A 56,645-nucleotide genomic window follows, 5' to 3' on the forward strand; every position below is an offset into this window, starting at 1 on the left:
CGCTCAGCCCGTCCGCGGCGGCCTCCCGCGCGAGGGGCAGCACCGCTTCGCGCAGGAGCGGCGTCTTGACCGGCTCGTAGTGGTAGACGACCACGTCGAGGTCGGTGGCGGCGGGCGCGGCGGGCCGGGCGGTGTCCGGGCGGGTGACCGGGGCGTTCATGGGGTGTCTCCTCGACGGATGACGGACGGAAGGGGAGCGGGACACGCCGGGACGGGTGGCGCGGGCGGGGCGGGGGGCGGGGCCGGCACGGGGGTTCAGTCCGACCGGGCGGGGCGTGCGGGCCGGTACGTCTCGGTGACGAGCTCCACGGCATGCGCGGGCCGGCTCCGGCCGCCGAAGACGGGCAGTGCTTCCTCCAACACCACCCCGCGCGGATGGCGGGCCAGCCAGCCGGAGAGGCAGCGCAGGTGCAGGGCGTTGCCCAGGTCGAGGGCCTGCGGCTTCGGCGCGCCCAGACTCCGTACGAAGTCCTCGGCGGGCCGCCCGGCGGCGGGCTGCGGAACGGCGTGCAGGAACAGCTGTTCGGGGAGTTGCAGCAGGGCCCGCCAACGGGCCGCGGCGGCGGCCGGGATCACGTCCGGGTCGGCCGCGAGGTCGGCGCGGAGCGCGGCGAGCACCCCTGCGGGCAGGTGCCAGCGCCGGCGCGCGAGTACCGCGTGGCGGTGCCGCAGCCGGGGTGTTCGCCGCACCTCACCGCCGGGGGCGGCCAGGGTGTGGCGGGGGAGGAGCCGCCGGAAGTCGACGACGCCGCCCGGATGGTCGCAGAGGAACGGTGCGAGGCGCTGCGGCAGCATGACCGGGGCGAGGAAGCCGAGGTAGAGGACGTCGAGGGGTTCGCCGGTCGCCCGCAGCCGCAGCCGGAGCTGGTCGCGGGCCGTGTCGTGGACCAGCTCCACGTCGGCTTCGGCGAACGTGCTCCGCAACCGGTCGGGGCCGATCTCCTCGTCGACCAGCAGCGGATGGAGATTGGCGTTGAAGCCCCCGACCGGCCGGATCTGGGCGGCCCGGGCGCCGTCGCCCAGACCGCGGCGGATCGCGCGGGACACCTGGGCGGCGGCGCCCGGGGGCAGGTCGTCGAGGAAGCGGCTGGTGAAGCGGCCCCAGCCGCCGTACACGTGGTTGACGCAGAGCAGGCCGCCGGGGAGGGCCCGTTGGACGAACCACGCGTAGCTCAGCGGGCGGGCGGAGGTCCAGCCGGGCAGCCGGCCGGCGAGTCCGCGGACCTCCTCGGCGGGCAGGACGAGCTCCTCGGCCGGGCCGCCGGGCGAATCCGCTGCCGCTTCCCGTACCCGCCGGGTGAACTCCTCGCGCAGAGAGGCGAGTTGTGCCAGCTCGCGGGGGAGTCCCGGGTCGTCGGACGGCCGGACGGCGAGGCGCGCGGCCTCCTCCCACGCGGAAGCCGTGTCGGGGCCGAACTCCCAGGGCGTCGGGCAGGTCCCCCCGCGCCCGTAGCGGGCGACGAAGCGCTCCAGTGCCGCTCGCCGCATCAGGTGGCCCAGGTCGAACAGCTCCGCCAGGGCGGTCAGTTCGCCGAGAACGGTCCGGTCCGCGCCGGTCAGGCGGTCGGCGGGAGCCAGGTCCTCGCCGGTCCGCGCCCCGGACCGGCGGGTCGGCACGGTGGTTGCGGTGGGCGCGGGCCCGGCGGAGGAGCCCACGTCGTCGGAGCCCGTGTCGTCGGACCCCGCCCCGTCGGAGAGCACGTCCTCGGAGAGCACGGTCAACGGGGCGGCATCGGCCGGTACGGGCCGGCCGGCGTCGGCCAGCAGGCAGCGCCAGCGCTCCGCCAGTTCGGCCAGCAGGGCGGGCCGCTCCGGCGCCCGGGCGTTCGAGAACCCGGCGGTGTCGGCGGCGAGCCGCTCCACCCGGTCGGCCAGGGCCGCGTCCTGCGGCCACCGGCGCAACCAGTCGGCCAGCGCACGCAACGGGTACGGGTGCTGCGGATCGACGGGGTCCACCGGGACCAGCAGACCGCCGTCGGCGAGCTGGTCGAGGAAGCGCACGACGGCGGGGTCGGTGCCGGCGCGGCCGAGGACGGGGCCGAGCCGCGCCGCGAGCCCGTCGAGGGGCGCGGGCTCGGCCGCCAGCGCGTCGAGCGCCGTCAATGCCGGGCGGACGGCCAGTTCGACCGACTCCTCGTGGGTGATCAGGTACCGGCCGCCCGCGAAGAGCGTGTGGTCCCGCGTGTACAGGGCCCGCCCGTCGGCGGTGTGCCGCGCACTGCTGGTCATGCGGTGGGCGAGGGTGCGCCGGCGGCGAGGTGCGTCGACCAGTGCGGCGGCGAGTGCCTCGACGAGCGCCCGGTGCTCGCGCACCACGGACCGCGGCGCCGTTCGCGGCCGGTCCGCCGGGCCGGGGCCGCCGGACCAGCCCACGGCGGTGAACCACGACAGCGGGCTGGTCTTCGTACTGGCGCGCAGGGCGTGCCGCAGCACCGAGGGCTCCTCCTTGCGGGCCCTGCGCCCGCCTTCGTCCCGGGCGGCCCGGGACACCGCGCGCAGCAGGTCGGCGCTGGTGAGGGCGACGGCCCGGGTGAAGGCGGGGGAGCGGCACAGCTGCGCGAGGGCCGAACGCTCGGCGGCCAGGGCGTCGGGGGCGGCGGCCGCCAGCTCCGTGAGGAGGGCGGCGCGGAGCCCGCACAGGTCCAGCCAGGCCCCGAGCCGGGGCACCCGTACGGGCAGATCGGCGAGGCGGGCCAGCAGGGCGGGACGCGGGACGCGGCCGTTGTGCAGCGCCCGGCGCAGCGGGAGCACCACCTGGCGGTGGAACTCCTCGTCGTGCCCCGGCCGGGAGGCGAAGAGGTCGTCGCACAGGTCCGCACGCAGTGCGTCCTGCTGTGCCGTGAGGGCGGTGAGCCGGTCGAGCAGGTCCCGCAGCCGGGCGCCCTCCGCCGACCGTGCGGGGTACGGGGTCACCGTGGTGCGGACCAGCGCGTACGGGACGGTGCGGGCGGGAGCCACCGCCGTCGGGCGAGCGGTCCCCGGCACGGGCGCGACGCGTTGCGGTGCGACTGGCTGGGCGGGGTACGGCAAGGCGGGCTCCCGTGGTGCGGTCTGGGCCAGTGAGCTGTCCTCCGGCTCGGGCCGCCGCCCGCGCGGCCGGCCCGGGTGGGCCGGCCGCGCGGGAGCGGTCTCGTCACGGCCGTCAGACGTTGGGCGTCTCCACCTGCGGCTGGGCGCAGGAGGACGAGCCCTGACAGGAGCAGGAGCCCCAAGAGGCCCCGTTCTCGGGCAGCGCGGCGGTGTCGCTGAGCGCGGTGACGGTCAGCTCGCTGAGGTCGAGGTCCAGGTCCAGGTCGAGGTCGTCGTACCCGGGGGTGGCGGAGTTTTCGGACATGCGGATTTCCTCTCGGTTCTGAGGGACTGCGGTACCGCGAAGACGGCGCCGGTGGCCGGCGCCCGCGGGGGACGGGCGAAGTGCCCCTGGGGAAACAGATGGTTCGTGGTCAGGTCCATCTGGGTGAGCGGGGTGGCGCAGAACGAGTCTCCGCGCAGTCGGGATCGACGGCAACTGCCCATGTCACGTTGGCCAGTTGTCTCGTCATGTCCGTCACTTCACGGCAGACCGCCGGTCTCCGGCCGGCGGCCGTGCGGGCCGCGCCCGCCCGGGGGAGCCATCGCGATCGCCGCTCGTGGCCGCGGCCACGGAGGCCGGAACAGTCGGTTCCGTCGAGCGGCGGGGAAGGCCGGCGGGCGCTGTGCACCGCCGGCTCGGGGCATGGCGTACCGGCCAATCTCCCGCCACCGACCCATCGCGCCGGGGCGGCGGCCGCACTCGCTCCCGCGCCGCGGCCACCCCCTCCCGAGCCGCGCACCCGTACGCACCCGTACCGCCATACCGCCTGATTCGTCCGCGCCCGGCCCCGGCCGTCGGCGTGTACGCGCGTCCCGCGGCTGGCGGTGGCGCACGCTTCCTCGACGGGCACTTCGTGCGCACACGCGAACGCCGCAGTCCCGACCGAGGGGAGAGAACATGAGCGGAGCCAAGACGTCCAGGACCGGTTCCCCGGCCGCTTCACCCGGAACGCGCGCGGGATCCGGCCCGGCGCCCGTGTGGACCGGGCCCGCCCGCGACGGCTGGCCCTTGTACGAGTTCGCCCTGACGGCGACGCTGATGTTCGCCGTGGTCACGGTCATGCGCTGGGTACTCGATCCGGCCTCCCCGCTCGTCCTCGCGGACCTGCGCACGGCCCTCCTCGTGGTGGGTGCGATCACCGGGACGATGGTCTTCGGGCTGATCCGCTCCCCGTGGGGACGTCTTTCCGGCGCGCACATGAATCCCGCGATCACCCTCGCCCTGTGGCGGCTGAAGGCCTTCCCCGGCCGGAGCGTGGCGGTGTACGTCCTCGCGCAGCTGAGCGGTTCGTTCGCCGGGACGGTACTGGCCCGCCTGGCCTGGGGGCCGGCGGTCGCCCGGGTCGGCTACGGCGCCGTGGCCGCGGCGCCCTCGTGGAACGGCTGGGCCGTCTTCGCGGCCGAGGGCGCCTGCCTGGTCCTCATCACCCTCATGATCGGCTTCTTCCTCGCGCGCCCGGCCCGAGAGCGGTGGTTCCCCTGGGTCCTGGCGCTCCTCGTCTGCGCGATCATCGCGGTTCTGGGCCCCCTCAGCGGCGGCGCGGCCAACCCCGCCCGCCAATTCGGGCCCGCGCTCATGTCCGGAACCACCACCGGCCTGTGGATCTACCTCCTGGCGCCCGCCCTGGGAGCCGCTCTGGGCGCCGCCGCCCACCGCCGGATCTCTCCCTCAAAGGGGTACGGCCGGTGACGTTCGGTGAGATCCGGGGGGTCCCGGGGTGAGGCGTCCCATAGGGCGCAGGTCACATACGAGGCGAGTTAGGAGCTGTCAGAGGCGGCTCCGCGACCCTCTCGCGGAGGTTCCCACCTGCATTGACGCCGGCGCGGTCGAGGGTGTCGGCGGGACGGCCGGCTGCGTAGGCGGGTAGTAGGCGGGGCCTTTGCCAGGGTGCCGGGGGCTGAGTAGAACTGGATGTGTCGCCAGGCGGCCCGGGCGGATCGCCCGCCGCTGACGAACCCCTCTCCACCGTGTGAGTGGCTCACGCATGCCTTCGGCGTGCGGCGACCGTTCTTGTCCCCGTCGGAAGGTTTCCTCCGTGTCGAAGTCCGTCATCCGCCGCATCGCCGCTTCCAAGAAGACCCTTACCGGTTCGATCGTCGCCCTGGGCGTCGCCGGCACCATGCTCGCCACGGTCCCCGCCCAGGCGGCCCCGACGAGTGCCAAGGCGATCGCCCAGCAGATGATCAAGGACCCGGCGCAGTTCGCGGCGTTCAACAACATCGTTTACCGCGAGAGCGGCTGGAACCACACCGCCACCAACGCCTCCTCCGGCGCCTACGGCCTGGTCCAGGCCCTGCCGGCCTCGAAGATGGCCTCCGCGGGCTCGGACTGGAAGACCAACCCGGCCACCCAGATCAAGTGGGGCCTGGACTACATGAACTCCCGCTACGGCAGCCCCGTCGGCGCCTGGAACTTCTGGCAGGCCCACCACTGGTACTAAGCCACCAGTGACCGCCCGACGACGCGGGCACCACACGCACACATACGCGAGACGCTCACCGGAACCCGGCCGAGCGTCTTTTGCGTTTTCGCGGCCCAAAAGCGGCGTGACCGCCGGGCGTCGGGCGGACCGTGCAGGGCCCGGTGAACATGCCTGTCGTCGACCCCGACGAGGATCGGCCCGGCCGGCCCGGTCGGGGCGCCGCTCGCACCAGGTCAGCCGCTGCGGTGCCCCGCCGCCACGAGTCCCGACTCGTACGCCGCGATCACCGCCTGGGCGCGATCGCGGACGCCGAGTTTCGTGAAGACGCCCGTGATGTGGTTCTTGACCGTGGAGACGCTGATCTCCAGGTCATCGGCGATCTCCGCGTTGTCGAGCCCGGTCGCCATCAGCTGCCAGATCTCCAGCTCGCGGGGGGTGAGGCCGTCCGGGGCGGCTGCCGTCGCCGTTGCCGTCGGGCGCGGCCGCGCGGAGGACCGTACGTACGTGGAGATCAGTCGCGTGAGCAGGCGGGGCGCGACGGCGGCCTCGCCCGTGTGGACGGTGTGGACCGCTGCGATGAGCTCCTCCGGGGAGATGTCCTTCGGAAGGAAGCCGTACGCGCCGGCGCGCAGGGCGGCGACCACGTATTCGTCCATGTCGAAGGTGCTGAGGGCCAGGACGCGCGATTCCGGCAGCGTCCGCGCCAGCTCCTCGGTGGCCTGGACTCCGTCGAGGACGGGCATCCGGATGTCCATGACGACCACGTCGGGCCGCAGTTCGTGGGCCAGCGCGACCGCCCGGGCGCCGTCCTCGGCCTCGCCCACCACCTCGAACGCCGGGTCGGGCGCCAGGATCAGGGCCAGGCCACGCCGTACCAGAGGCTGGTCGTCGGCTATGAGCACACGGATCATCCGCGCAGGTCCTCTCGGTCTCCCCCCGGGTCGGCCGCCGGGAGCCTGGCCGCCACCCTGAATCCGCCGCCCTCGTGCGAGCCGGTCTCCAGGGTGCCGCCTTGCAGCGCGACGCGTTCCCGCATTCCGATCAGACCGTACCCGCTGCCGGCGCCCGCCCGCGAAGCCCCGGTCCGCGAGGCCCCTGCCCGCGAGGCCCCCGGCCGGGGCCCGCCCGCGCCGTCGTCGCGCACCTCCACCTCGACGCCCTCCGCTCCGTAAGTCAGCCGTACGTGGGCACGGGCTCCGACCGCGTGCTTGCGGGCGTTGGTCAGCGCCTCCTGGACGATGCGGAACACCGTCAGCCCGACGGTCGGCGGCAGCGGGCGGGCGGTACCCCGCACGGTGAACTCGGTGGGCGTGCCGGCCAGCCGGGACTCGGAGATGATCCGGTCGAGGTCCCCGGTCCCGGGCTGCGGTGCCGGAGGCGTCTGATCCGGTTCCTCCCCGGCCCGCAGGACGTCCAGGAGCTGCCGCATCTCCCGCAGCGCCATCCGCCCGGAGTCCTCCAGCGTGACCAGGGCCTCGCGGGCGACGTCCGGGTCGTGCGCGAGGTTGGCCCGGGCGCCGCCGGCCATCAGCTGCATGGTGGTGATGTGGTGCGCGACGATGTCGTGCAACTCGCGCGCGATCCGCCGGCGTTCCTCGGCCACCGCCCGGTCCGCCAGCAGGGTGCGCTTGGCATCGGACTCCCGCTGCCAGCGCCGGACCACCAGCCCGGTGCCGACGATGAGCACCACCGCGACCGTGTTGCCGAGCAGTCCCGTCAGGACGGAGGAGTCACCGTAGCTACCGCTGATCATCGTGACCGGTACGGTCGCGACGGCGACCACGGCGGTGACCACGGGGCCGCGCAGGCGGGTCACCGTATACAGCGCGACCATGTAGGCGGCGGAGAAGTGCGGGCCCTGCGGGGTGGTCAGGTTCATCGCGGCGCCGAGCGCGAGGACGGCGCACAGCACCGTCACGGGCCTGGCCCGGCGGGCCAGCAGGCAGACCGCGCCCAGGACCACGAGGACGAGGGCCTGCACCGTGAGGGGCCGGCCGTCGTCCGCGGCGCCGAGCGAATAGCCGATCAGGTCGTTCACGGCCGCCCCGATGGCCACGAGCGCGTCATTGCGGCTCCAGTCGAAGACCGGTCCGCGCGCCTTCGCCCCTCCGTCGCCGTCCCGGCGCCCACTGCGTATCGGCATGCCCGCCGGTCCCCCTCCGTCACCGGCCCGCCGGATCCGTACCGGGGCACCGCCATTCGCGTACGGGAACCATTCTCGCAGCGGCGCTGCGGTGGGCTCCCAGCCCGCAGGGGGAGCCCGGACCAGGACTTTGGTCCTGGTCCGGGGGGTGCGCCGGACCGCGGTCCCGGGTGCGGGTTCCTTCCCGGTCACGACGTTTCGCGGCGCGGGCGCTGATGAGCTGGACGACGTCCGGGAACACCCGGTCGATCGAGTTACGGAGGACCCTGTGATCCGCGCCCTGACCGGCTTCGCCACCCGAAGTCCCTGGAAGGTCATCGCCCTCTGGGCGGTGCTGGGCATTGCCATGACAGTCCTCGGCCAGGCGTTCCTCTTCCGCGCCACCCAGCCCAGCGTGGGCGAGTTCCTGCCCGCCACCTACGATTCGGCGGCCGCGCTGGAGATCGCCGAGGAGCACTTCGGCTTCAAGCCCGACGCCAACCCGCTCACCATGCTGGTGGCCCGGGCGGACGGGGCGAAGCTGACCGGGTCCGACGAGCGCAGGATCGACGCCGAGGCCGCGAAGCTCGCACGGCGCGAGGTGGCGATGCCGAAGACGGAGGACACGCTGCCCATGGCCGAGGACCACACCCAGGTCCCGAGGGTCAGCCCGGCGATGACCGCCCCGGACCGGAGCTTTCGGCTGCTGTCGGTCGAGCTGACCGGCAATCCCATGGACCCCGGGATGCAGGACCTGTACCGGGCCTTCCGGGACCAGGCCCGCGCCGAGTTCACCGAGGCCGGGCTGCGGACCGGGTTCACGGCCGGGCTCGCGGACAGCGTGGACACCGCCGACGCCGAGAAGACCCGCTCCATGATCATCGGCATCGCCATGCTCGCGGTGATCGTGCTGCTGCACGTGATGGTGTTCCGCAGCCTCCTCGCGGCACTGCTGCCGCTCCTCGTCGTGTCGGTGATCGGCGGCGCGGCCGCCGGGGTGGTGGTCGGGACCTCCCTGCTCACCGGCATCCGACTCGACGCCTCGACCCCGCAGTTGATCAACGTGGTGCTGATCGGGATCGGGATCGACTACTTCCTCTTCCTGCTGTTCCGCTTCCGTGAGCAGCTGCGCAGCCGGCCCGAGCAGACCGGGCGCGCCGCGGCGGCCGAGGTCGCCGGCCGGGTCGGCACGGCGGTCACCTCCGCGGCGCTGACCATCGTCGCCGCGTTCTCCACCCTCGCGGTCGCGTCCTTCGGCCAGTTCCGGGTGCTCGGCCCGGCGATCGCCGTGTCCGTGCTCGTGATGCTGCTGGGCAGCCTCACCCTGATGCCTGCACTGCTGGCCGTCAGCGGGCGGAAGATGTTCTGGCCCTCGCGCGGCCTGCGCCGCGAGCCCCCGGAGGGGATGGCCGGGCGGGTGGGCCGCCGGGTGGCCGCGCGTCCGGTGACGATGGTGCTCGCCTCGCTGGCCCTGCTCGGCGCGCTGGCCGCGGGCCTGGCCGGGATGCACACCGACTACGGGCCCGGCGGCGGAGGCGACGCGAGTACGGCCGCGGCGCGCACGGCGGCCGAGATCTCGCGCTCCCTGCCCGCCGGGGTCTCGGAACCCACCACCGTGTTCGTCACCGCCTCCGGCGGCGGCAAGGTCGCGACCGGGTCGCTGGGCGGGCTCTCGAAGGCGCTCGCAGCGATCGACGGCGTGGGCCAGGTCGCCCCGGCCGTACCCAGCCAGGACGGCAGGGCGGCGCGCATCGACGTGTTCCTGACCGCCGATCCGCAGGGACAGCAGGCCCGCGACCTGGTGTCCGGACCGCTCCGGGACGCGGTGGCCGCGCACCGGCCCGCCGGCACGGAGGCCCACGTGGGCGGTACGGCGGCGCTCTTCGCCGACATCTCGTCCGCCGTGTCCGGCGACCTGAAGCTGGTCTTCCCGGTGGCCGCGGGCCTGATCGCGCTCATCCTGGTCCTGCTCCTGCGCAGTCTGCTCGCCCCCCTGGTCCTGATGGTCTCCGTCGGCCTGGGCTTCGTGGCCACCCTCGGCGCCTCCGCGCTCGTCTCCCAGAACCTCCTGGACCGGCCCGGGGTGAACTTCATGCTGCCGCTGGTGCTGTTCCTGTTCGTGGTCGCGCTGGGCACCGACTACAACATCCTGATCAGCGACCGGATACGGGAGGAGATGGAGAAGCCCGGTCCGGCCCGGGCGGCCGTGGCGCGGGCGGTACGGCACACCGCTCCGGCCATCGCGACGGCCGGCCTGGTCCTGGCCGCGTCGTTCGGCAGCCTGGCCGTCAACCCCAATCCGGGCACGCAGGAGATCGGCTTCGCGACGGCGCTCGGGATCATGTTGTCGGCGTTCCTCCTGTCGATCGTGCTGGTTCCGGCACTGGCGGCGCTGCTGGGCCGCTCGATCTGGTGGCCGGTCCGGCCGCGGCGCACCGACCACCGCGCCGAGGTGAACGGGTACGGCGACACCGGGCACTTCGGTTCGGCCGAGGACAAGGAGCGGTCGGTTCCGGTGGGCTGACCGGGCTCAGGGGCTAAGGCACCCGAAGGCGCCGGCGCCGGTCCACGGACCGCCGCCGAGGCGGTCAGGGCAGGAACCACACGGGTGACCGGCCGTCCGTGATCCTTGGAGCATGCGCGCCGCCCGCCTGATCCGTATGGCCCTCCTCATCCAGTCCACCCCCGGCCAGACCGCGGCCGCCCTCGCCCGCACACTGGAGGTCTCCGAGCGGACCGTGATCCGCGACGCCCAAGCCCTGCAGGAGGCCGGCATCCCGGTCCGGGCCGAGCGCGGCCGCGCCGGCGGCTACTTCCTGGCCCCCGGCCACCGGACCCGTCTCACCACCCTGAACCCGAACGAGGCCGGGACGCTGTTCTTGTCGGGGCTGCCGTCGGCCCTGCGGGACCTCGGGCTGTCGGCCGCGGCGGACACCGCCCGGCTGAAGCTGACCGCGACCCTGCTCCCGTCCCTACGCGAGGCCGCCGAATCCTCGGTACGCCGCTTCCACCTCGACGCACCCGCCTGGTTCCGCGAACCGCCCACCCCCGACGTCCTGCCCGAGCTGGCCCGCGCCGTGTGGGCCGACCGGGCCGTCGAACTCTCCTACACGAGGCCGGGGCGCGACGGCGGCGCGCCCGCGCCGGTGTCCCGGGTCGTGGAGCCGTACGGACTCGTCCTGAAGGCCGGTACCTGGTACCTCGTGGCGCGCATCCCCCGCGGGGCGAACCGCGACGGCGGCTGGCGCACCTACCGCGTCGACCGCGTCACGGCCCTGACCCCCGCCGCCGACCGGGACGAGCCGTTCGTCCGCGACCCGTCCTTCGACCTGGCCGCGCACTGGGAGGAACGCTCCGCCGCCTTCGCCCGTACGCTGCTGCGCACCACCGTGCGGGTGAAGCTCACCGCACGGGGACTGCGCCGGCTGCCCTTCGTCGCGGACGGGGCCGCCATCGGGGACGCCCTGGCCTCCGCGACGGCCCCGGACCCCTCCGGCCTGGTCACCCTGGACCTGCCGACGGAGTCCGAGGAGGTCGCCTTCGACCAGCTGGCCCGGCTCGGCGCGGACGCCGAGGTACTGGCCCCGGCCGCACTGCGCGCCCGCTTCCGCGAGCAGGCCTCGGCCCTGGCCGCCCGCTACGGCGCGGCCGAACCGGACGACGGGCGGAGGTCGGGCGTGCGTCAGCGGTAGTCCTCGGCGGAGCCGTCCCTCCCGCCGTACACGACGTCCTCGAAGTACGCCCAGACGTCCGGCCGGCTGCCGTCCACGTCCCGCACCCCGTACGCCTTGGCGAGCTCACTGCTGGAGGTGGACCTGCCGTTCCACCGCTCCGCGCGATCCGGATCGGCGGCCAGCGCCGCGACCGCGCGGGCCAGGAACCAGGGGGATTCCGCGATCGCGAAAGCCGGGTCCCGGGCGATCGCGTCGCGCCAGTTCTCCTCGGTCACCCCGAAGTGGGCGAGCATCTGCTCCGAGCGCAAGAAGCCCGGCGAGACCGCCACCGCGGCGCCCCCGTACTCCGCCAGCTCCTGGCCCAGCCCGAACGCGAGCCGGATCGGGGCGTTCTTCGCCAGGTCGTAGTACATGTTCTCGCGGTAGCGGCGGTTGAAGTGCGCGGTGCCGTCGGTGACCTCCACGTGCAGCGGCGCATCCGAACGGATCAGCAGCGGCAGCAGCAGCGCCGCGGTGATCACGTGCGAACGGGCGCCGAGCTCCAGGATCCGCAGGCCGTCCGCGAGCGGGGTCTCCCAGCTCTTCTTCCCGAACACCGACCTCGCCAGGAGGTGCTCGCCGCCCCACAGGTCGTTGACCAGGATGTCGAGCCGCCCCCGCTCGCGGTCGATCCGCTCCGCGAGGGCCCGTACCTGCTGTTCGTCGAGGTGGTCGGTGGGCACCGCGATGCCGGTGCCGCCGGCCGCGGTGACCAGCTCGGCACTCTCCTCGATCGTCTCCGTGGTCCGGCCCACCTCACTGACACGCGTCCGGGTCGTGCGGCCGGTGACGTACACCGTCGCTCCCGCCCGGCCCAGCTCGACGGCCTGGGCCCGGCCCGCACCGCGCGTGGCCCCCGCGACGAGCGCGATCCGGCCGGCGAGCGGACGGGCCGGGCCCTCGTGTCCCGCCCGGCCCGCGCTCTGCTTGGTCTTCTCCTCGTTCTCCATGACACTCATCGTTCACGTCAAACCTGACAGAACACGTCACCTTTTCCGATCCGTGCGCTGCGCCGCCGCGCGTCGGTCCGTACAGGTCGTCGCGGTGGCGACCGCGTGGGTCTCGTCGCCGGTGAACGTCGCGGTGTAGCAGTCGTCGTCGTCCGGCCTGCCCCGGACCGCGCACGTGGCCCGGCCGCGGCTGTCGGTCGTATCGGCGCACAACACGTCGGTGTCGCGGGTGAACAGGACGCTTCCGTCCTCCAGGGGCCTGCCGCCCACGGTCAGCCGGGCCTTCAGGGTGAGACCGCGATCGCCCTGGACGCCCGGCGACTCCTTCCCGTTGCCGTGCCCGTTCTCGTTCCCGTGCCCGTTTTCGTGCCCGTTTTCGTGACCCTTGCCGGTCCGCTCCGCGGTCAGCGTCAGGCTCGTCGGGGTCGCACCGACCCCTCTGGTTCCGACCGCCACTCCCAAGGGGATGGCGAAGCCGCCGATGGTGCGGGTGACCGTCCGGGTGGCGGTGTCGATCACGGAGACGGAGTTGTCCATGGAACCGGTGACGTACGCGTGCGCGCCGTCCGGGGCGAGGGCCACGCCGAGGGGTTCCTCCCCGACGGGGACGGTGGCGATGACGGCCGGCGGGTTGGCGGTGGTGTCGATCACCGACACGTTGTCCGTGCTGAAGTTCGCGACGTAGGCACGGGTGCCGTCCCGGCTCACCGCCACGTCGGCGGGGCTCGTGTCGTTCCCGATGGGGACGGTGAAGCGGACGGTGTCGGTCGCGGTGTCGATCACCGACACCGTGCCGTCGCCGAAGTTGGTGACGTACACGCGCGCACCGTCCGGACTCGTCGCCACACCCTGCGGGAGCTGGCCCACGGGGACGGCGGCCAGGAGGGTGTCGGTGGTGGTGTCGACCACCGCCACGGTCCCGTCCAGGAGGTTGGCGACGTACGCGCGCGTGCCGTTCGGGGCGATCGCCACGTCCTGGGGGCGGGTGCCGACGTGAACGGTGGCGATGACGGACGGCGGGACCTCGTCGGCGGTGATCACCGTCATGTTGTTCGAGATGGTGTTGGTGACGTAGGCGCGCGTGCCGTCCGGGCTGACCGCCACGCCCACGGGGTTGTCGCCGACGGGTACGGAGAGGGATCCGCCCACGGCGGGAACGACCAGCGACACCGTGTCGGACAGCCTGTTGGCGACGAAGACGAGGCTGCCGTCCGGACTGACCGCCACGCCGTTGGGGTCGTCACCCACGTCGATGGTGGAGGTGACGGTGTTGTCGGCGGTGTCGATGACCGACAGGCTGCCCGCGAGGCCGTTGGCGACGTAGGCGAAGGTTCCGGCAGGCGCGGGGACGGGCCGCGTCGTCGCCGAGGCGCTCGGGACGACGGCCGTGGCCAGCAGCGCCAGTCCCGCGAACCCGACCCTGGCCGGCGCCCACCACGCGCCCCCGCCCCGCCGCGCCCGCCCCCGTCCGGACGTGTCCGAGACCGCGATACCCGACATCAAGACCTCCCGCAGCGCGCGACAGCGACGTACGATCCCTGCGCGGCCGACGCTAGGCAGCGCGAGCACCCCGTGCCCGGCCCCACGCCCACGGCCGAGGACCATACGGCCCACCCGAGTACCCCGAACGGCCGCGCGCCCCGCGGGGGCGCGCCGTCACGGCAGGATTTCCACGTACCCGTCGGTTCCGTGCACGCGGATGCGCTGTCCGTCCCGGATGAGCCGGGTGGCCCGCTCCACGCCCACGACGGCCGGCAGGCCGTACTCGCGGGCGATCACCGCGCCGTGGGTCATCAGGCCGCCCACCTCCGTCACCAGGCCCGCGATCGCGACGAACAGCGGCGACCAGCTCGGGTCGGTGAAGGGCGTCACCAGGATGTCGCCCTCTTCGAGATCGGCGTCCGCCATGTCGAGGATGACGCGGGCCCTCCCCTCGACGGTCCCGGCGGAGACGGGTACACCCACCAGGGCGCCGGCCGGTACGTCATCGCGCCGGTACGCCCCGGTGAGGGCCTCGCCGTCCGAGGTGAGCACCCGGGGCGGAGTGAGCGCGTGGTACGAGCGGAAGGCCTCCTTGCGTCGCTGGAGGAGTTGCGGGTCGTCCAGCCGGTTCGCGCGCACGACGTCGTGGAACTCCCGGAAGGTGAGGTAGAAGACGTCCTCCCGCTCGGGGATCACGCCCGCCCGCACGAGGCGCTCGGCCTCCTCCAGCAGGGCCCGCTTGTAGACGAAGTAGCGGCTGATGATCGCGTACTTGGGGTACTCCCGGTATCCGATGAAGGTTCTGACCCGGTCGATCATCGCTTTGGTCTCTTCGGCCTTGCGCTCGCCGTCGGGCAGGGCCCGCAGCCGGGACAGCACCTCCCGCTCCTTCGCCCGTGCCTTCTCCAGGCCTTGCTCGAAGCGGTGGCGGGCCGCCCCCGGCTCGAAGTTCCTCACGTTGTCGAGGATCACCGGCACGAGCGTGCCCGGTCGCTCGCGCCACCGCGGCCTCGTGATGTCGATCTCGCCGACGCAGCGCATGCCGTACCGGTCGAGGTAGGCCTCGACGGCGTCGCGTGCTTCGGCCCCGCCGGGCAGCTTCGCCAGCCCGTCCGGGAAGTCCTCGTCCCGGACGGCCTCCAGGAACGCCACCACCTGCGGATGCGGGCGGATCACGTCCGCGACGTCGAGCAGCGCCAGGCCCATCTCCGACGTGATGTTGCCGGGGGCGGAGAGCGTCAGCGTGTCGGCCGCGTTCTTCTCGCCCAGCCACTCCCGCAGCTTGTCGTTGAGCCACCACGTGGCCTCCATCCCGGCCATGACGGTCCGGATGCTGAGCGGATCGGCGAGCGCTCGCCGGTGCTCCTCGAAGGCCTCCAGCAGGAACTCGAAGAGCGCCGGTCCGCTCTTCGTCCGGATGTCGCGCTCCAGGGCGGCGATGGACGCCTCGCTGCGCTCGATCAGCCCGGCGACCAGGGCAGGATCGGTCTCGATCGGGGCGGGCGCCCCACCGGGCGGCGGCCCGCCGGGACCGGCGTCCGGGAGCACCGGCACGAAGCCCTCGCGGTCGAGCACGGTCTCCAGGGCGTCCCTGATCAGCGGATCGCCCTTGCCCATGGCGTCCAGAAGTCCGGCGCGGCTCGCGGGCGAAGCCAGGCGCCGGGTGACGTCGACGAACAGCCGGCCGCCGGCCTCGTGCATCTCCACCATGGCCGTGAGCTGCCACATGGAGTACCCGAGGGGCTTCATGGGGTCGGTCATCATCTGCCCGTGGCCGACGGAGACGTAGACGTGGTTCTCCCCGTCGTCGCTCTCCGGGACGGGGAACAGCGTCGTGATCGGCCGGCTCTGCACGATCTCGAACTCGTCGTCGACCAGGCACCATTCGATGTCCTGGGGGCTGCCGAAGTGCGCTTCGATCCGCCGCCCGAGCCCTGCCAGCCGTACGGCCTGCGCATCCGTCAGCGCCGGCTGTTCCCGCCGCCGCGCGTCGACCTCCACTTCCCGCGTCCCGCCGTCCGGCAGGGCGGTCACCTCGAGCTGCTTGGCGGCGATCGCCTTGGCGACGACCTCGCCGTCCCGCACCGTGAAGACGTCGGGGTTCACCAGGCCGGAGACCAGGGCCTCGCCGAGCCCGAAGCCGGCGTCCACGGTGGCGGCCTTCCGGTCGCCCGTGACGGGGTCGGCCGTGAACAGGATGCCGGACGCCTGCGGGAACACCATCCGCTGCACCACCACGGCCATGTGGACCGTACGGTGGTCGATGCCGTTGCGCTGCCGGTAGGCCACGGCCCGCTCGGTGAACAGCGAGGCCCAACACCGGCTGATGTGCCGGAGGATCGCCTCCGGCCCCATCACGTTCAGGTACGTGTCCTGCTGGCCGGCGAAGGAGGCCGTCGGCAGGTCCTCCGCCGTCGCGCTGGACCGGACGGCGTACGAGGCCTGCTCGCCGAACCCGGCCAGCGCCTGCGAGATCGCCGCCGCGACATCGTCCGGGACGGGGGTGTCCTCGATGGTCCGGCGCGTGCGCGCGCCGAGGGTGCGGATCGCCTCCCGGTCGTCCGGGTTCACGCGGGACAGCTCGTCGAGCAGATCGGCGATCGACGGAGCCTGCGCCAGCATCCGCCGGAAGGCGTACGTCGTCACGCAGAAGCCGCGCGGCACCCGGACGCCCTCGATCCGCGACAGCCCGCCCAGGTGCGCGCCCTTGCCGCCGACAAGCGCGGCCTGCGTTTCGCCGACCTCGTCGAGGGCCAACACGTACCGCTCGCGCTCGCTCATCACGACACCTCCGAGGCGGCCGCGCCCGCCCTCGTCCCGATGTTCCTCCGGTACTTCGCCAACAGCACACGCACGTCGTGCCCTCATTTCCGCAGGTGGTGGCATCGGCCGTTGATTCTGCGCCGTGACCGGGGCCTTGTGGCAAGCCCCCCTGTGCGCTATATGTTGAGAGTGGCAAGGAGAGGTCTCTCCTTGCCTCCGCTTTTTCTCCGGGGGTTCGGGCAGGGGCCCGGGGCGGGCAGGGCCCTCCCACTCACGCGGGATCGTCCTCGCCGCCGGCCGGCTCGGAGAACTCCGCCTTCCCGGGGAGCAGGGCCACCGCCGAGGCCGCCACGAACATCACCGCCGCGCCGACGCAGAACGCGGCCGAGACGGCGCCGGTGACCACGGCCTTGAGGGCCGGGACCAGGTCCGCCGGGATCCCGGCGGGCAGGGGCGAACCCTGCTGCGTCGCCGCCACCGCCTTCCCGATGGACCGCTCGACCCGGTCGAAGCCGCCGGCGGCGATACGGCCGTCCTCCCGGAGGATCCGGACCAGCCGGCCGCCCTGGAGGTGCGCCACGATCGCGCCCATGACCGCCAGACCGAGGGCCGCGCTGACCTCCCGGACGGTCTGCAGCATTCCGGCCGCGCTGCCGCGCATCCGCATGGAGGTGTTGTTGAGCGCGGTGATCCAGGCCGGGCTGACGCAGAGCCCCATCCCGATGCCCATCGCGCAGTAGAAGGGCACCAGCCAGCCGTAGTGCTGCCGGTGCAGTTCCACCGCCGAACACGCCAGGGCCCCCACGCACAGGACCATCCCGGCTCCCAGGGGGACGCGCGGCCCCAGGCGGTCGTAGAGCCGTCCGCCGAGAGGCGCGAAGACCACCGTGGGGAGGGTGAGCGGCAGTACGGCGAGACCGGCCTCGAAGGGCGACATCCCCACGACGTCCTGAAGCCACACGACCCCGAACACCGCGAACCCGACGAACGCGAACCGGACCGCCGAAATGACGCCGGCCGCCACCGCGAACTCCCGGTTCTCGAACAGCTCGAAGTGCATGAGCGGCTCGGGCCGCCGCCGTTCGCGCACCACCAGGAGCGTCATCAGCACGGCTCCGGTGGCGAGGAGCGAGAGGACGGCGGGCGAGGCCCACCCCCAGGACCGCGCCTGCATGAGGGGGAGGACCAGGCAGACCAGGGCGCCGATCAACAGGGGGATGCTCGTCCAGTCCACCCGTTCGCGCCGCCGTGGCTCGGGCGTGAGCAGAAGACGCGCGAGGACCAGGGCGCCGATGCCCAGGGGCGGGTTGACGAAGAAGATCGCGCGCCAGGAGAACGCCGTGGTCAGCACGCCGCCGATCAGCGGGGCCGTACCGTACAGGAGGGTGGCGACGCTCGACGAGATGCCCATCGCCTGGCCCCGCTCCCGGCGCCCGAACTCCTTGATGATGAGCACCTGGGAGGCGGGCCGCAGGATCGCCGCACCGGCCCCCTGGGCCGCGCGCGCGGCGATGAGCAAGGTGTCGGTCTGGGCCAGACCCGCCGCGACCGAGGCCACGACGAACAGCACGGTACCGAAGCGGAAGGCGCGTTCGTGCCCGAAGGCGTCGCCGACGCGTCCGCCGATCGGGCTCATGCAGGCGAAGCTGAGCAGGTACGCGTTGATGACCCACTGCAGTGCGACGGTCGAAACGTCCAGACTCCGCTGGATGGTGGGAAGAGCGACCAGCACCACCAGGGCGTCGATGGCGACCATCGACGAAGCGCAGGTCATCACGGAGAGGACCCACCAACGGTGACGCTCGCCCATGAACCGCTGTCGCCGCGTCACGGATTTCCTTCCGGAAGGTTCGAGTCCGCCTCTTCCCTTCTTACACGCTCTCGCCGCCGCTCCTCCGCAGCCGTGCAGAAGACCGCGCGACGTGGTGCGGGCGAACACGAGACGCCCGGCTGCCCGCGCCCGCGCCCAGCCCGGAGCCCTCACCCGAAGCCGTCATGACGGAGCGTTCGGCGCCGCGTAGATCACGAGGGTCTGCTCCGGCCGCCCCGCCGCGTGGAACGCCGTATAGGCGTACGTGACCACCCCGCCGTCCGGCGCCCGCAGCCGCTTGTGCCCGCCCCCGCGCGCCTCGACCTCGAACCGCGGCCACCAGTCCCGCACTTCGGCACTGTCCTCGTGCAGTTCCTCGACCAACCGACGAAAGCGCGGATCCCCGGGGTGGGCGCCGGCCAGGGAGCGCACCCGCGCGAGCAGCCCCCGCGCCTCGGGCTCCCAGTCCACCAGGACCTTCCGCGCCCGCGGCTCCAGGAAGGTCCAGCGCGCGAAGTTCGGCCGGCGGCCGTCCGCGGTGACGAGCCCGGGGAACACCCTTTCGGTGGCCGGGTTGTGGCTCAGCACCTCGTACGTGCCGTCGATCAGGAAGGCGGGATGCGGCTGGAGCAGCAGGGGTACGGCCGCCACCTCCGGGGCCACGGGCACGGGCCCCGCTTCCTCGGCGGCCGGTGCGCGTCCGGCGAGCCGGAGGAGGTGGTCGCGCTCGTGGGCGTCGAGACGCAGGGCGACGGCCAAGGCGTCCAGGACCTGGTCCGAGACGCGGATGTCCCGGCCCTGCTCCAGGTACGTGTACCAGGTGGCGCTCATGCCGGCGAGCAGGGCCAGCTCCTCGCGCCGCAGTCCCGGGGTACGGCGACGGCCGGTCGACGGCAGACCCGCCTCGCGCGGGGTGATGCGCTCGCGGCGGCTGCGCAGGAAGGCCGCGAGGTCGCGCCGGCGCTCCTGGACGTCGGACGGGCCGCTCTCCGGCATGGAACTACCACCTCTGATTCCAGAATAAACCGGCTCTGGATACCAGGCTAAGCCCCCCGGCACACTGGCCATGGCTGTCGACAGCGGTGGCTTGGACGAAAGAGGGAAGAAACGACATGCGCAGCAGCACCGCAGGACCCGTCACGTCGGGCATCACCGGCAAGGTCGTGGCCATCACCGGGGCGAGCAGCGGGATCGGCGAGGCGACCGCCCTGCTGCTCGCCGAGCGCGGCGCCCGGCTGGTGCTGGGCGCACGCCGCACCGAGCGTCTGGCGGAACTGACCGCGCGGATCGAGAAGGCCGGCGGTGAGGCGGTCCACCTGCGTACGGACGTGACCCGGATCGAGGACCTCCGCGCCCTGGTCGCCCTGGCCGTCGAGCGGTTCGGACGGCTGGACATCCTCGTCGGCAACGCCGGGGTGGGCACGATCTCGCCGCTGGACGACCTGCGCACCGACGAGTGGGACCACATGGTCGACGTCAACATCAAGGGCGTGCTGCACGGGATCGGCGCGGCCCTCCCCGTGTTCCGCGCCCAGGGCGGCGGACACTTCGTCACCACGGCGTCCACGGCCGCGTACCGCGTCGTACCCGCGATGGCCGTCTACGCCGGCACGAAGGTCGCCGTACGGGCCATCTGCGAAGGACTGCGGCAGGAGGCGGGGCCGACGCTGCGGGTCACGACCGTCTCGCCCGGCCTGATCTCCACCGACTTCGCCGAGGCGTCGAGCAACGAACGGGTCCGCGGCGACATCACGCGCATGCGGGACGAGGTCGGCATCGAGCCGGCGGCGGTGGCGCGGGCCGTCGCCTACGCCATCGAACAGCCCGCGGACGTGGACGTGAACGAGATCGTGGTCCGGCCGACCGCCCAGACCTGACCGGCGCCGCGCCCCGGCGGGGTCAGTTCCGGTGCCCGACCGCCGCCAGGGCGTCCTTGACCTCCTGGGCCACGCGGGCCGCGTCCTCGGGCCTGTTGACCACGTCCGTGTGGTTCATGTCGATGACGAGGACCTCGCTGGCCGAGTAGTGCTTGTGCACCCAGTCGTCGTAGCCGGACCACAGCGTCCGGTAGTACGCGATGAGGCCCTCGTCCTGCTCGAAGTCACGGCCCCGCAGTCCGATGCGGTGCAGGACCGTCTCGAAGTCCGCCTTGAGGTAGACCATGAGGTCGGGGGCCTTGCGGTACGGCAGGCCGTCGATCTCGCGCATCATCTCTTCGAGCAGCCCCTCGTAGACGCGCATCTCGAGGGAGCTGATCCGGCCCAGGTCGTGGTTGACCTTGGCGAAGTACCAGTCCTCGTAGATGGAGCGGTCGAGGACGTTGTCGCCCTGCTTGTACGCCTCCTTGATCGCCGCGAACCGGGTCTGGAGGAAGTACAGCTGGAGCAGGAAGGGGTAGCGCTTCGCCTGGATCTCCTCGGGGCTCGCCGTGTAGAAGAGCGGGAGGATCGGGTTGTCGTCCACGCTCTCGTAGAAGACCTCGCTGCCCAGCTCCTTGGCGAGCAGTTCGGCGACGCTCGTCTTGCCGATTCCGATCATGCCTCCGACGCAGATCACTGGCATACCTCACTTCTCCCCTGGGGATCTTCTGTTCGTGGGCGGGTGGGCTGGGCGACCCACGTCGCGCGGACGCACGCCGGCGCTCGCGCGATTCCCCGGGATCCTCATGATCAGCGTCAGGCGGCCCCGTCCGGACCGTTGCGCGGTCGCCGTTTTCGAGCGACGATCCGCAGTCCCGAGGCCGCCCTGAATCTTAAATGAAGATTCACCCGCTTCCCTCACCCCCCGGCCGGGCGACGGCCGTACCGGCTACCCGCTTTCCGTGGGGGCGGGTGCGGCGCTGCGCCGGTGGGAGCGGACCATCGCGAGGTGGTCCGCCGCCAGGCGGTGGCAGTCGCCCGGCCGGCGCGCGGAGACGTAGTTGCCGTCCCGTACGGTGAATCCGCGGCCGGGGCGCGCCGCGGTGTCCCGGACGGGCAGCGCAGGGCCTGCCAGGAAGTGGTCCGGTTCGGCGAGGGCCGCGGTGACCTCCGCCTGGACGGTCGCCGCGTACGTCCGGTAGTAGCGGGTCCTTCACCCGCGCGGCCAGCAGCACGCCGTGGCACACCGCTCCGACGGAAGCGCCGTCCACCGTCGCGGCGTCGTACGTGCGCGCCGTCCTGAGCGCCGCCCCCGACGCCGGTGGCGCCCTCGACGCGGCCGCTGGGCGGGGCGGCCCGGCCGGGCCCGGCGCCTGGGCCTCGCCCCTGGACCGGCTCCCGTTCACCGAGGTACGGGCCCTGTGGGACGCGGTGATCGGCGTCGGCGGTGCTTCTCGCCGCGGGGGCGATCCGCACGCCGGGCTCCGCGTCGGGGACGCGATCGAGCCGGGCAGCCTGCACGTGCTCGGCCACGTGGTCCTCACCTGCGCGAGCCTCGCGGATGCCGTCGAAGCGGCGGTCCGCTACCACCCCCTGGTCAGCCAGGCCGGCACGGTCACCGCGCACCGCGGTGCCCGGACGACCCGCGTCCGGTACCGGCCGACCGTCGACCCGGCCACGATGCATCCGCAGCAGGTGGAGGCGGTGCTCACCGGCATGGTGCGAGCCGCCCGCTGGATCGCGGGGGACGGCTGGGCCCCGCTGTCGGTCTCCTTCGCCCACGCCCGTACGGGCTCCGCCGAACCGTACGCCCGGGTCCTGGGCTGCGCCGTCGCCTTCGACGCCGCCGAGAACGCGATCACCGTGGACAACCGCGACCTCGACCGGCCCCGGGCCCCGTACGACCGCGAACTCGGAGCCCTGCACCGGGACTACGCGGACCGGCTCCTGCGCGAGCTGTCCACATCGGTGCCGCCGGCGGAGCGCGTCCGCACCTGGCTGGACCGGGCCCCGCTCGACGCCGTCGGCCCCGCCGACGCGGGCAGGGACGTCCACGTCAGCCCGCGCACCCTGCGCCGGGCCCTTCACCAGGAGGGCACCTCCTGGCGCGCCCTCCTCGCACGTACCGCCGGGCGAACCGGCCTCCGCGCCGGTAGCCGGCGCGCGACGGGCCGCCCTCCGGCTCAGGTGGCCGAGTGCTCAGGTGGCCGAGCCCGCCGCCGCACCCGTCGCGAGGTCCGCGCCCCAGCGCGCTATCGCCGCGGGCAGGTCGAGCGGTCCAGGACGGGTGTCGGAGTCCCCGGCCGGCCAGTCCTCGCGGGGGACGCGCCACATCACCTCGAACTCGTTGCCGTCGGGGTCCTTGGCGTAGAAGGACTTGGAGACCACGTGGTCGCTCGCGCCGACCAGCGCACCGCGCTCGGTCAGCTTCTGCCCGAGCTCCGCGAGCTCGCCGAGCGTGCCCACTTCCCAGGCCAGGTGGTAGAGGCCGACCCGGCCCTGCTCGGGACCGGGCGCGTCGGCGCCGACCGAGAACAGTCCGAGGTCGTGGTCGTTGTGGCTGCCGGGGGCGCTCAGGAAGGCGGCGCGACCGGCGATCAGGTGGTCGACCTGGAATCCGAAGACGTCGGTGTAGAACGCGACTGAGCGCTCGACATCGCGGATCCAGAGCACGGCGTGGTTCAGACGGCGGACGGACATGGGGCAGCGCTCCCGGTGGCTCGAATGGTGTGGCCCGATAGGGATGCCTCCAGCATAACGTTCAAATTCGAACTACACGTGCGGAGCCGTGCCCCGGATCGACGCGGCGGCCCGGTGCAGCTCGGCGAGGACCGTCCGCACGGCCCGTCGCGCCGTGCGCTCGGGGCGGTGCAGCACGTCGATGTGGCGCCGGGCGTGCACCCCGCTCAGCGGCCTCAGGACCAGGTCGGGGTGGGTACGGGCGGTCCAGCGCGGCATCAGCGCCAGACCCCCGCCGGCGGCCACGACCTCGGCGACCACCGCGAACTCGTTGATGCGGTGGACGATGTCGAGCCGGCGGTTGGCGACGCTGCCGATGGCCTCGATGGTGGCCATGAGCGGGAATCCGTCGTGGACCGTGATCCAGGGCTGGTCGGCCACGTCCTGCGGCGACAGCCGCGGACGGGAGGCGAGGGGGTGGCCGACGGGCAGGGCCACGTCGAGGGGCTCGTGGAGCAGGGTGGTGGCGGCCACCGCGCGCGGCCACGGCGGCCCGTGGTCGAGGCGGTGGGCGAGCACGAGGTCGTAGTCCCTGGTGAGGGCGGGGAAGCGGTCCTGGGCGACGTCCTCGTCGGCGAGGGCCAGGCGGGGGCCGCCCGGCCCGGCCAGGCCGCGCAGCAGGAGCGGGAAGAACGCGGAGCCCGCGCTGTGGAACGCCGCCACCGAGACGCCGCCGTCCGGTTGCTCCGCGAAGTCGGTGATGGTGTGCCGCGCCCGGGCCAGCGCGCTCTCCACCTCGATGGCCGCCGCGGCCAGGGCCTGCCCGGCGTCGGTCAGCACCACCCGGCGGCCGGCGCGCTCGGTGAGCGGCACGGCGATCGAGCGCTGGAGCAGCCGCAGCTGCTGTGAGATCGCGGAAGGCGTCACGCGCAGCGCCTCGGCCACCGCGGTGACACTTCCCAGCTCTCCCAGCTCCCGCAGGATCCGCAGCTGCCGTTCGTCCATGCCCACAGTGTAGGAGTGCTACAGGTTGGGTTAAGAAGTTGGTCGTAGCCTTCAAGATCCTTCGTCGTGCACCGTGGGGGCATGCCTGTCGCCCGCCGTACCGATGCGGTACTCCTGCTGGTCGCGCTCGTCTGGGGGTCCAGTTATCTGGCCGCCAAGACGGCCACCGTCGCCCTTCCGGTCCTCGCGGTCCTGTTCGCCCGGTACGCGATCTCCGCGCTCGCGTGCGGCGCCCTGCTCACCGCACGCCGCCGGACGCGCCGCCGGTGGACGAGGGCGGAGATCCGTGCCGGCTCGCTCCTGGGACTCACCCAGGCTGCCGTCCTCGTACTGGAGACCTACGGGGTGGCGAACACCAGCGCCGCCAACGCCGGACTGATCATCAGCTTGACCATCGTGCTCACGCCGCTCATGGACCGGGCCCGGGGACGGTCCGGGCTCCCCCCGGCGTTCTTCCTCGCCGCCGGCCTCTGCGTGCTGGCCGTCGGGCTGCTCATCTCCGGCACCGGACTGCACGCACCTCGCCCGGGGGATGCGCTCATGCTCGCCGCCGCGGTCGTCCGGGCCGGGCACGTCGCACTCGTCGGACGGCTCACCGCCGACCGCCCCGTGGACCCGATGCACCTCACGACCGTCCAGACCGTCGTCGGCTCGGCGCTGTTCCTGCCGCCCGCCCTCGCCCACCTGCCGGAGCTGGCGCGCGGCGGCGCCGCCACCTGGACCCAGTTGGTCTATCTCGCCCTGTTCTGCAGCGTGTTCGCGTTCGTCGCCCAGACCTGGGCCGTACAGCGCACCTCCGCCAGCCGGGCCAGCCTCCTGCTGGGCACCGAACCGATCTGGGCGGTCGCGATCGGGATCTGCCTCGGCGGCGAATGTCTCACGGTGTGGGCCTTCCTGGGCGCCGCTCTCATGATCACCGGCACCTACTGGGGCCAGGCGGTCGAACGCGCCCACCGCGTCGCGGAGCAGGGGGCGAAGGAGGAGTCGGCGTACCGGCCGATGACCCCCGCCGGCACCTGATCGACCCGGTGGTCGGCGGGCCCACCGGAACCTGCCGCGACCGAGGGCCGGAGCGGTCCGTCAGTGGGCGCGGAGGGCCGCGGTCAGCCCGGCGTCGTACGCGTAGCGCTCACCGGCGTGGCGCAGCAAGGCCTCGTGCAGCCGTCCGACCTCCGCCCGTGCCAGCTCCTCGTTGCGGAAGCGGATGGTGGTGATCGCGGCCCTGGACCCGGGGCCCAGCGGACGGAAGCGTTCCCAGACCACGTTCTTCGTCGCCGTGGGCGCCAGTTCGCCCACCACGACGAACTCCTGGAGCAGACCCCAGCGGGTCACCCTCAGGGTGACACGGCTCAACTCCTCCCAGGCCGCGTTCCATTCATGGCCCTCACGCAGGAAGTGGAGCCCGTTGCCCGCCACCCGTACGCACGCCGCGTCGCCGCGCGCCATGGCCAGTCCCCCCAGAGTGAACAGCGCCACCGCGAGGACGGCCGCCGCGACGGCGACGACGGGATGCTCCACGAAGTTGTGCACGGCCACCCACAGCGGAACGACCGCCGCGAGCACGGCCGCGAACGCGACCCGCATGTGCCCCATGGTGTACCGCACTTCGACGGGTCCGGCCGGAACCCGCTTGAGGACCGACCGGGCGGCAGCCGCATCCCGGACGGCGTCCGCGGCCGGCTCGGGCCCCGGCTGCGACTGCGACGGCGCCGGTGCGGGTACCGGCGCCGGGGACGGGACCGCGGACGGAACCGGTGACGGGGCCGCAGGCGGGGCCGCAGGCGGAACCGGAGGCCGAACCGGAGGAGCGGCCGGAGCCGGGGGCGCGTCCGGCAGGGTCGGCGGCGCCACGGTCACCGCACCACCCCCGCTCAGCGCGGACAGCACCTCCTCCGCCGTCGGCCGCAGCTCCGCCCGCTTCTGCAGGCACCCGCCCAGCACCTCCCGGAGCCCCTCAGGTACGCGTTCCAGGCTCGGCGTCTCGTGCACGACCCGGTACAGCAGCTGCGCCGCGCTGCCCTCCCCGAACGGCATGCTCCCGGTCGCGGCGAAGCACAGCACCGTACCGAGGGAGAAGACGTCGCTGGCCGTCCCCACACGGGCGCCCTGCGCCTGCTCGGGCGACATGAACCCGGCGGTGCCGATCGCCACGCCGGTCCGGGTGAGCATGGTGGCACCGTTCAGTGCCTTGGCGATCCCGAAGTCGATGAGCCGCGGCCCGTTCTCCGTCAGCAGGACGTTCGCGGGCTTGAGGTCCCGGTGCACGAGGCCCGCCCGGTGTACGGAGTGCAGCGCCTCGGCCAGACCCGCGCCCAGCCGCCACACCGCGTCCTCCGCCAACGGCCCGCTCTCCCTGACCCGTTCTGCGAGATTCGGCGCCGGGATGTAGTCGCTGGCCACCCACGGCGTATCCGCCTCCGGATCCGCGTCGACCACGGTCGCCGTCCAGAACCCGCCGACCGCCTTCGCCGCCTCCACCTCGCGCCGGAACCGGGCCCGGAAGCCGGGGTCCGAGGCGATCTCGGGCCGTACGACCTTCACCGCCACCCGCCGGCCGCTGCGCGACTCCCCGAGGTAGACCTGCCCCATCCCGCCGGCGCCGAGCCGCGCCGTGATCCGGTACGGGCCGACCGCCGCCGGGTCACCGGCCTTCAACCGCTCCACAATCCCCCCGAGTGCACTCGCCTACAGGAGAACCTAGGGCCGGCCCGCACCTGCTGTCAGCCCAACGGCCGTCGTGCGCGGGTCAGCTCACCGGCGGGCGGCGACCGGCCCAGGGGAGCGCCTGTTCGAGCAGGTGCGCCACCTGGAGCAGCAGGTCCTCGCGCCATGGCGCGGCGATGATCTGGACGCCTACGGGAAGGCCGGACGCGGGGTCGTGGTGGACGGGCACGCTGATCGCGGGTTGACCGGTCACGTTGAAGAGCGAGGTGAACACCCCCATCGGGTAGCTGTTGCGCAGCGCCGCCATCGGATCCTCCCCGGTGCCCGCCCGCCACGCGCCGATCGCCGGCGGCAGGCAGGCCATCGTGGGCGTGACGAGGAGGTCGAAGCCCGCCACGAAGCCCTCGACGACGCGCCGCGACAACTGCTGGGCCCCCGTCACGGCTTGTGCGTACGACCAGGAGTCGACCGCCCGGGCCGCGTCGCGCAGGGCGCGGTTGTGCGGCTCCACGCGGTCCGGATCCGCGAGCGGGATCCCCGCACCGCCGACGTTCCACAGCGTGGTGAACTGCGCCACCAGCTCGTCCGCGGAAGGCAGGGGAAGGCGGGTGCCGACGAGGTGGTGGCCCGCCGATTCGAGCGCGCGCAGCGTGCGGTCCACGGCTGCGGTGCAGGCCGGGTCCACACCGATGCCCGGGACGGGGGAGTCGGTGAGCACTCCGACGCGCAGTCCGGCCGGAGCGTCCCGGACGGCGGCCGCGGCGAAGGACTCCCGCGGGGCGGGCGGCGACCACCACGCGGCCGGGTCGTGGCGCGCGAGCACGTCGAGCGCCGCCGCGGAGTCCGCGACGCAGCGGCTGACCACACCGCTGGTGCCGAGGCCCTCGACGAAGACGGTCGCGTGGGCGACCCTGCCGCGCGTGGGTTTCAGCCCGACGAGCCCGTTGCAGGAGGCGGGGATGCGTATCGACCCGCCGCCGTCCTCGGCGTGCGCGAGGGGCGCCATCCCGGCGGCGACGGCGACGCCCGCACCGCTGGACGAGCCGCCGGGCGTACGCCGCGGGTCCCACGGACTGCGCGAGATGCCCAGGGCCCGGCTCTCGGTGAAGGGCAGCGCCCCGAACTCGGAGGTGGTGGTCTTGCCGAGCGGTACGAACCCGGCGTCCACGAACCGCCGCACGACGGGGTCGGAGGTCGCGGCAGGTGTCCGGTCCGCTCCCGCGCTGCCGTACGTGGTGGGCCAACCCGCCACGTCGATCAGGTCCTTGACGGGCAGCGGCACCCCGTGGAAGGGCGGGAGATCGTCGGCTGAGACGGCCCGCACCACCGCCTCGGCGGCCTCGGCCGCGGCTTTGCGGACCTCGTCGTCGCCGCGGTGGCAGAAGGCGTTCAGGCGGGGGTCGAGCTCGTCCATCCGGCGCAGGTAGCAGTCCGCCACCTCGACCGGGCTCACCTCCTTGCGGCGGATGGCCGCGGCGAGTTCGACGGCGGGGGAGAAGGGGCCGATGGGTGAGGACATCGCAGGCGGTCCTTTCGGGTCCTGACGGGCACGGGAGCCCGTCCGGGGCCGTCAGTCTCACCGCGGCCGCGGGCCGGAGTATTGGACGAATGTCGCGAACTCCGGGGCGTACGCTGACCGTATGCGGTCCACTGAGCCGGCCTCCGGCGCTGCTGCGGTGTGGGACATCGCCACCCCCTCCCGCCCCGGCCCGCTGCCGGGCGTCGGCATGGCGGGCTTCCGGGCCCGCACCGCGGACCCGGTCGATCTGAGCGTGGTCCCGTACCCGGCCGTCACGGTGGCCGTCGACCTCGGCGAGGCCCCGCTCGCCGTCGAGGACGGCGACGGCGGCCTGCACCGGGGCAGTGTCGTCGTGGGCCTGGCACCCACCGGTGTCCACGGCCGCGGACGCGCCATCGAATGCCTGCAACTGCGCCTGTCGCCCGTGGTGGCGCACGCCGCCCTGGGCGGCTGCGCGGCGTGGGGCCGCGGGGTCGTCCCGCTGCGCGAACTGTGGGGTCGCGAGGCCGGTCGTACCCGGGAGCGGCTGCGGCTCGCCGGCTCGTGGCAGGAGCGGTTCGCCATCGCCGGGGCCGAGCTGGCCCGCCGGTACGAGGAGGGACGACGCGTCGACCCGGAGGTCGCCTTCGTCTGGGGGAGGCTCGTGACGCACCGGGGAGGGATCGAGGTCGAACGGCTGGCGGCCGAGGTCGGATGGAGCCGCAAGCGGCTGTGGTCCCGCTTCCGCTCCCAGATCGGCCTGAGCCCCAAGCGCGCCGCCCGGCTCGTCCGCTTCGACGACGCCGCCCACCGGCTCGCCGCCGGGCGCAGCGCCGCCGATGCGGCCGCGGAGGCCGGCTACGCCGACCAGTCACACCTGCATCGGGACGTCAGGGACTTCGCCGGGGTGACGCCCGCCGCCGTCGCCGGCGCGGCGTGGCTGGCGGTCGACCCCGTCGCCTGGACCGGGCCCCCTTCGCCACGACCGGCTTGAGGCGGTCCGTTCGGAGGGCGTACGTGTCCTCGAACCTCACGGGCCGCTGCCTTCGCGGGGCAGGTCCGTACCGGCGCCGAAATCGGGCAGGGTCAGCGAGCCGTCCGAGGCGAGGGCGAAGCCCGGGTTGTGGGCGACCTCCCAGGCGTGCCCGTCCGGGTCGGTGAAGGCGCTGGAGTAGAACCCGATGGCGTTGACGGCGGCCGGCTTGGTGACGGTTCCGCCGGCCGCTTCGACGGCGGCGAGCAGTTCGTCCACCTCGGCCCGCGAACGGACGTTGTGGGCGAGGACGATGCCACCGAACCCGCTGCCGTCCGGCGGGCCGCCCGCCCGTCCCGGCGGCAGGCCGCAGTCCGCTGCCAGGAGATCGCGGTCCCACAGGACCAGGGCGAGGCCGCCGGCCTGGAAGAAGACGGTGCGCTCCACTTCCTGTCCCCGCCAGCCCAGTGCCTCGTAGAAGCGCCGGGCGCGGGCGAGGTCGCGGACTCCGAGGGTGACGAGCGAGATGCGCTGTTCCATGCGGCCACGGTAGGGGTGTCCGCAGCCCTGTCCGGAGAGGCGGGGCTGTGCGGACGCCACCTCGGGCACGACTTCGGCACCCTCCGGACGTCTACGCCGGCGCCGCCGGCCCCGTGCCCGCGTCCGCGACGCGGCGCCGGACCTGGTTCTCCTGGGCCAGGCGGCGCAGCAGTTCGAAGACCGGTGCGCAGATGGCGAAGACGATGACCGCCCGCTCGGCCAGCGCCACCGGATCGTCGAGGCCCGCCGCCCGCTCCAGGTCGAGCCGGGCCACCGCCTCGGCCAGCTTCGCGTAGGCGGCGAGCTCTCCCGGGGCGTACTGGGCGTCCAGCCTGCGCAGTTCCTTCAGCGCCGACGTCAGTCCCTGTACGTGCGGGGAGGTGGCGGGCGTCCGCCAGTCCAGGTCCGCCAGCAGCTCGGCCACTTCGGCTCCGGCGGCCGTTTCGGCCTCGGCCTCCTCCTCGGGGTCGGCCGGGCTCTGACCCGCCACCGGCACGGGCAGGGCGTAGCTGATCGCTCCGAGGGCGCCCTCGGAAGTGTGGGCCTGGTCGACGGCCCCGAGCACCTCGCGGGTGGCCGCGATCGACAGACCGCCCAGCGTGGTCAGCGCCTTGATGAGCCGCAGCCGCTCCGCGTGCTCCTCCCCGTACTCGGCCAGCGTCGCGGCGGTCGCCCTTCCCGCGGGCAGCAGGCCCTGGCGCCGGAAGTACTTGATGCTGGCGACCGGCACACCGGTCCGCCGGCTGAGCTCCGAGATCTTCATGTACGGCTTCCCTGCTGGTCACGGGGTCCGGTACCCGTCATCGGCGATTGGACACCACCACAAGATACTGCCAGTATCCAGTAGCTGGATACCTTGAGTATCCAGCCAGCCAGGAATCGCCGCCGCACCGGAGAATCGATGCCCCAGTCCACACACCCCTCCGTGCTCCGCCAACCCCGGCTGTGGCTCGGAACGGGACTCATCGCCGCAGTCGTCTCGATGTTGTTCGCCCTGCTGTACGTCGGCGGCAACGTCAACCCCAAGGGCAATCTCCGCCACCTGCCCGTGGCCCTGGTCAACGCCGACAGCGGCTCCGACGCGGGAGGCCGCCACGTCAACATGGGCGAGCAGATCGTCGCGGGCATCCAGAAGGCCGCCAAGGATGACAAGAGCATCGACTGGCAGATCGTCACCCGCGAGGAGGCCGACAAGCGCCTGGGCCGCGGCAAGGTCTTCGGCGCCCTCGTCATACCCCGGGACTTCAGCGCCACGGTGACCGCGCTCGGCTCCCCCCAGCCCGCGCCGCAGGGCAAGACCGCACCTCCCACCCTGACCGTGCTGACCAACCAGTCGGCCGGCAGCATCGGCTCCTCGATGTCGTCCCAGGCGGCCCAGAAGGCCGCCCACGCCGCTTCCGCCCAGATCGGCCAGGAGCTCCTCAAGCAGGCCGCGGCACAGAAGACCGCGCTGCCGGCGGCCGCCCAGCTCGGGCTGGCCGACCCCGTGACCGTCACCGTGGCCGACGGCCACCCCGTCGGCTCCCGCAGCGCCCTCGGCCTGAGCGCCTTCTACTACGCGCTGGTCCTCGTCGTCTGCGGCATGCTCGGCGCCAACCTGGTCAACTCCCAGGTCGACACGGCCCTCGGCTACCTGCACACCGACTACGGCCCGGTCCGCAAGCGCGAGCCCGTCCGGCACACCAGCCGTGTCCGCACGCTGGCCATCGGCATGGCCCTCATGCTCGGCATCTCGCTCGTGATGGGCACCCTGGTCGAGGTGGCGACCGTCTCGATCCTCGACATGGACGCCTCCCACCTCGGCCTGCTGTGGCTCTACTCCGTCGCCACCATCGCGGTCGTCGGCATCGGCAGCCTGGCCCTGTTCGCCGCCTTCGGCACCCCCGGCATGCTGCTGGCCACCATCGTCTTCGTCGCGATGGCCGTCCCCTCCTCCGGCGCGACGGTGCCGCTCCAGGCGCTGCCCGGGTTCTTCCGGGTCCTCGCCGGGTTCGAGCCGCTGCGCCAGATCACCGAGGGCATGCGCGCCATCCTGTACTACGGCGCCCAGGCCGACGCGGGCCTGAGCCGGGCGTGGGCCTCGATGGGCATCGCCCTCGTCGCCGCGCTGGTCTTCGGCTTCGCCGTCACCCGCCTCTACGACCGCCGCGGGCTGCACCGCATCCCCCGGCCGGCCGCCGACTCCGAGGCCCCGGCCGAGACCACCGACACCCCCGGGAAGACCGGTACCACCGAGACCCCCGGTACCACCGGCACCGAGGCGAGCGCCACGGCCTGAGCGGGCCGCCGCGGGGTCCGGGCGCACGGCCCGGGCCCCGCACCGTCAGGGCCGGACGAAGACGAGACCGGGACGACGATCAGAGCCGGACGACGATCAGAGCCGTGTCGTCGGTGGCGCCGCCGACGGGGAGCAGGTCGACCAGCAGGGCGTCCGCGATCCTCTCGGGATCGTCGCCGCGGTGGCGGACGAGGGCCCCGGCCAGCCGTTCGAGGCCGACGTCGATGTCCTCGCGCCGCCGCTCCACCAGACCGTCCGTGTACAGCACCAGCGTGTCGCCCGGCGTGAACCCGGTCGTGGCCTGCGGCCTCGGGAGGTGCTCCGGCCGGGCCCCCAGCGGCGGATCGGTCGCCTGATCCAGGAACTCCACCGTGCCGTCGTGCCGCAGGAGCGCGGGCGGCAGGTGGCCGGCGCTGCTGTAGGTGACCGTACGGCCGTTCCAGTCGATGCAGGTCTCGACGACCGTGGTGTTCTCCGCGCCCTCGACGGACCGCGCGTAGAGGCCGAGCACCTCCAGGGCCTTGGCCGGGCCCTCGGCGACGCGCGAGGTCGCGCTCAGAGCGCTGCGCAGCTGGCCCATGACGCCGGCCGCGGCGAGCCCGTGGCCCACCACGTCCCCGACGGCCACCGCGATCCGGTCGCCGGGCAGATCGACGAGGTCGTACCAGTCTCCGCACACGTTCAGGGAACCGGCGGCGGGGCGGTAGCGCACCGCGATCCTGGTGTCCCCGGTCGGCCGGGTGACGGGGAGCATCGCGTTCTGGAGGGCGAGCGCGACCTCGCGCTCGCGGGCGTGGGCCTCGCGCAGGCGCTCGTTGAGCTCCTGGAGTTCGCGGGCCCGGGTGTAGAGCTCCGCCTCCAGGACCTGGGCCTGGCCGCCGGCCCGCCGACCGCGGGCGCGGATCAGCTCGGTGACCTCCTCCACCCGGTGCACCAGGAGCACGACCCGTCCTTCGGCGTCGAAGACCGGCGCGTTCACCGGGCTCCAGTACCGCTCCTCCCACTCGCCGGGCCGCTCCGCGGACTCCACGTCGTAGCGCTGGAGAGCCATGGCGTCCCGCTCGCCGGTTTCCGCGACGCGTTGCAGCGAGGCCGCCAGGTTCCGTATCCCGTTCGCCGAGGGGTCGTTCGGATTGTCGGGGAAGACGTCGAACAGGTACCGGCCGATCAGCTGGTCCCGTGTGCGGCCCGAGGAGAGCAGGAACTCCTCGTTCGCGTCCGCGTAGACCAGATCCGGGGTCAGGAGGGCCACCATTCCGGGCAGCAGCCGGAACACCGTCGCGTAGTCGATCACCACATCCGGCATGGACCACACACCTCCGAGCCCAGTATGTCGTAGAAAACAACCGTATGAACCCGTTCGCGGCGAACGGTGCGTCCGGCCCGGGCGGGGCGCACCGTCCGGCACGGCGGCCGCGATTACCGTCGGCGGCATGGACGGTGAACGCGGACGGTGGCGGCAGTGCCTGCTCGGCGGGGCGGTGTTCGCCGTGTGCATGGCCGGCACCACGCTGCCCACCCCGCTCTACGGCCTCTACCAGGAGAAGTTCGGTTTCTCCGAGCTGCAGGTGACGGTCGTGTACGCCGTGTACGCGTTCGGCGTCATGGGGGTCCTGCTGCTGGCGGGCAACGCCTCGGACGTCGTGGGCAGGCGGCCCGTGCTCCTGACCGGCCTCGGACTGGCGGCGCTGAGCGCCGGCTGTTTCCTGTGCGCCACCGGGCTGGGCTGGCTGTACGCGGGCCGGATGCTGTCGGGCCTGTCCGCGGGGCTGTTCACCGGCGCCGCCACGGCCTACGTCATCGAGCTCGCGCCGAAGAACGGCTCCTCGCGCGCCACGTTCGTGGCGACGGCCGCCAACATGGGCGGGCTGGGCTGCGGGCCCCTGCTCGCCGGCGTGCTGTCCCAGTACGCTCCCTGGCCCCTGTACCTTCCGTTCGTCGTGCACCTCGCCCTCGTGGCCTGCTCGGCCGCCGTCCTGCTGCGCCTTCCCGAGACCGTACGGGAGCGGCAGTCGCTCGCGGCGGTACGGCCCCAGCGGCCCGCGCTGCCCGCGTCGGTGCGGCGGGTGTTCGTGCCCGCCGCGGCCGCCTCCTTCGTGGGGTTCGCGCTGTTCGGAGTGTTCACGTCGGTCAGCCCGGCCTTCCTCGTCGAATCCCTGGGCGTGCACAACCGGGCCGTGAGCGGGCTGGTCGTCGCACTCGCCTTCTTCGCGTCGACGGCCGGACAACTGGCCGCCGGCCGCATCGGCGTCGCCCGCTCCCTCCCGCTGGGTTGCGCGGCACTGCTCGCCGGACTGCTGTTGCTCGCGGGCGCCCTGTACTGGGACACGCTGGCGCTGGTGGTCCTCAGCGCGCTCGTCGGCGGCGGCGGCCAGGGACTGACGTTCCGCGGGGCGCTCTCCGCGGTGGCGGGGGCCTCTCCGGCCGGGCAGCGCGCGGCGGTCATCTCGATGCTGTTCGTCGTGGCGTACGCGGGCATCTCCGTACCGGTGATCGGAGTGGGCGTACTGACGGGACCCCTCGGCCTGGAGGGCGCCGGACTGGTGTTCCTCGCCTGCATGACGGCGCTGGTGTCGACCGCGGCCGTCTACCTGCTCCGGCACCCGGTGCGCGAGGAGTAGCCCCGTTCCGCGGATCAGGAGAAGCCCGCGATTCCCCGATCGGGCGATGTGTCGGGCCGGGGCGATTCGTATCCGGCCGTACGGCGTTACACGACCTGGAGCTTGATCAAAGCCGCGGCAGCCGCCGGGGCGCGACGCGGCCCGTGACCGGATCCCGGACGCGGGCGAGGGAGCAAGATGTCAGAACGCATCCAGACGTCCACCGGTCGCGAAAGACTGGCCGCGCGCTGCCGCGACGTGTCCGAGGCGCCCGTGTTCGCGTTGTGCGTCATGTCGGTGATCCTGCTCAACGCCGTGCTGCTGGGCGTCGAGACCTACAGCGGACTGTCCGTGGAGTACGGGATCCTCCTCCACTCCGCCGAACGGTTCTGCGTCGTGGCGTTCACCCTGGAGATGCTGATCCGCCTCGGCGCGCACACCGACCGGCCGAAAGCTTTCTTCCGCGATCCGTGGAACGTGTTCGACCTGCTGGTGGTCTCCTCGGCCTTCGTGCCGTTCCTGCGCGAGAACACGACCCTGCTGCGGCTGCTGCGCCTGGCGCGGGTGCTGCGCACCGCGAAGTTCATGCCGCAGCTGCGCGTCCTGCTGGTCGCCGTCGGCCGCAGCCTCCCCGGAACGGTCAGCTTCCTGTTCGTCGGCGCCTTGATCCTCTACGTCTACGCGATGATCGGCTGGATCTGCTTCGCGGGCCACGACCCGGCGCACTACGGCTCCCTCGGCCGGGCCGGCCTCACCCTCTTCCTGCTGATGACACTGGAGGGCCTGGGCGACGCCGTCCACGCCGGACTGGCGGTCTCCCCGTTCAGCATCGTCTATTACGCCTCCTACGTGCTCCTCGCCTCCTTCGTCCTGGTCAACGTGCTGATCGGCGTCGTCCTCAACGCCCTTGAGGAGGCGCGCGAGATGGAAGAGGACGCGAAGCGGGCCGAGGAGGCCGCCGCCCGGCGGCCGGCAGGGGACGCGGACGCGGACACGGCGCGGGCGGCGGGAGAAGGTGCGGACGAGCTCCGGCTGCGGATCGCGGCGGTCCGCCGTGCCCTCGACGACATGGAGGCGCAGCTGGATCCCTCGCTCGCGGCGCCGCCGCTCCCCACCGGATCCCCGTCCCTGGCCGGGGCGTCGGCGGGCTCGCGGTAGCCGTACGCGGGGCGCTCGCGCGGACCGTACCCCTCCGCCCGCGACGAGCGGGACGCTGTCACGAGCGGCACCGCCGACCTGGCCGGGATCTCGGGCGCGGGCGGCATGGCGGTCGACGCCGACGGCACGCACCGGATCTGGCTCGACTACCAACTCGGATGATCACGGACTGAGTTGGCCGGGCGGTCGCACGGCACGGCACGGCAGGGATCCGTACCGACCGGGCCGCCGCCCGGCCGGCGGTCAGCCGCGGCGCTGCCACTCCTCGGCCAGCAGCCGGTAGGAGCGGACCCGGTCCGCGTGCCCGTGCGTGATCGTCGTGATGAGCAGCTCGTCGGCGCCGGTCGCGTCCCGCAGCCTCTCCAGGTGGTCGGCGACGGTGCCGGGCGAGCCCACGAACCGGGTCTCCAGCCGGTCCGCCACCAGCGCGCTGTCCTGCGCCGACCAGGGGAGCGCGCGCGCTTCCGCAGGCGTGGGATAGGGGATCGCGCCCTCGGCCGTACGGATGCTGCGCACCCAGGGCGCGTACCCGGCCGCCAGTTCGCGGGCGGTCGCGTCGTCCTGCGCGACCACCACGTCGGCGGAGACTGTCAGGTACGGCCGGTCCAGCTCCGCGGACGGCTTGAAGGCGGCCCGGTACCCTTCGGCGGCCTCCAGGACGGTGGCCGGGCTGACGTGGTAGTTCGCCGCGAAGCGCAGCCCGTTGCGGCCCGCCGCCTCCGCGCTCACCCCACCGCTGCTGCCCAGGATCCACACCTGTACGTCGGCCCCCTCGCCGGGCACGGCGTGCGCCTCCACACCCTCCGGTGTGCGGTACTCCCCGCGCAGCAGCGCGAGGACGTCGTCGACCTGCTCCGAGTAGTCCTGCGGCTGCGCGCCGGGCAGGTTGAGCAGCTTCTGCTGGAGCGCCACCCGGGGATGGCCCAGCAGGTGGGCGAAGGAGAACCGGTCCGGGATGCGCAGCCCGTTCGGGGTGCGGCCGTCCACCACCGGAGTGGACGGGACGTCCGGCTCGGGCGGCCCCGCGGGCCCGCCCTCGCCCCCGTCCTCGCCCTCCGCCGCGCGGCGGCGCTGCGGAGGCCCCGCCGAGCGCCCCAGGCCCAGGTCGAGGCGGCCGGGGTGCAGCGCGTCGATGAGCCCGAACTCCTCCACCGTCGACAGCGCGGTGCGGTGCCCGAGCTGGACGGCCCCGGAACCGAGCCGGATGGTGCGGGTGGCGGAAGCGGTCAGGGCCAGGACCACGGCAGGGGAGGTCCCGGCGACGCCCGGATTGAGGTGGTGCTCGGCGAACCAGTAGCGCGCGTACCCGAACTCCTCGGTACGGCGGGCCAGGTCGACGCTGTGGGCGAGGGCCTCGGCGGCGGTCGAGCCGGACACGACCGGGACGAGGTCGAGGACCCCCAGGGGGATGGCTGCCATGGCCTGGCTCCTTACAGTTCGGGGAAGGACGGGTCGGGTATCTCCCGGCGCAGCACCGGGGCGATCTCCGACTGGAAGAGTTCGAGCGAGGCCTGGTGCTCCGCCTCGGGCAGCCCGCCCGCCTCGGCCTGGAGGTGCAGCACGGTATGGCCGAACTCCGCGTGGTAGCGGTGGACCTTTTCGATCACCTGCTGCGGGCTGCCGATCAGCGCCGAGCTGCGCTCGACGAAGTCCTCCAGCGTCGCGAAGACCGGCTCCACCCCCTGCGTGCGGTGCGCGGCCAGGTACCGGGCGAAGGCCGGCCGGTACCTGGCCACGGCCTGCTGCGAAGTGCGTGCCGCGTGATAGCCGGCCGTGCCCGCGCCGACGACGGCACGGGCCGGATCGTGGCCGTGGTGCTCCCAGCGCTCCCGGTAGTACCGGACCAGCTCCGCGTAGGGGCCGATGGGATGGGTGACGTTCGCCGAGAACAGCGGATCCCCGTAGCGCGCCGCCAGTTCCACGGACTCCCGGCTCGTCGCGCTGCCGTGCCACACGCGCAGGGCGCGCTGGTACGGACGCGGCAGCACCTCCGCGCCGGCCAGCGCGGGGCGGAAGCGCGGCTCGGCGCTCACCTTGTCCTCGCGCCAGATCCGCCGGAACAGCTCGTAGCTCTCGGAGTTGCGCTCCCACTGGTCCTCGGGACTCACGTGGAACAGCTCCCGCTGCGCCGTACCGTTCCCCTTGCCGATCATGAGCTCCAGGCGGCCGTCGGAGAGGTGGTCCAGGGTCGCGTAGTCCTCGTACGCCCGCACCGGGTCCAGCAGGCTCAGGGTGGTGACGGCGGTGAACAGGCGGATCCGCCGGGTCAGCGCGGCGATGTGTCCGAGCACCACGGGCGGCGAGGACGACAGGAACGGCCGCTCGTGGCGCTCGCCCACGCCGAACCCGTCGAAGCCGAGCTCCTCCGCGCGCAGCGCGCTCGCGACGACCTGGCGGAACCGCTCCCGGACGGGGGGCGCGGCGCCCGTCACCGGGTCCGCGTTGTCGGTGATGAGGGTGATGGCGAGGAACTTCACGAGGCCTCCGCCCGGCGGCCGGAGGCCGCCCGCGGCGTAGCGAGGCCGAGGTGGTCGCGCAGGGTGGTGCCCTCGTAGTCGGTGCGGAAGACGCCCCGTTCCTGGAGCAGCGGGACCACGGTGTCGGCGAAGGTGTCGAGGCCGCCCGGGGTGACGTGCGGGACCAGGATGAAGCCGTCGGCCGCGTCCGCCTGGACCAGCGTGTCGATCTGCTCGGCGACGCTCGCGGCCGAGCCGACGAAGGTCTGGCCGGAGGTGGTGGCGATGACCAGTTCCCGGATCGAGAGGTTCTTGGCCTCCGCGAGGGCGCGCCACTGGCGGGCGGTCTCCAGCGGGTCGCGGAATTGGCGCACGCTCGCCCGGCCGAGCGCGATGGTGTTCTCGCCGGTCTCCGGATCGATGTCGGGCAGGGGGCCGTCGGGATCGTAGCCGGACAGGTCCCGGTTCCACACGTGTTCGAGGTACTTGATGGCGGTCTGCCCGCTGACCTGGAGGCGGCGCACCTCGTGGGCGGCCTCGCGGGCTTCGGCGTCGGTGTCGCCGAGGATGAAGGTGGCCGCCGGCAGGATCTTCAACTCGTCCTGCCCACGCCCGTACTTCGCCAGGCGGCGCTTGACGTCGGCGTAGAAGGCCCGGCCCTCGTCGAGCGTTCCGTACCGGCCGAAGATCGCGTCGGCGTCGGAGGCGGCGAACTCGCGGCCCTCGTCGGAGTCGCCCGCCTGGAAGACCACCGGGCGGCCCTGCGGGCTGCGGGGCACGTTGAACCGGCCCTCGATGTCGAACTGCGGACCCTTGTGGGCGAAGGCCCCGGCCCGGGCGTCGCGCAGGAAAGTCCCCGACCCGGCGTCGGCGAGGATGTCGCCGCCGTCCCAGGAATCGAACAGCTCGTGGGCGGTGGCCAGGAACTCCTTGGCCCGGCTGTAGCGCTCCTCGCGGGGCAGGAAGCCCCCGCGCCGGAAGTTCTCGCCGGTGAAGGCGTCCCAGGAGGTGACCACGTTCCAGGCGGCCCGGCCGTCCGACAGGTGGTCCAGGGAGGCGAACTGGCGCGCCACCTCGTAGGGCTCGTTGAAGGTGGAGTTGATGGTGCCGGTCAGCCCGAGGCGGTCGGTGACGGCCGCGAGGGCGGCCAGCACGGTGAAGGTGTCGGGGCGGCCGACGACGTCCAAGTCGTATATCCGCCCGCCCTGCTCGCGCAGCCGCAGTCCTTCGGCGAGGAAGAGGAAGTCGAACTTGGCGCGCTCCGCGGTGCGGGCGAAGTGGACGAAGGAGTCGAAGTCGATGTGGCTGCCGGCCGCCGGGTCGCTCCACACGGTGGTGTTGTTGACGCCCGGGAAGTGGGCCGCGAGGTGGATCTGCTTGAGCGGCTTGGTGGTCATGTTCGTCCTCGGTCAGGCGGAGCGGTGCGGGGCGGGGGCGTGCTCAGGCGGCCGGGAGCGGGTCCGCGGCGTAGCGGTTGGCGGGGCGGCCGAGCCCCAGCAGACCGCGCAGGGTGTCCGCCTCGTACTGCCGGCGGAACAGGTCCCGCCGCTGGAGCTCGGGCACCAGGGCACGGGTGATGGCGGGCAGGTCGTGGGCGATGACCGCCGGTCGCAGCAGGAAGCCCGACAGACCCGCCTCCCGGCGCTCCTGGAGCAGGTCGGCCAGCTGTCCCGCCGTACCGGTGAACACGGAGGTGTCACCGTCGTAGGGCTCGCGCGCGGCCTCGTCGAGGCGGCCGCGGCGCTCGGCCGCCGCCGCGGCGCTCTCGTCGAGGAACACGGTCAGCTCGCCGAAGAGGTGCAGGGGCCGCTCGGCGAGCCCCGTCGAGGCCCGGAGCCCGCGGACGGCCGTGGCGGCGGCGCGGGTCTCCGCGGTGTCACGGGCCACCAGGTGGCCGATGTCGGCGGACTGCGCGATGAGCCCGTACGCCGAGCTGTCGGCGGCCCTCACGCTCACGACGGGCTGGCCCTGGGGCGGTCGCGGGGTGATGGAAGGGCCCCGCACGCTGAAGTGGCGGCCCTCGAAGTCGATGTAGTGGAGCTTGTCGCGGTCCACGAACCGGCCCGTGGCCACGTCGCGGATCTCCGCGTCGTCCTCCCAGCTGTCCCACAGCCGCCGTACGACCTCGACGTGGTCGACTGCCTCCTCGTACAGCTCCTCCTCCGCGAGCGGTCCCGGGCGGCGGCCGAAGTGCCGCTCCTCGTAGGGCAGCCCGGACACCTGTACCTGCAGACCGGCCCGGCCGCGGCTGACGTGGTCGAGGGTGGCCACGGCCTTGGAGACGTGGAAGGGCTCGGTGTGGGTGGCGGTCACGGCGCCGACGAGCCCGATGCGGCGGGTCAGCGGCGCCACCCGGGCGGCGGTGAGGACCGCGTCGAGCCGGCCGCGGACCCGGTCGGTGCGCTCGTCGTGGCCGGCGGGGGAGGAGGACTGGAGGGCGAGCCCGTCCTCGAAGGCGACGAAGTCGAGGAGCCCGGCCTCGGCCTCCGCGACGAGTCCCGCCCAGTAGCGGGCGGTGAACAGTTCGGCGGGCCGCGCCCCCGGCTCGCGCCAGGCGGCCGGGTGCCGGCCCGCGCCGTCCAGCGAGACGGCGAGGTGCAGTGGTGCGGAATGGGAAAGGGGCATGCTGAATTACGCCTTCCTGATCGGCGTGCGGAATGAGGGGCCGATGCGGGGTGGGCGAAATTCAACCCGTCATCAAAATCTCCCGAAAAACGCTACGCCGGGCGGCTGTGCCATTCAATGGCAGGAACATTAAGAGAATTTGGCAGTCGTGTTGCCCCGGCCGCCGGGGGCCCGTACGGCCATGAACGAGGGCCGTCGGCGCAGGGTGAAGCCGATCGACTCGTAGAGCCGGATCGCGGCGGTGTTGGCGGCCGCCGTGTGCAGGAAGGGGGTCTCGCCCCGCTCCCGGATGCCCGCCGCCACGGCGCGGACCAGCCGCGTCGCCAGGCCCTGACCCCGGTGCGCGGGATGGGTGCAGACCGCGCTGATCTCGGTCCAGCCGGGCGGCCGCAGCCGCTCTCCCGCCATCGCGACCAGTCGGCCGCGGTGGCGGATGCCGAGGTACGTGCCCAGCTCGACGGTGCGCGGCAGGAACGGCCCCGGCTGCGTCAGCGCGATCAGGGCGAGCATCTCCGGAACGTCCGCCGGGCCCAGTGCGACAGCCTCCGGCGCGGCCTCGGCGCGCAGCGCGGTGTCGACGAGCTGAACCCCGGGGACGGCGCCGACCGTCTCCCACCCCTCGGGCGGCTCCAGTACCCCGGCCAGCGGGGCCGTACCGCCCTCGCCGACCAGCGCCCGCAGGTCGGCCCAGGAGCGGGGGTCGGCCGGGTCCGCGAGGGCGGCCCAGGGCGAGACGTCCGGGTGGTAGCGGGCGGCGCGCGGGGCTTCGGGCCCACGCCCGCCGGGGTGTTGGGCGAAGGCGGCGTGCGGACCCTGCAGCGCCGCCCAGGCGGGGTTGTCCAGGACGTGCGGGCCTTCGGGGCCGGGGGCGGCGGTGCAGCGCCCGGAATCGGTGCCCGGGCCGGTGCCGGTGCCGGTCACGGCGCTCACGAGTTGGTCAGCGGCAGGCCGGGCGGGTTCACCTCGGAGGCGGTGACGGCCTCGTTGGAGAGGTTCCACGCCTCCAGCAGCTTCCCGTACTGGCCCTGCTTGATCAGGTGGTTGAGCGTCTCGGCCACCGGCTTCGCCAGTCCGCTGTCCTTCTTCGCGGTCGCGGCGATGAGCCCCTGGAGCGACTCGCCCGCGCCCGAGAAGGAGCCGGCGCTGCGGGTGGGCGTGCTCGTGCTCGCGGTCTGCGTGATGTGGTATGCGATCGACGGGTTGGGACCGAAGTAGGCGTCGATCTTCTTGCCGCTGAGCGCGAGGGCGACGCTGTTGGCGTCGGGGAAGTACTTGACCGTGATGTCCTTGCCCTCGGCCTGGAGCTTCTTCTGCCACTCCAGCAGGATCTTCTCCTGGTTGGTGCCGGCGCTGACCGCGACGGTCCTGCCCGCGAGGTTGCGGTAGTCGCCCCCGAAGTTCCAGGGGCTGTCCTTGAGGACCTCGAAGGCCAGGTTGTCCTGCCGGTACGAGGCGAACTCGTACTTCTTCTTGCGCTCCTCGGTGACGGTGACGTTGGTGAACGCCACGTCGACCTTGCCGCTGTCGATGCCGAGGAAGAGGTTCTCCCAGGTGGAGTTCTTCAGCACGGGCTTGAGGCCGAGCGTCGCGGCCACGAGCCGGCCGAGGTCCGGCTCCGCCCCGGTCAGCGTCTTCTGGTCGGTGCCGACGTACGCCAGGGGCGGGAACCCGGCCGGCAGCGCGCCGACCCCGATGACCAGCTCGCCGCGGTCGCGGACCTCGGCCGGCAGCTGGGCGCGCAGCGACTCGACGACCGGAGCGCTCAGTTCGGCCTCCTTGGCGGCGCCGTTGGAGGCCGCGCCGACAGTGACCTTGCCGGAGGACGCCGCCCCCGTCGCCTCGGCGTCGCCGCCGCACGCGGTCAGGGAGCCGACGAGGGCGACGACGGCGGTCGCGGCGGCGACGCCGCGGACGAGTCTCGGACGCAGGGAGGACGGGCGCAGCATGATGGTGGTGCCTTTCCGATCAGGGGGAACTGGGGAGACGGGCGTCGGCATGGGGGCGGGGGCTCAGAGGACCTTGCTGAGGAACTCGCGGGTGCGGGGGTGCGCGGGACGGTCCAGGACCTGCTCGGGCGGGCCCTGTTCGACGATGCGGCCGTCGTGCAGGAAGACGATCTCGTCGGCCACCTCGCGGGCGAAGCCGATCTCGTGCGTCACGATGACCAGGGTCGTGCCGCCGGTGGCCAGGTCCTTGATGACCGACAGGACCTCGCCCACGAGTTCGGGGTCGAGTGCGGAGGTGGGCTCGTCGAAGAGGATGACCCCGGGCCGCAGCGCGAGCGCCCTCGCGATGGCCACCCGCTGCTGCTGGCCTCCGGACAGCTGGCGCGGATAGGCGCCGGTCCGGTCGCCGAGCCCGACCCGCTCCAGCAGCTCGCGCGCCAGCGCCTGGGCCTCGGCCCGGCGCAGACGCCCCGTGGCCACCGGGGCGGCCGCGACGTTGTCGAGCACCGTGAGGTGCGGGAACAGGTTGAAGTTCTGGAAGACGAAGCCGATCCGGCCGCGCTGCGCGAGGATCGCTCGCTCGCTGAGCTCCTTGAGCCGGGCCCCCTGCCGCTGCACGCCGATCAACTCGCCGCCCACGCTGACGTACCCGGCCTCGGGCTTCTCCAGGTGGTTCACGACCCGCAGCAGCGTGGACTTGCCGGAGCCCGAGCGGCCCAGGACCACGGTGACCGTGCCCGGCCGTACCGTCAGGCTCACCCCGTCCAGGACCCGGCGGCCGGCGAACCACTTGTGCACGTCGTGTACCTCGACCGCGGCGGGTGCCGGTGCCGTCGGTGCCGTCGCGCCGGTCATCGCGCCGCCTCCTTCCGGTAGCGGCCCCGCAGCTCCTCCAGGCCCGCCCGGGCCCGCCGCAGGGGAGTGGGCGGAAGGCTGCGCAGGGCGCCGCGGGCGCAGTACCGCTCGACGTGGTACTGCACGGCCGAGAGGACGCTGGTGAGGATCACGTACCAGACGGTCGCCACCAGCAGCAGCGGGACCACGTCGCCGGGGTAGGTGCTGCCCAGGCCCTGGACCGTGCCGAACAGGTCCAGCAGGGACACGTAGAAGACCAGCGAGGTGGCCTTGACCAGGCCGATCAGCAGGTTGACGTAGGCCGGCACGATCGCGCGCAGGGCCTGCGGGAAGACGATGCGGGTGAACTGGTAGCGCCGGGGCAGGCCCAGCGCGGCCGCCGCCTCGTGCTGTCCCTGGTCGACGGAGAGGAGCCCGGCCCGGACGACCTCGGCCGCGTACGCCGCCTCGACCACGCTCAGTCCGACGACCGCCACGATCGTGTCGGTGGCCAGCCGGGACTCGTCGAAGCTGAAGAAGGCGGGGCCGAAGGGCACCCCGATGCTCAGCGTCGGATAGAGCGCGCTGAGGTTGTTGAGGAAGAGCAGGACGACGATCAGCGGGACCGAGCGCAGCAGCCACACGTACGTCCAGCTCACCGAGCGCAGGACCGGGTTGCCGGAGAGCCGCCCGAGGGCCAGCAGCACGCCGCCCGCCAGCCCGAGGAGCGCGCTGTACGCCGCCACCTGGAGCGTGATCCACATCCCTTCCAGCACGACCGGCCGCAGGAACCAGTACGCGAACCGGTCCCACTGGTAGAAGGGGTTGGTCAGCAGCCCGTGGCCGGCCTGGGCGACCAGGACCAGGACGACGGCGCCGGCGATCCACCGGGCGGGGCGGCGCAGCGGGAGCACCCGCTCGGCCGCACCCGGTGGTTCGGGCGGGCCGGCGGGTGCGGCGCGGACAATCGATTCGCTCAAGGACACGGGAGCAGCTTCGACAAGGCCGAGAATCGATGTCAACGGTCCGGATATCGATGGCCACACAAACGCGTCCGCTTTTCATGCCCCGTACACAAAACGCCTGCGGTGGAAATGAAAAGGGGGACCTGCGTTCACAGCCAGGGAATCTCGTCGGCGCCGTAGCGGTAGGCGCGGAAGACCGAGTTCTGCGCCCCGGCCGAGGACTCCAGGCCGACGCCGTCACCGAAGGAGCGGAACTGCGGGACCACGAACTCCCACACCACCTCCCGGTCGGGCGTCACCTCGAAGAGCCGCCCGAAGGAGCCCTCGGCGATGAAGGTGTTCCCGTTGGGCAGGCGCTGCGCGCTGGACATGTAGGGGCTGTAGAAGTTCTGCGGCGGGTTGTCCTCGTACGACCACACCTCCTCGCCCGTGCGCGGGTCGAGCTCCAGCACCCGGGAGTACGGCACGGAGGTGGTGTCGCGGTAGGTGCCGTTGTCGAAGACCAGGACCGTGCCGCCGGACAGCTCGTGCGGGTGGTGCTGCTGCGCCAGTACGTCGGGGCCGATCAGCCACTGCACCGACCCGTCGGTGCGGTCGATGGACACGGTCGTCGAGGCGCTGCGGAAGCCCACCACGACCGAGCCGTCGGCCCGCTCGTTGACCGTGTTGGCCATCGGCCAGTGGTTCCTGGCGAAGTGGGGGTTCAGCACGACCCGCTCCGGGTCCAGGTGCTCGATCGCTGCCCAGCGCCACACCACCTCTCCCTCCCAGGTCAGCTCATAGACGACGTCCCCGTAGACCACCCCGCCGGGAGCCTCCGAGCCGGGGATGCCGCCGCGGATCCGGGCCGCGTCGGCCGGGGCGAGGGGCTCGACGACGGCGATGAGCAGGTTGCCGTTGCGCAGCACGGTGGCGTCGTGGTGGTGGAAGGGGTGCCGGGCCTCGCGCAGCACCGTGGAGTCCGGGGCCAGTTCCTGGAAGATGCCGCCGTGGTAGACGTCCCAGATGGGGAAGAGGGTGGGGCCGCTCGTGTCCTTCGCCGCGTAGAAGAGGTTGCCGTTCGGCAGGATCTGTGCCTGACGGCCGGGCGGGTGGGGGGAGTTCCAGGTGTGGGCGGTACGGCCCTCGATGTCGACGAGGTGGATCTCCCCGGCGCTGGTGATCGGGGTGTAGAGCGTGTAGCCGCCGTGGCTGCGCTCGGGATCGTGGGCGATCAGGCCGACGCCACGGCGGCGCAGGGTGTTCTGGTCGACGGTCATGGGGATCTCCTCAAGGGGAAGGGGCGGAGCGGGTCAGCGGATGGTCACGGCGGCCGGGTCGGCGGCCGTCAGCGGGGCGGGGTCCAGGTGGCCGCGGATCACGGCGCCGTCGGCGGCGCCGGGCAGCTTCTGGGCGTCCTTGGCCCAGGCGGCCTCCTGTGTCAGCTCGGCGAGCAACTCGGGGGAGAGGGACGCGCCGTAGGCGTAGCGGGGCTGGAAGGCGTCCACGTAGGAGGCCTGCAGGGCCCCTTTGGACTGGCCGAGCACGGCCCGGCGCCCACCGGCCGGGTCCGCGGCGAGCTCGCGCTGGGACCGCAGGATGGTGCGGACCACCGCGGCGGTGGTCTTCTCGTCCGCCGACGGGCCCGCGATCAGGAGGGTTCTCGCGGTGTAGCCGGTGAAGGCCACCTCCGCGTACCGCTCGCCGAGCGCGGTGCGCGCCGCGTCGTAGAAGCTGGGGAAGGTGACGCCGGCGTCGATGTCGCCGCGGGCCAGGGCCGGGGTCACCTGGTTCGGAGCGAGGTTCACCACGGTCACCTCGCCCGCCGACAGGCCGGCCGAGGCCAGCATGCGCGACAGCGCGTACTCCACGTTCGTGCCCTGCGGGACCCCGACCTTGCGGCCCTTCAGCGCGGCGAAGCCGGTGACGCCCCGGTCGGTGCGGGTGAGCAGCCGCCAGTCGGTGAACCGGGACAGGTCGGCGACGATCCGCAGCTCGCGGCCGCCGAGCGCGGCCGTCACCGCGGGCAGGTCGCCCACGACCCCGAGCTGCGCCTGGCCGCCGAGCACCGCGTTGAGCGCGTCGCGGCCGGTGGGCTGGGTGGTGACGGAGGCGGCTATGTCCTCGGCGGCCCACAGGCCGCGCTCCTGCGCGAGGTAGACGGGTGCGCCGCCGAGTTGGTCGCTGGCGGCGATGGTGACGGACGGGCGTCCGCCGCCGGCGGCGGTCCGGGCGGCGGATCCGTCGGAGCAGGCCGTCGTGACGGCGGCGAGCAGGGCGGCCAGGAGTACGGCGGCCACCGCGCGGGGTCTGGACATGGGGGAGCGGTCCTTCCGGGAGGGGGGGGCGGGTGAGCGGAGGCTCATCCGGTGGGCAGGGCGTGGAGGTGGCGGGCGATCAGGGACCGCAGGTCGGGGTCCGGCGGCCCGTCGGGCACGGGGTGGTCGGCCAGTACCCGGCCGGGGGTCCCGCCGAGGACGACGACGCGCTGGGCGAGGGCCAGGGCCTCGTCGATGTCGTGCGTGACGAACAGCACGGTGGTGCCGCGGCGCTGCCACAGCTCCCGCAGCAGGGTCTGCATCCGGCTCCGGGTGAGCGTGTCGAGGGCCCCGAACGGCTCGTCCAGCAGGAGGACTTCGGGTTCGGCCGCCAGGGCGCGGGCCAGGGCGACGCGCTGCTGCATGCCGCCGGACAGCTGGGCCGGATACTTCTCGGCACCCTCCGCCAGGCCGACCTCGGCGAGCGCGGCCAGCGCCCGCCGGCGGCGCTCCGCGCGGGGCAGGCCGAGCCGCTTGAGCGCGAACTCCACATTGCCGCGGGCCGTGCGCCAGGGGAACAGGGCGTAGTGCTGGAAGACGACGCCCCGGTCCGGACCCGGTCCGGTCACGGGACCGGCGCCGGCCGTCACCCGGCCGCCGGCCGGCGACACGAACCCGGCCACCGCCCCTAGGACGGTGGACTTGCCGCAGCCGCTGGGGCCCAGCAGGGCAGTGAACGATCCAGCGGGCAGGTCCAGTTCGACGGGGTCCAGCACGCGCGTGCGCCCGTACGCGACGGACACGCCCTCCAGCAGTACCCGCTTGCTCATGACGCGCCCCAGTGCACGAACCGGCGGCCGATCGCGGCCAGCACCAGGTCCACGGCCACACCGAGCAGTCCGAGTACGAGCAGGCCGGCGAACATCCGGTCCACGCGCAGGAACTGTCCGTCCACCTGCAGCCGGTACGCCAACCCGCTGTCCGCACCGCCCAGTTCGGCCGCCACCAAGGCGAGCAGCGCGACGGAGGCGCCGTAGCGCAGCGCCGCCAGCAGGGCCGGGGCGGCGGCGGGCAGGAGCACCTCGGTGAACCGCCGGTGCAGCGGCGCCCCCAGCGTGCGGGCCGCCCGCAGGTGGGAGACGGGCACCCGCGAGACCCCGTCGTGTACGTACAGCCAGACCGCGAGCAGTACGGCGTACGCGATGAGCAGGCGTTTTGCGGTCTCGCCGATCCCGAACCAGGCCGTCGCCAGCGGCACCAGGGCGATCGCCGGGATGGGCCGGAGGAAGGAGACGAGCGGTGTGACGGCGGCGGACAGCCTCGGCAGGTAGCCGGTGGCGAAGCCGAGCGCGCTTCCGAGCAGGGCGCCGAGCGCGAAGCCCTGCCCCGCGCGGGTCAGGCTGGCGACGACGTCGGAGGCGAGCAGACCGCTGCGCGCGCCGGCGGCGAGGGCGGAGGCGGTCTCGACGGGCGTCGGCAGCAGACCTGGAGCCACCGCGCCGGACCAGGCGGTCAGGGACCACAGGGCGAGCACCGCGCCGGCCGCGCCGAGGGCGGGGCCCAGCCGGCCGCGGGCCCGGCCTGCCGGTGAGGGGGTGGAGTGCACGGGTCGGCTCCTCGTTCGTTCGAGCGGTTCATAAGTGAGGTCAATAATTGACCACGCTTATGAATGGCGTGTTTCAGCAGTGCGAAACGTTCCGGGACCCGCCGGCCCGCAATCCGGCATGCGGTACGTTCACCAGCGTGTCTCGCCCCGAACCCACACCCGAAGCGATCGAGGTCGGACGGGTGATACGCGCCTGCCGCAAGCAGCGCGGAGTCTCCATGGCCGTTCTCGCCACCCGCTCGGGCCTCTCCCAGCCCTTCCTCAGCCAGCTCGAACGCGGGCTCGCCACGCCCAGCCTCAGCTCGATCTACCGGATCGCCGAGGCCCTGGACGTCACCCCGGGCACCTTCCTCAGGCCCCCGGGCCGCCCCGGTGCGGTCAGCCACGAGGCCGACCCGCAGGTGATCCGGGTGGACGAGGGCGCCGGACAGGTCGCGCACGTCCTGATCCCCGGCGCGCGCAGCGCGGTGATGGAGGCGTACGAGCACCACTTCGAGCCGGGGCGAGGGGAACGCGGCTGGTTCGAGCACCCGGGAGAGGACTTCCTCTACGTCCTGGAGGGTGAGATCGTCCTGGAGGTCGAGGGGGAGGAGCCGCTGACCCTACGCGCGGGCCAGAGCGCCCACCACCGCGGCGAACTCCCGCACCGCTGCCGCCTGTCGGGCTCCGTGTCGGCCCGTACCCTGCTGGTCATCGCCAACGCCTGACCCGGCACGCCCTACGTGCGGGGGGTGTCGTCGGCCCGGAGGGCGGTGCGGACACCCGTGATGACCACGGCGATCAGGCAGAGGGCGATGATCGTCTCGGCCCACAGGAAGGCGAACCAGTCCAGGACGCAGCCGATCGGAGGCGTGCCGGGGGCCGTGTTGCGGAACGCCGCCAGGGCGAAGAGGGTTGCGGCCATCCAGGAGAGGGCCGGCCAGACCAGGCCCTCGCCGCGGGTGGTCAGGTACCAGGCTCCGATGAGCACGGCCGCCGCCAGCGCCCACATCACGCCCATCATGAAGACCGCGAAGACGACCAGGCTGCCCGACCGGGTCAGCTCCAGTGCCACGGCGGCGTCCTGCGGGTGGGGACCGGGCGTCGCGGAGACGGAGAAGAGCGTGTCGTTGTTGGAGAACAGCAGCCGTACCGGCACCGGCTTGCCGTCCAGCAGCGCCCGGAACCCGATGCCGGTCTCGTAACTGTCGAACGGGTAGTCGCTGACCGATCCGCCCGTCATCGCGACCACTACGTCCTTGGTCGCGAGCCGCTCGTGCGCCTTGAACTCCAGATTGCCGAGGGTCGCCGCCGAGGTCTGGAGGCTGAGGTCGCCCGCCGGGGCGCTCTGCTCCTCTTCGCCGAGGGTCCCGAGCGGGGTGACCCGGACCCGCAGCAGCAGCTCTCTGGCCGCCGCGTCGACCCGCTGGACGGTGGCCTCCACGTCCAACCTGTCGGCGGCCGTGGATCCGGCCGTGTCGACCGTATCGACGGCCTGCCGTTCGGTGAACTGGAGCCACGAGCCCACGGCCACCGCCACCACGATCAGAATCGCGATGGGGAGCAGGACCGGCAGGAGCGAGGCCCCGGAGCGGCCCTGGCGAGGGGGGAGCGAGGGTGCGGCCATGGTGACTCCGACGGGGAGGGAAGGGCGGCGGCTCTTCGTAGCGCGATCCTCGTCGACCGGGGCGACGAAGCGCCGCATCCGGGCGGGCGTGTCGGTACCTGCGGACCCTCCCGCGGATGATCATCGCGAAGGTGAAGCCGGAGGGCGGTGACGCTTCGCCGGTCGAACTCTCACCTCGCCGTACGGGCGAAAGACGCCAACGCGGCCAGCGGTCGCGGAGGCACCGGCTCCTTCCCCTGCTGGGGCAGCATCAATCCCCATATGGAGACGTCAACTTGCTCAAACGTTTCAACTGCGCAGCAGTGGTTCAAATCGGGACATCGTGGCGCGGTTTTCGGCCGCACACGGGCAAAGTGATTGCAGAGGGCATCGAACGCGCGCGACTCTCGATGTGCAACCGCGAAGGTGTGTGGAACCGGCCGTCGCGGTGGGGTGGTCAACGCGCCCGTGGGTGCGGAGCCACCTGTTCCGCTCGATTCCCTTGTAAGGAGAGATCGTGCTCAAGCCGACCAGGATCGTCCGATCCGCAGCCGTGGCGCTCGCCGCGGCGGCATCACTCACCCTGACCCTTCCCGGCAACGCCTTCGCCATCGATCACGTCGAGTGCCGGGGCGGCGAGAACTTCCTGAAGATCTGGTCCCACAGCGGCGGGCGGGACAGCGTGGACTGCTACGCCAACAAGGGCCGGATCGGGTTCGGGGGCTGGTGGGTGGACAGGATCTCCACCGGGAACAACGACTTGATCTACTACGACGCCAACGGCGACTCGGTGCGGATCAGCCGGTGGACCGACATCACGTTCCCCAACCGCCCTCCGAAGGTCGACTCCATCGAGATCCTGTGACCCCCTGACGTGCTGACGTCCTGAAGTCCCTGCCGAGTCCCCGGCGCCCACCCGCCGCACCACCGCCCTTCACCGGTGGTGCGGCGGGTGTGGGTGCGGGTGCGGGTCCGGGTGGGCCGGCGGTGGCGGGATGGTGGCCGTGCCGGGCGGCGTTTCCGGCCAGACCAGCAGGACGGGGCAGGGTGCGTGGTCGACGATGAACCGGCTGGCTGGCCCGAGGCTGCGGGGTCCCAGGTGCGTACGGTCACCGTCGCGCGCGAGGATGAGCAGGTCGGCGCCTTCCACGGCGGCCACGACCTCCCGTTCGACGCGGCCCGAGCGTTCCAGCCGGGTGCAGGGGCGCCCCAGCCGTTCGGCAGCCCCCGCCAGGAGCCGTTCGGCGGAGGCGGCGGCCAGGTGCTCCACGGCGGTGCCGGGGTCGCGGTCGGGGCGCGCGCGGCCCAGCAGTCCGGCGTACGCGCCGTGCGCGGCACCGGGCACCTCGTGGCCGGTGACGTGGAGCAGCACGAGTTCGGCGTCCGCGGGGGCGTGGGCGCGCGCGGCGTCGACGCAGGCGGGCCAGGTGCCCTCCACGATCCAGACGATGACGGTCACGGCGTTCAGCCTCCGATCGCTAGGAGCGAGACCCACAGAGCCACCACCGAGAGCAGCAGGGCGGCGGGCACCGAGAGCAGGCCGAGCCGGGTGAACTCGCCCAGTTCCACATCGGTGTCGTGCTCGTGCACGATACGCCGCCACAGCAGGGTGGCCAGGGAACCGGCGTAGGTGAGGTTCGGGCCGATGTTGACGCCGAGGAGTACCGCCAGTACGGCGCCCGGGCCGGTGGGGGCGGTCAGCGGGAGCAGCACCAGGACGGCGGGCAGGTTGTTGATGACATTGGCCAGTACGGCCGCCAGTGCCGCGATGGCGAGGAGGGCCGGGAGGTCGCTGCCCGCGGGAACCAGATGGCCCAGGGCGTCGGCGAGGCCGTTGTCGACCACCGCGCGCACCACGATCCCCAGGGCCAGTACGAAGGCGCAGAACGGGAGCGCGGCGGCCCGGGCCACGGCCGTGGGCGTGGTCCGGCGCCGGGCCAGCGCGCGAACCGCGAGGACGGCCGCGCCGGCCGCCGCGGCCCAGGCCGGGTTGACGCCGAACGCGGAGGTCACCACGAAGCCCGCCAGGGTACCCGCGACGGTGAGCAGGGCGAACAGCGGCAGTTCGCGGGGCTCGTCGGCGGCCGGCGCCTCGGCGCCCGCGTCCAGGTCGGTGGTGAAGAAGCGGCGGATCACCACGTACTCGGCGCCGATCGCGACCAGCCAGGGCAGCGCCATGAGGGCCGCGAAGCGGGTGAAGGTCAGGCCGCTCGCGGCGAAGGCCAGCAGGTTGGTGAGGTTGGAGACCGGCAGCAGCAGCGAGGCGGTGTTCGACAGGTGGGTGCAGGCGTACACGTGGGGCTTGGCGCGCGCGCCCAGCCGGGCGGCGGTGGCGAACACCACCGGGGTCAGCAGCACCACCGTGGCGTCCAGACTCAGCACGGCGGTGATCAGCGAGGCCGTGACGAACACGAGCACGAGCAGGCGCCGCGGTCGGCCGGCCGCGCGCCGGGCCATCCAGGCACCGCAGGCCTGGAACAGCCCCTCGTCGTCACACAGCTGGGCCAGGACGAGGACGGCCGCGAGGAACCCGATGACGGGGCCCAGCCGGGCGGCCTCCTCCGCCGCGTGATCGAGGGAGATCGCACCGGTGGCGATGACCACCCCGGCCGCGGGGACGGCCACGACCGCCTCCGGCCAGCCCCACGGCCGGATCACCGCACAGGCCAGCACGGCCAGGAGCAGGGTGACGGAGAGTCCTTCTGCGAGCGAGGTGTTCAGGGTCAGGGCCTTTCGGGACGGGGACACCCCGGCGCGGCGGGACCGGCCGGGACTGCGGACATGACCCGCGAGGCACGGGCCCGGTGCCGGGCCTCGGGATACGGCTTCACCAGCACATCTTCGCCGACGCCGGCGCCGCGCTCCCGCCCGGACACCAGGAAGCGGCCGTGGAGGCCGGCCGCCACACCGGGGAGCCGGCCGGCGGGGCCGGTCGGGCGCACCGCTAGAGTCGGCCGGAGATGAAGAGCCTTGATCCGGGGGGATTTGGCATGTCGGCAGCGGACGCGACGCCCATCGTCTTCGTACACGGAACGCGGTTCAGCGCCGCCCAGTGGAGCCCGCAACTCGCCGCGCTCCGCGAAGAGTTCCCCGTAACGGCCGTCGACCTGCCGGGGCACGGAGCCCGCTCCGGCCAACCCTGGAGCCTGAAGGCGGCAACGGAGATCATCGGCGCGGCGGTGGAATCGCTCGACCGGGGCCCCGCCCTGGTCGTCGGACACTCCCTGGGCGGATACGCCGCGCTGGAGTTCGCGCGGCACCGGCCGCGGGAACTGCGCGGTCTCGTCCTCGCGGGGGCCAGCGCGGCGACCGGCGGCGTGTGGGCGTTGCCGTACCGGGGGCTGGCGAGGCTCGTCCCGCGCGTATCCGCGCAGCGGCTGACCCGGTGGAACGACCGGTTCCTGCGCCGGCTCTACCCGCCCGAAGTGGTCGGGGCGACGATCCGTACCGGCTACGCCTTCCACACCCTGCCGGCCGCCTGGGGCGACGTGCTCGGCCGTTTCGACGCGAGCGCGATGCGGCACGTGGCCGCCCCGGTCCTCATCCTGAACGGGGAGAAGGACATCGTCTTCCGGGCCGGCGAGCGGGAATTCGCCCGCGCGCACCCGAACGCCCGCATCGAGTTGATCCCCAGGGCCCGCCACCTGGCGAACTTCGACGCACCGGACGCCTTCACCGACGCCGTCCGCCGCTTCGCCCGTCAGCTGCCCGCCCACAGCCGACCCGGCGCCGCCGGCGGGGACTCCGCCGTCCGGCCCATCAAGGGAACCGGCCGTGACGCCGAAAAGGATCGAGCGGAGTCGTCCCACCCCCGAGATCCGGAACGGCCCCGCGCCCCACGCCGCCCTCATGACGGCGGCCCCCGCATCCGGCCGCCGACACCCGGAGGAGATCCCGCATGCGCGTCTACGCGCCCACGACCGCCGTCGCCACCGCCGCGCTCCTCCTCGCCACGCTCACCGGTGCGCCGCCCGCCGCGGCGGACGGGGGCCCCGACAGCGGACCGCGGGTCAAGGTGTCCCACGGCGACCCGTACGCGGACTGCACCATCGGGGCGGTGTCCCCCGACAGCGTCGTGTACCCGGGCACCGAGGTCGAGCCGTACCTGTCCGTCGATCCGCGCGACACGAAGCGCGTGGTCACCGTGTTCCAGCAGGACCGCTGGAGCGACGGCGGCGCCCGCGGCCTGTCGGCCGCCTGGACGACGGACGGCCGTACCTTCCACCGCAGCACGCTCCCCTTCAGCCTGTGCGCCCCGGGCGGCGCCGACTTCGAACGGGCCACCGACCCCTGGGTGAGCACCGGACCGGACGGCCTCGTCTACGCGAGCGGCGAGGGCGTCGACTTCACCAAGAGCACGCGGACCGGCCTCCTGGCCGTCACCTCCCGCGACGGCGGCCGCACCTGGCGGAACCTCACCACCACGCACGTCGACGAGCAGCCCTTCTTCAACGACAAGCCCTCGATCACCGCCGACCCGACCCGCAGGGGCACCGCCTACCAGGTCTGGAACCGCCTCGACAACGACCCGCCCGGCCCCAGCGGCATCGACGGCCCCGGCTACATCTCCGTGACCCGGAACGGCGGCCGCACCTGGAGCGAGGCCCGGCCCTTCGTCGACACCAGCGCCGTACCCAACACGCAGACCATCGGCCACCTGATCGTCGTCGACCCGAGCACCGGCACCCTGTACGACTTCTTCGACACGATCACCTTCGCCGACGACCTGAGCACCGTCCTCGAAGCCCACTACGCGATGGTCACCTCCACCGATGCCGGAGAGACCTGGAGCGCCCCGGTCACGGTGGTCCGGGACAGCGCCGTACCGGAGGTGGACCCCAACGCCCCCACCAAACTGCTGCGCGCCGCGTCCACCCTGCCCAGCCCGGCCGTCGACCCGAAGACGGGCACGCTGTACATGGCCTACGAGGGCGCGGACTTCTCCGGCGGCGCGTTCGACTCGGTCCAGCTGGTGCGCTCCACCGACGGCGGCCGTACCTGGGGCGCCCCCGAGCTGATCAGCCCGAAGGGCGTACCGGCCTTCTCCCCGTCGGTCGCGGTCGACGAGCGGGGCACGCTCGCGCTCACCTACTACGACCTGCGCCACCTCGAACCGGGTGACACCACCACCCTCCCCACCGCCTACCAGCTGGCCACGCTGCCGCACGGAAACACGGAGCAGCGGACCGAGCGGCAGATCTCGCGGATCTTCGACTGGCTGCAAGCGCCGTACGCCGGGGGCTACTTCCTCGGTGACTACCAAGGCCTGGTGGCGGACGGCGAGGGAGTGCGGGCGGTGCTGACCGAGACCCACTCCGGCGCGCCACGGAACCGTACGGACGTGTACACCGTCAGTCTCCCCACCCGCTGACAGCGCGGGTCTCGCGCGGGAGGCGGCGTCAGCTCGCCCGCACGGGGGCACAGTGCCCCCCGGGGACCGGCGCGACGCCGGTGCGTGGAGGTGCACGCCCTTGCTCGGCCGTCATTGACGTCGGGCCGATTCCGCCAGCCGCGCGGCGAATCGGGCGACCAGCTCGCGGAGTTCGCCGGGGCGTTCGATGACGAAGGGGCGGTCGAGCGAGGCGAGTACGGCGGGCAGCCAATCGAGCCGCTCCACCCGCATGCCGACGCGGCACCAAGGCCCGGGCGCCGAATCAGGGGCGCCCTCGGACGGCAACTCCTCCACGATCGCGATGCCGGCGGGAAGCCGGGATCGGACGTACTCGGCCGTCCCCTGGACCCGCACGCTCACCTCGTGCCGGTGTGGAGCCGAGGCGATCCCCGACAGCACGCGTTCCGCCGGGTCGAACCCGGCGGGCGGATCGAAGGCCCCGGGCAGCACCCGCGCTTCGGCGATGCGGTCCAGCCGGAAGGTGCGGTCCTCGCCGACCGCGGGGTCACCGCCCGTCACGTACCACCTGCCGGAGTGGGCGACGAGCCCGTACGGGTGCAGCGTGCGTTCGCTGGGCCGTCCGTCGGCGGCGGTGTAACGGATCGAGACCGGCCGGTGATGGCGGACCGCGTCGGCGATCGGGAGGAGGACGGAGCTCTCCGGAACGACCGACGTGGTGGGCGGATCGGTGAAGGCGAGGGAACCGAGCACGGCGTCGAGTCGCCCGCCGAGCCGTTCCGGCAGGACCCGTCGGATCTTGGCGGCTGCCGTCTCGCCCGCCGAGCCCGTGGCCGCCGTCAGACCGGCCCGCCGGCCGGCGAGCAGGCCGAGCAGTACGGCGAGTGCTTCGTCGTCAGTGAGCATGAGCGGAGGCATGCGGTATCCGGAGGCGATCCGGTAGCCGCCGTGGCGGCCGCGTACCGATTCGACGGGGACGTCGAGGTCGAGGAGGTGATCGGCGTACCGCCGCACCGTGCGCTCGTCGACTTCGAGCCGGGCCGCGAGTTCGCCGACGGTCCGCAGGCCGCCGGATTGCAGGAGCTCAAGGAGCATCAGCACGCGCGAGACGGGTCGGGACATGCCCACAAGTCTCCCGCACATACCGGGCGGATCCTGTCCGGTATCCGCTCTAGCGTGAGGTCATCACCACCACACGTCTGGAGAGACCCCATGGACTTCGTCTCGATCCGCATCATCACGGGCGACGTCGCCCGCCTCGTCGACTTCTACGAGCGCGCCACCGCAGTGGCGGCGAACTGGTCCACCGAGGACTTCGCCGAACTGAGGACCCCCTCGGCCACCCTCGCCATCGCCGGAACCCGAACCGTTCCCCTCTTCGCGCCCGGCGCCGCCCGGCCGGCCGAGAACCGCAGCGTCATCATCGAGTTCCTGGTCGACGACGTCGACCAG

At 73.2% G+C, this 56,645-nt stretch carries 47 protein-coding genes and 3 pseudogenes (1 of these 50 running past the window's edge); 17 read left to right on the top strand and 33 right to left on the bottom strand.

All coding sequences use genetic code 11. The features are described 5' to 3' along the window. Window positions 1-255: 255 nt before the first annotated feature. Complete coding sequence (locus ACS04_RS26090) at window positions 256-2,985, bottom strand: lantibiotic dehydratase (protein WP_048479224.1); 2,730 nt, start codon at window positions 2,983-2,985, stop codon at window positions 256-258. Between the two features lie 157 nt (window positions 2,986-3,142). Continuing rightward, on the bottom strand, window positions 3,143-3,334 hold the full coding sequence (locus tag ACS04_RS26095) for a thiazolylpeptide-type bacteriocin (protein WP_048479225.1): 192 nt from the start codon (window positions 3,332-3,334) through the stop codon (window positions 3,143-3,145). Between the two features lie 636 nt (window positions 3,335-3,970). On the opposite strand from ACS04_RS26095, the gene ACS04_RS26100 reads away from it, so the two are divergent. Both ACS04_RS26100 and ACS04_RS26105 read left to right on the top strand, forming a co-directional pair. After that, a complete protein-coding gene (locus ACS04_RS26100; RefSeq protein ID WP_078865348.1) occupies window positions 3,971-4,762 on the top strand; it encodes an MIP/aquaporin family protein in 792 nt (263 codons plus the stop codon). A gap of 346 nt (window positions 4,763-5,108) precedes the next feature. Then, window positions 5,109-5,513, top strand: a complete 405-nt coding sequence (locus tag ACS04_RS26105) for an aggregation-promoting factor C-terminal-like domain-containing protein (protein ID WP_483414642.1) — start codon at window positions 5,109-5,111, stop codon at window positions 5,511-5,513. A 215-nt stretch (window positions 5,514-5,728) separates the two neighbouring features. Here ACS04_RS26105 and ACS04_RS26110 read toward each other — a convergent pair whose 3' ends face one another. Next, window positions 5,729-6,406 carry a response regulator gene (locus ACS04_RS26110; RefSeq protein WP_048479228.1) on the bottom strand — a complete coding sequence of 226 codons (678 nt, stop codon included), beginning with the start codon at window positions 6,404-6,406 and terminating at the stop codon, window positions 5,729-5,731. Continuing rightward, entirely contained in the window at window positions 6,403-7,638 is a 1,236-nt protein-coding gene (locus ACS04_RS26115; protein ID WP_048479229.1) for a sensor histidine kinase, read from the bottom strand. Before ACS04_RS26115 ends, ACS04_RS26110 begins: the two co-directional genes overlap by 4 nt. Before the next feature lie 268 nt (window positions 7,639-7,906). Between ACS04_RS26115 and ACS04_RS26120 the strand changes: the two genes are divergently transcribed. Together ACS04_RS26120 and ACS04_RS26125 are read left to right on the top strand one after the other, a co-directional pair. Further along, window positions 7,907-10,141 (top strand): MMPL family transporter, encoded by a 2,235-nt coding sequence (locus ACS04_RS26120; protein ID WP_053080948.1) that lies wholly within the window; start codon window positions 7,907-7,909, stop codon window positions 10,139-10,141. Between the two features lie 112 nt (window positions 10,142-10,253). After that, complete coding sequence (locus ACS04_RS26125) at window positions 10,254-11,309, top strand: helix-turn-helix transcriptional regulator (RefSeq protein ID WP_048479230.1); 1,056 nt, start codon at window positions 10,254-10,256, stop codon at window positions 11,307-11,309. Here ACS04_RS26125 and ACS04_RS26130 read toward each other — a convergent pair. The 5 genes from ACS04_RS26130 to ACS04_RS26150 all read right to left on the bottom strand — a co-directional run bounded on the left by ACS04_RS26130 (window position 11,300) and on the right by ACS04_RS26150 (window position 19,331). Next, a complete protein-coding gene (locus tag ACS04_RS26130) occupies window positions 11,300-12,280 on the bottom strand; it encodes an SDR family oxidoreductase (RefSeq protein WP_048479231.1) in 981 nt (326 codons plus the stop codon). The genes ACS04_RS26125 and ACS04_RS26130 overlap by 10 nt on opposite strands. A 36-nt stretch (window positions 12,281-12,316) precedes the next feature. Beyond that, complete coding sequence (locus tag ACS04_RS35855) at window positions 12,317-13,780, bottom strand: beta-propeller fold lactonase family protein (protein ID WP_063839306.1); 1,464 nt, start codon at window positions 13,778-13,780, stop codon at window positions 12,317-12,319. Between the two features lie 156 nt (window positions 13,781-13,936). Then, window positions 13,937-16,543, bottom strand: coding sequence for a rifamycin-inactivating phosphotransferase (rph, locus tag ACS04_RS26140; RefSeq protein ID WP_209441781.1), 2,607 nt, complete (start codon window positions 16,541-16,543; stop codon window positions 13,937-13,939). Between the two features lie 253 nt (window positions 16,544-16,796). Further along, a complete protein-coding gene (locus ACS04_RS26145) occupies window positions 16,797-18,356 on the bottom strand; it encodes an MFS transporter (protein WP_158977515.1) in 1,560 nt (519 codons plus the stop codon). Between the two features lie 162 nt (window positions 18,357-18,518). Continuing rightward, window positions 18,519-19,331 carry a helix-turn-helix transcriptional regulator gene (locus ACS04_RS26150; protein ID WP_048479234.1) on the bottom strand — a complete coding sequence of 271 codons (813 nt, stop codon included), beginning with the start codon at window positions 19,329-19,331 and terminating at the stop codon, window positions 18,519-18,521. A 116-nt stretch (window positions 19,332-19,447) separates the two neighbouring features. Here ACS04_RS26150 and ACS04_RS26155 point away from each other — a divergent pair, with 116 nt between their 5' ends. Continuing rightward, complete coding sequence (locus tag ACS04_RS26155) at window positions 19,448-20,212, top strand: SDR family oxidoreductase (protein WP_048479235.1); 765 nt, start codon at window positions 19,448-19,450, stop codon at window positions 20,210-20,212. A gap of 22 nt (window positions 20,213-20,234) precedes the next feature. On the opposite strand, the gene ACS04_RS26160 is transcribed toward ACS04_RS26155, so the two are convergent. Then, window positions 20,235-20,897 carry a deoxynucleoside kinase gene (locus ACS04_RS26160; protein WP_048479236.1) on the bottom strand — a complete coding sequence of 221 codons (663 nt, stop codon included), beginning with the start codon at window positions 20,895-20,897 and terminating at the stop codon, window positions 20,235-20,237. Window positions 20,898-21,625: 728 nt separating this feature from the next. Here ACS04_RS26160 and ACS04_RS40500 point away from each other — a divergent pair. After that, a pseudogene (locus ACS04_RS40500) lies at window positions 21,626-22,024 on the top strand (AraC family transcriptional regulator ligand-binding domain-containing protein); the annotation flags it as partial. Between the two features lie 369 nt (window positions 22,025-22,393). Here ACS04_RS40500 and ACS04_RS38355 read toward each other — a convergent pair. Both ACS04_RS38355 and ACS04_RS26170 read right to left on the bottom strand, forming a co-directional pair. Further along, window positions 22,394-22,894: a VOC family protein gene (locus tag ACS04_RS38355; protein ID WP_078865352.1), complete on the bottom strand. Its 501-nt coding sequence runs from the start codon at window positions 22,892-22,894 to the stop codon at window positions 22,394-22,396. 72 nt (window positions 22,895-22,966) lie between these two features. Continuing rightward, window positions 22,967-23,878: a LysR family transcriptional regulator gene (locus ACS04_RS26170; protein ID WP_048479290.1), complete on the bottom strand. Its 912-nt coding sequence runs from the start codon at window positions 23,876-23,878 to the stop codon at window positions 22,967-22,969. A gap of 81 nt (window positions 23,879-23,959) precedes the next feature. Between ACS04_RS26170 and ACS04_RS26175 the strand changes: the two genes are divergently transcribed. Next, the gene (locus ACS04_RS26175; protein WP_048479238.1) at window positions 23,960-24,898 is read left to right on the top strand and encodes a DMT family transporter; all 939 of its coding nucleotides are present in this window, start codon (window positions 23,960-23,962) and stop codon (window positions 24,896-24,898) included. A 60-nt stretch (window positions 24,899-24,958) separates the two neighbouring features. Here the strand turns inward: ACS04_RS26175 and ACS04_RS39570 are convergent, their stop codons facing one another. Further along, window positions 24,959-26,542, bottom strand: coding sequence for a serine/threonine-protein kinase (locus tag ACS04_RS39570; protein ID WP_245236553.1), 1,584 nt, complete (start codon window positions 26,540-26,542; stop codon window positions 24,959-24,961). An 82-nt stretch (window positions 26,543-26,624) separates the two neighbouring features. Next, window positions 26,625-28,061: an amidase gene (locus ACS04_RS26185; RefSeq protein ID WP_048479239.1), complete on the bottom strand. Its 1,437-nt coding sequence runs from the start codon at window positions 28,059-28,061 to the stop codon at window positions 26,625-26,627. Window positions 28,062-28,182: 121 nt separating this feature from the next. Here ACS04_RS26185 and ACS04_RS26190 point away from each other — a divergent pair, with 121 nt between their 5' ends. Next, a complete protein-coding gene (locus ACS04_RS26190; RefSeq protein ID WP_048479240.1) occupies window positions 28,183-29,034 on the top strand; it encodes a helix-turn-helix domain-containing protein in 852 nt (283 codons plus the stop codon). A 36-nt stretch (window positions 29,035-29,070) separates the two neighbouring features. On the opposite strand, the gene ACS04_RS26195 is transcribed toward ACS04_RS26190, so the two are convergent. After that, on the bottom strand, window positions 29,071-29,553 hold the full coding sequence (locus ACS04_RS26195) for a VOC family protein (RefSeq protein WP_048479241.1): 483 nt from the start codon (window positions 29,551-29,553) through the stop codon (window positions 29,071-29,073). Window positions 29,554-29,644: 91 nt separating this feature from the next. Further along, on the bottom strand, window positions 29,645-30,316 hold the full coding sequence (locus tag ACS04_RS26200) for a MerR family transcriptional regulator (protein ID WP_048479242.1): 672 nt from the start codon (window positions 30,314-30,316) through the stop codon (window positions 29,645-29,647). A 138-nt stretch (window positions 30,317-30,454) separates the two neighbouring features. On the opposite strand from ACS04_RS26200, the gene ACS04_RS26205 reads away from it, so the two are divergent. Then, window positions 30,455-31,831, top strand: coding sequence for a YhgE/Pip domain-containing protein (locus ACS04_RS26205; RefSeq protein ID WP_078865354.1), 1,377 nt, complete (start codon window positions 30,455-30,457; stop codon window positions 31,829-31,831). 79 nt (window positions 31,832-31,910) lie between these two features. Here the strand turns inward: ACS04_RS26205 and ACS04_RS26210 are convergent, their stop codons facing one another. Continuing rightward, entirely contained in the window at window positions 31,911-33,137 is a 1,227-nt protein-coding gene (locus tag ACS04_RS26210; RefSeq protein WP_048479243.1) for a PP2C family protein-serine/threonine phosphatase, read from the bottom strand. Window positions 33,138-33,264: 127 nt separating this feature from the next. Here ACS04_RS26210 and ACS04_RS26215 point away from each other — a divergent pair, with 127 nt between their 5' ends. The 3 genes and pseudogenes from ACS04_RS26215 to ACS04_RS39575 all read left to right on the top strand — a co-directional run. After that, entirely contained in the window at window positions 33,265-34,452 is a 1,188-nt protein-coding gene (locus ACS04_RS26215) for an MFS transporter (protein ID WP_048479244.1), read from the top strand. 177 nt (window positions 34,453-34,629) lie between these two features. After that, window positions 34,630-35,589, top strand: a complete 960-nt coding sequence (locus ACS04_RS26220; protein WP_048479245.1) for an ion transporter — start codon at window positions 34,630-34,632, stop codon at window positions 35,587-35,589. A gap of 60 nt (window positions 35,590-35,649) precedes the next feature. After that, a pseudogene (locus tag ACS04_RS39575) lies at window positions 35,650-35,751 on the top strand (DUF3224 domain-containing protein); the annotation flags it as partial. A gap of 81 nt (window positions 35,752-35,832) precedes the next feature. Here the strand turns inward: ACS04_RS39575 and ACS04_RS26225 are convergent. From ACS04_RS26225 to ACS04_RS26280, 12 genes are all read right to left on the bottom strand, one after another. Further along, entirely contained in the window at window positions 35,833-37,008 is a 1,176-nt protein-coding gene (locus tag ACS04_RS26225) for an LLM class flavin-dependent oxidoreductase (RefSeq protein ID WP_048479246.1), read from the bottom strand. Between the two features lie 11 nt (window positions 37,009-37,019). Next, window positions 37,020-38,066 (bottom strand): LLM class flavin-dependent oxidoreductase, encoded by a 1,047-nt coding sequence (locus ACS04_RS26230; RefSeq protein WP_048479247.1) that lies wholly within the window; start codon window positions 38,064-38,066, stop codon window positions 37,020-37,022. Continuing rightward, the gene (locus ACS04_RS26235) at window positions 38,063-39,442 is read right to left on the bottom strand and encodes an NtaA/DmoA family FMN-dependent monooxygenase (RefSeq protein WP_048479248.1); all 1,380 of its coding nucleotides are present in this window, start codon (window positions 39,440-39,442) and stop codon (window positions 38,063-38,065) included. Before ACS04_RS26235 ends, ACS04_RS26230 begins: the two co-directional genes overlap by 4 nt. Before the next feature lie 43 nt (window positions 39,443-39,485). Then, the gene (locus ACS04_RS26240; protein ID WP_048479249.1) at window positions 39,486-40,670 is read right to left on the bottom strand and encodes an LLM class flavin-dependent oxidoreductase; all 1,185 of its coding nucleotides are present in this window, start codon (window positions 40,668-40,670) and stop codon (window positions 39,486-39,488) included. Window positions 40,671-40,799: 129 nt separating this feature from the next. Further along, window positions 40,800-41,591, bottom strand: a complete 792-nt coding sequence (locus ACS04_RS26245; protein WP_078865369.1) for a GNAT family N-acetyltransferase — start codon at window positions 41,589-41,591, stop codon at window positions 40,800-40,802. A 5-nt stretch (window positions 41,592-41,596) separates the two neighbouring features. Continuing rightward, window positions 41,597-42,616: an ABC transporter substrate-binding protein gene (locus tag ACS04_RS26250; RefSeq protein WP_048479250.1), complete on the bottom strand. Its 1,020-nt coding sequence runs from the start codon at window positions 42,614-42,616 to the stop codon at window positions 41,597-41,599. A 63-nt stretch (window positions 42,617-42,679) separates the two neighbouring features. Then, window positions 42,680-43,471: an amino acid ABC transporter ATP-binding protein gene (locus tag ACS04_RS26255; protein ID WP_048479251.1), complete on the bottom strand. Its 792-nt coding sequence runs from the start codon at window positions 43,469-43,471 to the stop codon at window positions 42,680-42,682. Further along, complete coding sequence (locus ACS04_RS26260) at window positions 43,468-44,430, bottom strand: amino acid ABC transporter permease (RefSeq protein ID WP_245236554.1); 963 nt, start codon at window positions 44,428-44,430, stop codon at window positions 43,468-43,470. Before ACS04_RS26260 ends, ACS04_RS26255 begins: the two co-directional genes overlap by 4 nt. Before the next feature lie 134 nt (window positions 44,431-44,564). Then, the gene (locus ACS04_RS26265; RefSeq protein WP_048479253.1) at window positions 44,565-45,674 is read right to left on the bottom strand and encodes an aryl-sulfate sulfotransferase; all 1,110 of its coding nucleotides are present in this window, start codon (window positions 45,672-45,674) and stop codon (window positions 44,565-44,567) included. A gap of 33 nt (window positions 45,675-45,707) precedes the next feature. Further along, window positions 45,708-46,712, bottom strand: coding sequence for an ABC transporter substrate-binding protein (locus ACS04_RS26270; RefSeq protein ID WP_048479254.1), 1,005 nt, complete (start codon window positions 46,710-46,712; stop codon window positions 45,708-45,710). A 44-nt stretch (window positions 46,713-46,756) separates the two neighbouring features. Next, entirely contained in the window at window positions 46,757-47,482 is a 726-nt protein-coding gene (locus ACS04_RS26275) for an ABC transporter ATP-binding protein (RefSeq protein WP_048479255.1), read from the bottom strand. After that, window positions 47,479-48,258: an ABC transporter permease gene (locus ACS04_RS26280; RefSeq protein ID WP_048479256.1), complete on the bottom strand. Its 780-nt coding sequence runs from the start codon at window positions 48,256-48,258 to the stop codon at window positions 47,479-47,481. Before ACS04_RS26280 ends, ACS04_RS26275 begins: the two co-directional genes overlap by 4 nt. Window positions 48,259-48,395: 137 nt before the next feature. Between ACS04_RS26280 and ACS04_RS26285 the strand changes: the two genes are divergently transcribed. Then, window positions 48,396-48,965, top strand: coding sequence for a helix-turn-helix domain-containing protein (locus ACS04_RS26285; protein ID WP_048479294.1), 570 nt, complete (start codon window positions 48,396-48,398; stop codon window positions 48,963-48,965). Window positions 48,966-48,976: 11 nt separating this feature from the next. Here the strand turns inward: ACS04_RS26285 and ACS04_RS26290 are convergent, their stop codons facing one another. Continuing rightward, window positions 48,977-49,864 carry a DUF4436 family protein gene (locus ACS04_RS26290; RefSeq protein ID WP_048479295.1) on the bottom strand — a complete coding sequence of 296 codons (888 nt, stop codon included), beginning with the start codon at window positions 49,862-49,864 and terminating at the stop codon, window positions 48,977-48,979. Between the two features lie 496 nt (window positions 49,865-50,360). On the opposite strand from ACS04_RS26290, the gene ACS04_RS26295 reads away from it, so the two are divergent. Next, on the top strand, window positions 50,361-50,708 hold the full coding sequence (locus ACS04_RS26295) for a beta/gamma crystallin domain-containing protein (protein ID WP_398025249.1): 348 nt from the start codon (window positions 50,361-50,363) through the stop codon (window positions 50,706-50,708). A 69-nt stretch (window positions 50,709-50,777) separates the two neighbouring features. On the opposite strand, the gene ACS04_RS26300 is transcribed toward ACS04_RS26295, so the two are convergent. Then, window positions 50,778-51,302 (bottom strand): universal stress protein, encoded by a 525-nt coding sequence (locus ACS04_RS26300; RefSeq protein ID WP_048479258.1) that lies wholly within the window; start codon window positions 51,300-51,302, stop codon window positions 50,778-50,780. Between the two features lie 5 nt (window positions 51,303-51,307). Further along, complete coding sequence (locus tag ACS04_RS26305; protein WP_048479296.1) at window positions 51,308-52,564, bottom strand: SLC13 family permease; 1,257 nt, start codon at window positions 52,562-52,564, stop codon at window positions 51,308-51,310. Window positions 52,565-52,833: 269 nt separating this feature from the next. On the opposite strand from ACS04_RS26305, the pseudogene ACS04_RS36660 reads away from it, so the two are divergent. Continuing rightward, window positions 52,834-53,556: pseudogene (locus ACS04_RS36660) on the top strand (alpha/beta fold hydrolase); the annotation flags it as partial. A 185-nt stretch (window positions 53,557-53,741) separates the two neighbouring features. Beyond that, window positions 53,742-55,214 (top strand): sialidase family protein, encoded by a 1,473-nt coding sequence (locus tag ACS04_RS26315; RefSeq protein WP_048479260.1) that lies wholly within the window; start codon window positions 53,742-53,744, stop codon window positions 55,212-55,214. A 111-nt stretch (window positions 55,215-55,325) separates the two neighbouring features. Here ACS04_RS26315 and ACS04_RS26320 read toward each other — a convergent pair whose 3' ends face one another. Further along, window positions 55,326-56,315, bottom strand: a complete 990-nt coding sequence (locus ACS04_RS26320) for a helix-turn-helix transcriptional regulator (protein ID WP_048479261.1) — start codon at window positions 56,313-56,315, stop codon at window positions 55,326-55,328. 90 nt (window positions 56,316-56,405) lie between these two features. Between ACS04_RS26320 and ACS04_RS26325 the strand changes: the two genes are divergently transcribed. Then, a protein-coding gene (locus ACS04_RS26325; RefSeq protein WP_048479262.1) for a VOC family protein crosses the window boundary here: on the top strand, window positions 56,406-56,645 show its 5' portion. Its footprint extends 159 nt past the window's final position; only the first 240 of its 399 coding nucleotides appear in the window; it begins with the start codon at window positions 56,406-56,408; the stop codon falls past the right edge of the window.

Source organism: Streptomyces roseus (genome assembly GCF_001044425.1).
GTDB lineage: Bacteria > Actinomycetota > Actinomycetes > Streptomycetales > Streptomycetaceae > Streptomyces > Streptomyces roseus.

What these genes read in the sequence shown, in the direction of transcription:
- ACS04_RS26270 (WP_048479254.1), bottom strand. Translation starts at nt 46,712, where the DNA reads ATGTCCAGACCCCGCGCGGTGGCCGCCGTACTCCTGGCCGCCCTGCTC.
- ACS04_RS35855 (WP_063839306.1), bottom strand. Translation starts at nt 13,780, where the DNA reads ATGTCGGGTATCGCGGTCTCGGACACGTCCGGACGGGGGCGGGCGCGG.
- ACS04_RS26250 (WP_048479250.1), bottom strand. Translation starts at nt 42,616, where the DNA reads ATGCTGCGCCCGTCCTCCCTGCGTCCGAGACTCGTCCGCGGCGTCGCC.
- ACS04_RS26095 (WP_048479225.1), bottom strand. Translation starts at nt 3,334, where the DNA reads ATGTCCGAAAACTCCGCCACCCCCGGGTACGACGACCTCGACCTGGAC.
- ACS04_RS26225 (WP_048479246.1), bottom strand. Translation starts at nt 37,008, where the DNA reads ATGGCAGCCATCCCCCTGGGGGTCCTCGACCTCGTCCCGGTCGTGTCC.
- ACS04_RS26190 (WP_048479240.1), top strand. Translation starts at nt 28,183, where the DNA reads ATGCGGTCCACTGAGCCGGCCTCCGGCGCTGCTGCGGTGTGGGACATC.
- ACS04_RS26130 (WP_048479231.1), bottom strand. Translation starts at nt 12,280, where the DNA reads ATGGAGAACGAGGAGAAGACCAAGCAGAGCGCGGGCCGGGCGGGACAC.
- ACS04_RS26150 (WP_048479234.1), bottom strand. Translation starts at nt 19,331, where the DNA reads ATGCCGGAGAGCGGCCCGTCCGACGTCCAGGAGCGCCGGCGCGACCTC.
- ACS04_RS26160 (WP_048479236.1), bottom strand. Translation starts at nt 20,897, where the DNA reads ATGCCAGTGATCTGCGTCGGAGGCATGATCGGAATCGGCAAGACGAGC.
- ACS04_RS26175 (WP_048479238.1), top strand. Translation starts at nt 23,960, where the DNA reads ATGCCTGTCGCCCGCCGTACCGATGCGGTACTCCTGCTGGTCGCGCTC.
- rph (WP_209441781.1), bottom strand. Translation starts at nt 16,543, where the DNA reads ATGAGCGAGCGCGAGCGGTACGTGTTGGCCCTCGACGAGGTCGGCGAA.
- ACS04_RS26185 (WP_048479239.1), bottom strand. Translation starts at nt 28,061, where the DNA reads ATGTCCTCACCCATCGGCCCCTTCTCCCCCGCCGTCGAACTCGCCGCG.
- ACS04_RS26195 (WP_048479241.1), bottom strand. Translation starts at nt 29,553, where the DNA reads ATGGAACAGCGCATCTCGCTCGTCACCCTCGGAGTCCGCGACCTCGCC.
- ACS04_RS38355 (WP_078865352.1), bottom strand. Translation starts at nt 22,894, where the DNA reads ATGTCCGTCCGCCGTCTGAACCACGCCGTGCTCTGGATCCGCGATGTC.
- ACS04_RS26240 (WP_048479249.1), bottom strand. Translation starts at nt 40,670, where the DNA reads ATGCCCCTTTCCCATTCCGCACCACTGCACCTCGCCGTCTCGCTGGAC.
- ACS04_RS26115 (WP_048479229.1), bottom strand. Translation starts at nt 7,638, where the DNA reads ATGCCGATACGCAGTGGGCGCCGGGACGGCGACGGAGGGGCGAAGGCG.
- ACS04_RS26215 (WP_048479244.1), top strand. Translation starts at nt 33,265, where the DNA reads ATGGACGGTGAACGCGGACGGTGGCGGCAGTGCCTGCTCGGCGGGGCG.
- ACS04_RS26170 (WP_048479290.1), bottom strand. Translation starts at nt 23,878, where the DNA reads ATGGACGAACGGCAGCTGCGGATCCTGCGGGAGCTGGGAGAGCTGGGA.
- ACS04_RS26210 (WP_048479243.1), bottom strand. Translation starts at nt 33,137, where the DNA reads ATGCCGGATGTGGTGATCGACTACGCGACGGTGTTCCGGCTGCTGCCC.
- ACS04_RS26155 (WP_048479235.1), top strand. Translation starts at nt 19,448, where the DNA reads ATGCGCAGCAGCACCGCAGGACCCGTCACGTCGGGCATCACCGGCAAG.
- ACS04_RS26125 (WP_048479230.1), top strand. Translation starts at nt 10,254, where the DNA reads ATGCGCGCCGCCCGCCTGATCCGTATGGCCCTCCTCATCCAGTCCACC.
- ACS04_RS26235 (WP_048479248.1), bottom strand. Translation starts at nt 39,442, where the DNA reads ATGACCACCAAGCCGCTCAAGCAGATCCACCTCGCGGCCCACTTCCCG.
- ACS04_RS26315 (WP_048479260.1), top strand. Translation starts at nt 53,742, where the DNA reads ATGCGCGTCTACGCGCCCACGACCGCCGTCGCCACCGCCGCGCTCCTC.
- ACS04_RS26200 (WP_048479242.1), bottom strand. Translation starts at nt 30,316, where the DNA reads ATGAAGATCTCGGAGCTCAGCCGGCGGACCGGTGTGCCGGTCGCCAGC.
- ACS04_RS26275 (WP_048479255.1), bottom strand. Translation starts at nt 47,482, where the DNA reads ATGAGCAAGCGGGTACTGCTGGAGGGCGTGTCCGTCGCGTACGGGCGC.
- ACS04_RS26320 (WP_048479261.1), bottom strand. Translation starts at nt 56,315, where the DNA reads ATGTCCCGACCCGTCTCGCGCGTGCTGATGCTCCTTGAGCTCCTGCAA.
- ACS04_RS26255 (WP_048479251.1), bottom strand. Translation starts at nt 43,471, where the DNA reads ATGACCGGCGCGACGGCACCGACGGCACCGGCACCCGCCGCGGTCGAG.
- ACS04_RS26205 (WP_078865354.1), top strand. Translation starts at nt 30,455, where the DNA reads ATGCCCCAGTCCACACACCCCTCCGTGCTCCGCCAACCCCGGCTGTGG.
- ACS04_RS26290 (WP_048479295.1), bottom strand. Translation starts at nt 49,864, where the DNA reads ATGGCCGCACCCTCGCTCCCCCCTCGCCAGGGCCGCTCCGGGGCCTCG.
- ACS04_RS26100 (WP_078865348.1), top strand. Translation starts at nt 3,971, where the DNA reads ATGAGCGGAGCCAAGACGTCCAGGACCGGTTCCCCGGCCGCTTCACCC.
- ACS04_RS26220 (WP_048479245.1), top strand. Translation starts at nt 34,630, where the DNA reads ATGTCAGAACGCATCCAGACGTCCACCGGTCGCGAAAGACTGGCCGCG.
- ACS04_RS26265 (WP_048479253.1), bottom strand. Translation starts at nt 45,674, where the DNA reads ATGACCGTCGACCAGAACACCCTGCGCCGCCGTGGCGTCGGCCTGATC.
- ACS04_RS26110 (WP_048479228.1), bottom strand. Translation starts at nt 6,406, where the DNA reads ATGATCCGTGTGCTCATAGCCGACGACCAGCCTCTGGTACGGCGTGGC.